Source organism: Vibrio sp. Vb0598 (assembly GCF_033338935.1).
In the GTDB taxonomy this organism is placed as follows: Bacteria; Pseudomonadota; Gammaproteobacteria; order Enterobacterales; family Vibrionaceae; genus Vibrio; species Vibrio alginolyticus.
Window position 1 is genome coordinate 86,812 of sequence record NZ_JAWOTP010000013.1, and the last position, 53,407, is coordinate 140,218.

Sequence of the window (53,407 nt, forward strand, 5' to 3'; positions counted from 1 at the left end):
CTCTGGCTCTGGCTCTGGCTCTGGCTCTGGCTCTGGCTCTGGCTCTGGCTCTGGCTCTGGCTCTGGCTCTGGCTCTGGCTCTGCAGATGATACCTCTTGAGCCAACAGGTCAAGGTCTTCCTCAAGAGTCGTTATTTCAGTTTCATCATCCAGTAATGCATTAAAGTAGTCATCAAGTGCTTGTTCACTGGACAGCACATCATTACTGCTCATCGAACGCCAACCTCTCCAGATAAATCAGTAGCTGTTTATAGGCAAACACACCACGACTACCAGATGCAAAATGCGACGCTGGCAAGTGCTTTAAACTGGCATCGCGGAACTTGGTATCAATAGGCACCGCTGAGGTCCACACTTGATTTGGGTAATCTTTTTTCAGTTGCATCAATGTCTGCAATGACGCTTTCGTGCGCTTATCGTACATGGTTGGGACGATAGTCACTTTGAAACCGCCCGGGCGAGATTTTTGCATAATGGTTAGCGTACGCATCATGCGCTCTAGACCTTTCATCGCCAAAAACTCTGTTTGAACAGGAATCAAAATTCTGTCACTGGCTGCCAACGCGTTCACCATCATCACGCCAAGGATTGGCGGACAGTCAATCAACACATAGTCATAGTCTTGTGAGACAGTTTGCAGCGCCCGTTTTAAGATTAATCCCATACCACTGCGATTACCCATTACGCGATCAAGCGTGGCAAGGGACATATGCGCGGGAATGATATCCATTCCTTCCAGCTCTGTTTCTAAAATCAACGGTTTAACCGTCTCACGAGAAAACGTCTTCAACTGGAATAAATCAAATAGGCTCGAAGTTACTGCATCAGGATCATAACCGAGATAAGTAGTCAGTGAGGCGTGAGGATCAGTATCAACCATCAATACTCGATGGCCTTTCTGGCTCAATAAGCCCGCCAATGTCACTGTTGAGGTGGTTTTACCCACGCCTCCTTTCTGGTTAGCTACACTCCAAACAATCATGATGAATCCTAAGCTAGGCCAACTTCCACCAACATGCGTTCAGCAATGCGGTCAAGCGGTAAATCTTCTGAAGAAATGCCTGCTTTAGCAACCGCTTGGGGCATGCCATAAACAACACAACTTTCTTCATCTTGTGCCCAAATTGTTGAGCCTGAAGACTTCAACATGCGAGCGCCCTCACGACCGTCTGCACCCATGCCTGTCAACACTAAAGAGAGCACTTTGTCGCCATATACTTTTGCGGCAGAACCAAAAGTCACATCCACACATGGTTTGTAGTTCATGCGGTCGCCGCCATCAATAATGCGAAGACGAGCAGCGCCCGCTCGTCCATCCACCATCATTTGTTTCCCACCTGGTGCAAGGTATGCCACACCGGGCTGTAACACATCGCCATCTTGTGCTTCTTTCACTTGAATCTTACACAAGGTGTTCAAACGACTGGCAAACGCAGCAGTAAACGTTGCTGGCATGTGTTGAATCAATACAATCGGATGCGGATAGTTCATCGGCAAACGCGTCAGAATTTTTTGTAGAGCAACGGGGCCACCTGTTGATGTGCCAATTGCCGTCAGTTGATACTTCTTACCAGAAGCACGGTACTTTGTCGCAGCAGGTCGAGTTGGTGTTGGAGTCACAGGTGAAGCCGTTCTTGAACCTAATGGTCGAGTAGTCGTGCTGGTACTCGCTGTTGGGCGAGCGATAGGTCGACGCATGAAAGCGCGCTTCGAGGCAATCTGAATCACACGCTGTTGAAGTAATGACACCGCTTCTTCACGGTTACGCGCAATGTCCTCAAACTTTTTCGGTAAGAAGTCCAATGCGCCCGCATCTAGCGCATCAAGCGTAGCTTTCGCCCCGTCGTGGGTCAGGGACGAAAACATTAGAATTGGCGTTGGAGCAGCGGCCATTATTTCACGTACAGCTGTAATGCCATCCATCACTGGCATTTCAATATCCATCGTGATGACGTCAGGTTTGAGAGATTTGGCTTTCTCAACCGCCTCTCTACCATTTACCGCAACGTCAATCACTTCTAGGCGCGATTCTGAGTTGATGATTTCGCTCACGCGACGTCGGAAAAAACTCGAATCATCAACGACTAGTACTTTAATCGCCATCTTATTCCTTTTAATAACGTCAGCTTTGCTTAAAGGCGTGAAGCCGCAGCATATCGCTTAAGTAAATCAGGCACATCTAGAATTAATGCAATATGGCCATCGCTAGTAATTGTCGCACCAGCCATACCTGGAGTGCCTTGTAATAGATTATCGAGTGGCTTAATAACCACTTCTTCTTGACCAATAAGCGTATCCACAACAAAACCAACGCGCTGGTTACCAATCTGTACAATCACCACGTGACCGTGACCAGTACGCTCTTGAACGTTTTGCGATTTGGATGCCAACCAGTTTTGTAAGTAAAATAGTGGGATAGATTTCTCACGCACAATGATCGTCAGCTGACCATCTACCACGTTTGTACGACTAAGATCCAAGTGGAAAATTTCACTCACCGAAGCCAGTGGTAGAGCAAAAGGATGACCGCCAACACCAACCATCAGAGTCGGTAAAATCGCTAACGTTAGTGGTACTTTGATCGTAATCTTAGTGCCCTTGCCTAGCTCAGAATCGATATCGATTGAACCGTTTAAGGTATTGATCGCCGTCTTAACCACGTCCATACCCACACCACGACCAGAAATGTCAGAAATTTTATCTTTACTTGAGAAGCCAGGTGCGAAGATAAGGTTGAAGCACTCTTTATCTGTTAAACGTGCCGCCGCATCTTCATCCATCATGCCACGCTTCACCGCGATGCCACGCAGTTTGTTCGGGTCCATACCGCCACCATCATCTACGATGGATAGTTCAATATGGTCCCCTTCTTGCGATGCTGACAAAATCACTTTACCTGTGCGTGATTTGCCTGCCTTCGCGCGTGCGTCTGGCATTTCAATACCGTGATCAACCGAGTTACGCACCAAGTGAATCAACGGATCGGCCAATGCTTCTACAAGGTTTTTATCGAGATCGGTTTCTTCACCGCGCATTTCTAGCACGATGTCTTTATTTAGGTTACGAGCCAAGTCACGGACAACGCGTGGGAAACGGCCAAACACTTTCTTAATTGGCTGCATACGCGTTTTCATTACCGCGCCTTGTAGATCCGCAGTTACCACATCAAGGTTAGCGACCGCTTTGGACATCTCTTCGTTGTCGCTATTCAAACCAAGGCTTAGTAGACGGTTACGCACCAATACGAGCTCACCCACCATGTTCATGATGGTATCAAGCGTCGAGGTATCAACACGAACGGTTGCTTCAGCCTGAGGTTTTTTAACCGCTGGTGCTTTGGCTTCTTCTTTTACCGCGACTGGTTTAGATTCTGGCTTTGGTGCTGGCGCTGCTTGAACAGGTGCTGGCTTAGCAACAGGCTCAGGTTTCGCAGGGCTTTGCTCTACGTTTACTGAAGCAGGCTTCGTTGCCATGTCCAATTCTTCTAGCGTTGGGCCTTTACCTGAACCATGTAGCTCATCGAGTAACTTTTCGAACTCTTCGTCCGTCATTAAGTCACTGTCTTGATTTGATGAAGATGCCACTGGAGCGGAAGGCTCTGCCGCTTTGGGTGGCTCTACTGGTACGGATGCAGATGCAGCAGCCTCTGCCGTAGAAGGGCTTTTTCCTACACCGTGCAGTTCATCGAGTAAACGTTCAAACTCATCATCAGTGATATCACCACTTTCAACTGATGGCGCACTCGATTGAGGCGGTTCAGATGGCGTTGTAGGTGTCGCAGACATTGAGGTGCCTGGCGCTGAACCTTTACCATGAAGCTCATCAAGTAGCTTTTCGAATTCGTCTTGGGTAATTTCATCAACAGAGCCGACACTTGATGGTGCTGACGGCGCAGCAGGTTCTTCGATGATAGGCTCGGGAATAATAGGCTCTGGAGTAGCCACTGGTTCTTCAACTACGGTTGCCGCTACTTCATCTTCTGACTCAGGTTTGCATAGACGATGAAGTTCTTCAAGAAGCTCAGGGTCCGCAGCTTCTAACGGCTCACGATCTTGAACAGCCTGGAACTGAGTATTAACCGTATCCAAGGCTTTTAGCATCGTATCCATTAAGTTTTGCGTTACCGTGCGTTGACCGTTTCGTAAAACGTCGAACACGTTCTCCGCACCATGACAAGTATCGACTAGCTCTGCCAATGAAAGGAAGCCGGCACCGCCTTTTACGGTATGAAACCCGCGGAAAATAGCATTAAGTAAGTCTTTGTCTTCTGGGTTATTTTCCAATTCAACCAACTGCTCAGAAAGCAGCTCGAGAATTTCCCCAGCCTCAATGAGAAAGTCCTGAAGAATATCTTCGTCTAAATCGTAGCTCATACGTTACCTTTAAAATCCAAGACTGGACAACAAGTCATCGACTTCGTCCTGCGATGAAACCGCATCTTCTCTCAGTTCTGGATGAAGAATCGGGCCTTCGGCTTCGCTTGTTTGTGTATTCTTTTTATCTGCCGGTTCTGACAAAACTTGAATGTGTTCTTCAAGTTTATTTCCAGAGAATACGGTTAGGATTTCCACTAAGCGGCCTTCAACTTCATTAACCAATGTAATTACGCGGCGAATGATTTGGCCAGTTAGGTCTTGGAAGTCTTGCGCCATGAGAATTTCGGTCAATTGGCCGCGCAATTCAGTGCTGTCACCTTCGACTTGCACTAATAGCCCGTCGATTCGGTGGCACAGTGCTTTAAATTCGCTTAATTCTATGCGCCCGTGCATGAGTTCATTCCATTGAGGACGAACTTTTAGAAGGCAATCATGCAGGTTGTCAGCGATAGGAAGGCAGCAGTCGACCGCATCCATTGTTTTGTTGGCTGCAAGCTCTGTCTTCTCGATCACATAATTGAGACGATCCCTAGCGTTAGGGATTTCGTCTTTCGCAATTTCGGTCATGCGCTGATCGAGACTGAACTGCTTGAGTGATTCGTGAAGGTCTCGAGTTAACGCTCCAATTTCTTGCAGCATTGGGTTATCGGCACCTTCGTAGATCGAGGCAACAAGCATATTGGCTTGGTCTTGTTCCCCGTTTTCTAGCATTTGAACGAGTGACTTCGCCTGCTCTAGTGAGATCATTCTGAATAGACCCTTTTACGTTTAGTTCTTCTTATCACTTTGAAAACGCTAAACGAGTCATTTAATAGGTATTTAATAATTGGTATGAATGACTCGAATAACAAAGAGAAAGAGAGAGTTATAAACGCTCGAAAATTTTATCTAATTTTTCTTTTAATGTTGCAGCAGTAAATGGCTTAACAATGTAGCCGTTTACACCTGCTTGAGCAGCTTCAATGATCTGCTCACGCTTCGCTTCAGCCGTGATCATTAGAACTGGCAGATGCTTAAGTTCTGCATCCGCGCGGATGTGTTTAAGCAAATCGATGCCTTGCATACCTGGCATGTTCCAGTCAGTTACAACAAAATCGAAGTCACCTTTTTTCAGCATTGGTAATGCGGTTAAACCATCGTCCGCTTCTTGAGTGTTATTGAAACCCAAGTCACGAAGCAGGTTTTTAACAATACGGCGCATTGTTGAGAAATCATCAACAATAAGGATCTTCATGTTTTTATTCAAAATTGCCTCCACTGAATCGTAAAATCAGTGTTTTTAGTCATTTTGTGTCCACGCACTGAGCTTGGTACGTAAACGTTGCATCGCTTGACTCAGTATTTGACTTACGCGAGATTCGCTTACGCCTAACACATCGCCAATTTCTTTCAAATTGAGTTCTTCATCATAATAAAGCGAAAGAACCAAAGCTTCACGCTCTGGAAGCTGTTTTATTGATTCAACCAGTGCTTTTCGAAATGATTCATCAACTACCCCTTTGAATGGGTTGCTGTCATCGGTTTCATCCGCCGGTGAAATCACATCATCAGAAACGCCTAAATCTTCAATACCGACTAATTTTGAGCAGTTGATATCGGTAAGAGCACTATGATATTGATCCAGTGTCATACCGAGATGCGTGGCTACTTCAGAATCAGTAGGATCTCGATTTAATTCGCCTTCCAGCTCCGCAATCGCTTGGTTAATCTCTCGATTATTTTTATGAACAGAACGCGGTACCCAATCGCCTTTACGCATGTCATCTAACATTGCGCCACGAATACGGATACCTGCATAAGTTTCAAAGCTCGCACCTTTAGAACCATCATAATTCTGCTGAGCTTCGATAAGACCGATCATGCCGGCCTGAATTAAATCCTCTACCTGAACACTCGGCGGTAAACGGCCTAGTAGGTGGTGAGCAATGCGCTTAACCAACACTGAATAACGTTCAATGAACGCCTGCTGGCTATTAAATTTGCCATGTTGGTCATAGGTTATCGCTTTATTCACCAAAAGGGTCCTCTGCGAATTCGGTACGATTTAGCAACCTTTCCACAAAAAATTCCAAGTGTCCACTTGGTGTTTTCGGTAGTGGCCACGTCAACGCTTTGTTTGCTAGTGAGCTGATAGCTAAAGCGGCAGGCGAGCGTGGGAACGCATCAACGACAATTTTTTGTCTTTTTACAGCCTGTCGTACTTTATCATCTAATGGAATACATGCTACGAGTTCAAGGCTAACATTCAAGAATCGCTCTGTGACTAGTGTCAACTTTGCAAACAATTCTCGCCCTTCACGGTAGCTTCTGACCATATTTGCTACAACTTTAAAGCGTTGAACTTGGTGTTCTTTACTCAACAGCTTGATTAATGCATAGGCATCTGTGATTGACGTCGGTTCATCACACACAACTACAACCACATCTTGAGCTGCTCGCGAAAAACTGATTACCATGTCAGAGATACCAGCAGCGGTATCAATCAGCAGGACATCCATTTCGTCTTCAAGACTACCAAATGCTCGAATGAGTCCAGCATGCTGAGCGTGAGAAAGCTCTGTCATGCTCTGTGTGCCAGAAGTTGCAGGAATTATCTTTATACCATAAGGCCCTTCGACAATCGCATCTTTTAGCTCACATTCACCCGCTAAGACATGTCCTAGATTACGTTTTGCACGAATTCCGAGCATCACGTCCACATTGGCCAGACCTAAATCAGCGTCGAGAACCATCACCTTCTTGCCTTGGCGAGCCATACAAATCGCCAGACCCAGTGTTACGTTTGATTTCCCCACACCACCTTTGCCGCCAGTAACAGCAATCACTTTGGTCAACGATGGTTGTGTTAAGCGACGGAGGCCGCTTGCTTGATCGTGTATCATATTCTCAGTCATAGTAGTCCGCCGCCTTAGAGTCCTTCACTGTCACTGTTCCAAAAGTGAGGTTCGTTCTCTGTCGACTTCTCTAACAGTTCATTTGCTTTCGCAAGCATATATTTTGGTTGCGCTATCACAATGTCTTCTGGTACGCGTTGACCATTAGCGATGTAAGCTACTGGCATTGCGTTTTGAATCACTACACTGATGAATTCGCCTAGGCTTAATGACTCATCAAGCTTCGTCATAATACAACCCGAAAGTGGTATACGTCGGAAGTGATCCAGCGTTTCTTGTAGAACACGACGTTGTGCGGTAGCCGGCAAAACAAGGTAGCTGTGAATCACTTCCCCACTCTCTTGCATTAGAGTGTCGAGCTGCTCGGAAAGCCTCACATCTCGTTGCCCCATCCCTGCCGTATCGACCAAAATCAGTCTTCTGTTTCTTAGCTGATATATAACATCGGCTAACTCGTTAGAATCTTTAGCAACTCTTACGGGACAACCCATGATTCTTCCGTAAATTGAGAGTTGCTCATGTGCACCTATGCGATATGTATCTGTTGTCACAAGGGCCACATTGTCGGCACCGTATTCCATGGCTGCGCGTGCTGCGAGTTTCGCTACGGTTGTTGTTTTCCCAACCCCCGTCGGACCCAACAATGCGACTACGCCACCACGTTTTAAAATGTCCTGTTTAGGAATATTGATTTGATCCGCCACCAGCGACAATAACGCTTTCCACGCTCGCGCTGGCTTTGTATCTTCCGGGATGTAACAGGCCATCTGGTCTGCTAACTCCGGAGAAACGCCCATTCGCTCTAAGCGCTTAATCAGCATCGCTCTTAGCGGCTCACGGCGTTCTACTTCTTGCCACATCAGGCCAGAAACTTGGTGCTCCAACAGACGACGAATTGACGTCATCTCTTCGCGCATGCTTTCTAGCTCATCGGCCGATTCGTCACGCTCATCACTTGGGCGACGTCGGTCATAGCGCGTCGGGTCCAGCTTGGGCGTCGGACGTTCAAATCGATTGTCCTGTGCGATTAGCTTCGCCAAAGGTGAATCTGGTTGATATGGCGCTGGCTTTTCTTGGTTGTAGCCGTCGCGATGCTTATTTTGGCGTTGCAGCAAAGCAGAGAGCGAATCTTCATTTTCCGCTACGTGGTCGTCAGTATCTGCTGCACCACCGCTATATTGCTTAAGCATATTAGCGAATCGCTGCGTCATTGAGCCTGTTTTTTCATTGTTACTGTTATTACTGTTCAGGCTAATTTTATCTTCATCTAAATGACGATCTTGGTAACGATCAGCAGAAGACGATGACATTTGACGATGTTCGTTATAGCGATTCGATTGAGAAGCACCGCGATTTTGCTGTGACGCTGCGCTTGCTTGAGACGGATTAGATTCACTATCTATCGCCGCAACAATCGCTACTCCACCAGCCACTTTCTTGTTTGACATGATCACCGCTTCCGCGCCTAACTCCTCTTTCACTTGGAGCAGCGCCGTTCTCATGTCTTTGGCAAAAAATCGCTTTATTTTCAAACTATGAATCCATTAATGATGCGTGAGATCAGTTACCCACGGCTTGCACAATTCTGATCTGTTTTTCATCCGGTATTTCTTGGTAAGACAGTACCCGGAGATTAGGTATTGTGTTCTTCACAAATTTCGCCAACGTCGAGCGTAATACACCGGAAGTAAGCAGAACGGCAGGTTCGCCTTTCAGTTCTTGTTCCTGTGTCGCTTGGCTTAGTGAAGACTGCAATCGCTCAGCGAGTCCCGGTTCAATCCCCGCGGATTCGCCTCCTGATGCTTGCATAGTTTGATGCAATATTTGTTCCAGTTCGGGTATCAAAGTGATCACTGGTAACTCAGGCTCTATACCATTGATTTCTTGAACAATTAGGCGTTTAAGACTAATTCGAACTGCTGCCGTCAATATGTCAGCTTCTTGACTCTTACTTGAGTACTCAGCCAAAGTTTGAACAATCGTGCGAATATCGCGGATTGGAATGGCCTCGTTTAACAAGTTTTGTAGGACTTTCACCACCACACCTAATGGTAATTGGTCAGGAACAAAGTTCTCGACCAACTTAGGCGCGCTGCGTCCCAACATTTCTAATAAATTCTCTACTTCTTCATGGCCAATTAGCTGTGATGCGTTGTTGGTCAATAGCTGGCTTAGGTGCGTCGCTAATACCGTTGATGAATCAACCACCGTATAACCTAAGGCTTGCGCGTGCTCACGCTGATCTTCTCGGATCCATACGGCTTCCAGTCCAAAAGCAGGGTCAATGGTTGGCTCACCATCAATCATGCCATACACCTGACCTGGGTTAATCGCTAACTCTTGATCCGGACGAATCTCTGCTTCGCCCACCGCAACCCCCATCAATGTAATTCGGTAACTGTTTGGGGTCAGCTCAAGATTGTCACGAATATGAACCGCTGGAATTAGGAACCCAAAATCTTGCGATAACTTTTTACGCACGCCTTTTACACGCTCTAACAGTTCCCCACCTTGGTCTCTGTCCACCAAAGGGATTAAGCGATAACCTACTTCCAAGCCAATAATATCGACTGGCTGGACGTCATCCCAAGACAGTTCGCGCTGTGAGGAAGGTTCTGTACCTTCGTCTGCTGTTGCTGGTAAAGCGGGCTCTTTCGCTTTCTGCTTCTGCCGTTTGTCGATGAAATATGCCGCTGCACCGGCCGCGACTGCCAGGCTCAAAAACGCAAAGTGTGGCATGCCCGGTACGATGCCCATCACACCAAGAATAGCCGCAGTAATCATCAGCGCTTTTGGGTTGTCGAACATCTGGAAAACCAGTTGTTCACCCATGTCTTCATCGGTGTTTTGGCGTGTCACCATCATTGCCGCTGCAATTGACAGCAATAGCGATGGGATTTGTGCGACCAAACCATCACCGATTGTCAGTAAGGTATAGATTTCAATCGCTTCACCGAAACCCAATCCATATTGCGCCATACCGATCGACAGACCGCCGACGATGTTGATAAACAGAATCAAAATACCGGCAATCGCGTCACCTTTTACGAACTTCGAGGCACCATCCATCGAGCCATAGAAATCCGCTTCTTTGGTCACTTCAAAACGACGAACTCTTGCCTGCTCTTGGTCTATCAATCCGGCATTCAAGTCCGCATCAATCGCCATTTGCTTACCCGGCAACGCATCAAGCGTAAAGCGAGCACTTACCTCAGAGATACGACCCGCACCTTTGGTCACCACCATAAAGTTGATGATCATTAAGATGAGGAAAACCACTAGGCCGACCGCGTAGTTACCACCAATAACGACGTTACCGAACGCCTCAATTACGTTACCTGCCGCATTACCGCCTTCATGACCATGCAGTAAGACGACACGAGTCGAGGCAACGTTCAAAGCCAAGCGGAGCAACGTGGCGATCAGCAATACCGTTGGAAAAGCAGCGAAGTCCAAAGGGCGACGTGTGTAAACGGTCACTAACAACACCACCATCGACAGCGCGATGTTAAAGGTGAAGAACATATCCAGCAAAAATGCTGGAATCGGCAGTACCACCATCGCTAGGGTGGCCAAAACCATCACCGGAGCACCAATAGCTGGCATTTCACGTTGAGGGATTCGTGGCAATTTATCTGCAAACGGCAGGCTTAACTTCATACTGCGAGAGATCTCAATCGATTGAAGCGTCACGTAAGCTCTTACTATTAATACGCGACCGCTTTAGCCTAAAAGTTTAGGTAGGGTTGATAATTAAAGCGTTTTAAGCAATCTATGTACCATAATTAGCGCCAAAATAATGACTAAACACTCAAATAGAGCTTAGCTTTTGATCAAACGAGCTTTTTTAAGGCTTTACCGCTTTTCGTATCAATGGCGGTGCTCGGGCGGGATTGGCAAATCATAATCTTGAATTTTCGGGCGCTGTCCACCTCGTTTTCGGTATTGCTTCAATTGGAATACAAATGCCAAAACCTGAGCGACGGCAGTAAATAACCCATCGGGGATCTCTTGCTCGAGCTCTGTCGTGTGGTACAACGCACGAGCCAAAGGTGGTGCGGGCACAATCGTAATGTCATGTTCGCGGGCGACTTCTCGAATCTTCATCGCCATGTGGTCAGTACCTTTAGCGATCACGACTGGCGCACGGTCTGTCTTCTGCTTATAACGAAGCGCTACCGAGAAGTGCTCAGGGTTAGTAACAATAACATCAGCTTGAGGAACATCCGCCATCATTCGACGTTGAGCCGCTTCCCTTTGCAACATACGAATACGGCCTTTCACTTCCGGCTTACCTTCAGTCTCTTTGTATTCGTCTTTGACTTCTTGCTTGGTCATTTTTAACTGATCGGCGTGCTGCCAAATTTGAAATGGAATATCGATGGCAACCACAATCAATAGCGAGCAACTGATCAGCAAAATAAAGTTCAGCAAAATATCTAAAGCATGGAAGATGTTTTGCGGATACACATCCATGCTCAATTGAATCAGATCGGCCTGCGATGCTTGGATCAAATAGATGGCGACACCAGTGACCAGAACCACTTTAAGGATTGATTTGATCAACTCTACCCAGCTTTGCATGCCAACCATTCGCTTTAAGCCGCTAAGCGGATTCATTTTCGACAGCTTGGGCATGGCCGCTTGGGCAGAAAAACTGATTCCTCCCACACCTGCTGCTCCAATCATGGCGGCGGTAAACAATGTCGCTAACACCAAAAATAGTGGGAACAACAAATCACTCATCGCGCCCAAAGCGATATCAAACAGTTTTGCAGTATCGAAAATCTCTTCTCGTTGAAGATCAAATAAACGGCTCATGATGGAAAACAATGAACGTGCTAACGCCTCGCCAAACCACATCAATGAAATGGCGCCAACGATCAGCACAGATGCTGATGCAAGCTCTTTAGATCGAGCGACCTGCCCCTTTTCTCTGGCTTGTTGTAACCGTCGGGGCGTGGCTTCTTCGGTGCGTTCCTGACCGTCTGATTCTGCCAAATCTTAGCACTCCAAGCGAATAAGCCGACAAATCTGCGCCTCACCCACTGTCCAGAACATTTCATAATGACTGTATAGACCAGCCAGTATGTACCAACAAAGTAATAGACCCACCATCAAAGCAAAAGCAAAACCAAGCGAGAAGATATTCAGCTGTGGTGCGGCACGGGTCATTACACCAAACGACAAGTTAATGGTCAGTAGTGCAATAATGCCGGATAGAGACATACTCAATGCCGTTTGGAACATAATACCAAGCCAGCCTGCCATTTCACGGAAATCAACCGCGTTGAGCGAGCCGGAGCCAATCGGCAAAGTTTTAAAACTGAACACCACCAATTGCAGCATTTTTAAGTGTCCATCGGTGGCAAGGAAAAACATTGTCGTTAAGAACATGAATAACTGGCCAAGCAATGGCGTGTTCTGACCATTTGCAGGATCAACCATAGAAGCAAAGCCCAAACTTGATTGCATACCCAATATTTGACCAAGTAGGACAAAGGTTTGAATCATAAATTGAGTAACCATACCCATCGCTATGCCGATGATCATTTGCTCGGCAATGGTCATGAAGCCACGAAACGAGAGTAGCTCAATGTCTTGAGGTACGGCGGGGATGGCTGGCATGACAGCGAAAGTGATGGCTAAACCGAGGTAAAGGCGGATTCTTGGCGAAACAAATCGGGCCCCGGTTACTGTCATCACCATCAACATGGATGAGATACGAACATAGGGCCAGAAGTAGTTTGCGATCCAATCTAAGACAACGCTAGTGGGGTACTCCATAGGCGCCTCTAATAAAGCACCTGAGGTAAGCGTTCAATCAAGCCATAGAAATATTCCATCAACATTTGCGTCATCCAATGCCCAAACAGCATCAGGGCCAAAAGCGTGACAATCAAACGCGGTAAGAAGCTCAATGTTTGTTCGTTGATGGATGTCGCAGCTTGAAAAATCGCGACTACAAGGCCGATAAGCAAGCTCGGGATGATAATAGCGCAGACCATGATAAGCACCATCCAAAGTGCTTCACGGAAAAGCTCGACAAACATTTCTGGTGTCATGTCTTATCCTCTATCTGCGCTTATCTAAAGGGCAAAGCTGCCCGCAAGTGTCGAGAGTATCAAGTTCCAACCATCGACCAATACGAACAACATCAACTTGAACGGCAACGAAACAATCATTGGTGACAACATCATCATACCCATTGCCATCAGTACCGAAGCGACTACAAGGTCAATAATCAAAAACGGCAAGAAGAGCATAAAGCCAATTTGGAATGCAGTTTTTAGCTCTGAGGTGATAAAAGCCGGAATCAACACCGCCATCGACACATCTTCTGGATTCTCGACTTGCTCTCCTGACATGGTTACGAACGTCTCCAAGTCTTTGATTCGGGTCTGCTTAAGCATAAATGCTTTCATTGGCGCTTGTGCAGCATCAAACGCTTCTCGCGCCGTGACTTGCTCGTTCAAATAAGGCTGAACAGCTTTGTCGTTGATTTCGTTCAGGACAGGGGACATAACAAAAAAGGTCAAAAACAGCGCAATACCAATAATAACCTGATTAGAAGGCGTTTGTTGCAAACCCATTGCCTGACGCAATATCGACATCACCACCACAATTCGAGTGAACGAGGTCATCAGAATCACCATGGCAGGCAAGAAGCCAAGCATGGTCATTAACGCTAAAATTTGTAGTGTAACCGAGTAGTCTTCACTGCCATCAGGGTTCGTGGTCATGGTGAATGCTGGAATACCACCGCCACTAGAAACGGACATAGCACGGCTAGCACCAGTATCACTTTGCATAGCCTGAACTGTAACACCACTTCCATCGGCTAAGTTATCTGGCAGCGCTGACTCCTCTGCTTCAGCAAAGGTAAATGAAGAAAACAGCACGCCGACAAAAAGTAACAACGTACTCAGGAGCAAACGAATTGGATTACCCTTTGTCATGTTTTTTGATCAGCTGGCTAAATTGAGTCGCAAAAGCATTGGTCGCCAACTCTTCCTCTTTCAGTGGCTTATCTAACTTGGCTAAAGTTTGGATCGATTGGCTAGTAATCCCAACCAAAAACTGTTCTTCACCCACTTGAACTACTGCGATTCTTTCTTTTGTACCCACTGGCAACTGACTCACTATACGCAAGCCCTTTTGTTGTCCCATCGCTGGCACTTGCATACGTTTCAGCAACCAAGCCAGCAAAAGAATCACGCCGATTACAAGCACAAGCGAGCCAAGTGTCGTCGCAAGATCCAGATTATTTGGTGCGGCAGCAAATGCATAAGGAGCACTTAGTATTAAGCTCAGTGCTCCAGTGATTTGCTTCAATCGCATTTTGATTGAACGACTCATCTTAACGCAGCTTCTTAATTCGTTCAGTTTGGCTGATCACATCCGTCAAACGGATACCAAACTTATCGTTGACGACCACGACTTCGCCGTGAGCAATCAAAGTACCGTTAACCAATACGTCGAGCGACTCACCGGCTAGACGATCCAATTCAACAACCGAACCTTGGTTAAGCTGCAACAGGTTCCGAATGCTAATTTGAGAACGACCGACTTCCATCGAAATCGTCACCGGGATATCCATAATAGTGTCGAGTTTACGACGCTCATCTTCGCTAATTGGGCTTGAAGTGTCTTTTAGCTCTTCCAGTGGCGCAGCCAATACTTCATCTACGTCTACAGAAGGGGCAGACGGGTCTTCGCCAAGAGCGGCTGCCCATTCGTCTGCTAGCTTTTGATCGTCACTTGGTTCCATTTTTCTATCCTGTGTTACGCCTTACTCATGCCATAGCATGTCTGTTTAATAAGGTATCTTAATGGTCTATATCGTCTTCACTCTCAAGCTCGGACATGATGTCTTTACCTAAGAAAGCTAAATCTGTTTTGACGACATGTGGGCGCTCAATTTCCTCAGAAATTTGCACCGCTAATTTATCTTCCGAACGACCCATTTTTACGCGATAGGTCGGTAGGTCTTCTACAAACATCGTCGCATGTTCTGGCATTTCAATCGGGATGATATCGCCCGGTTGCAGCTCCATGAGATCACGCAAAGAAATGTCTTTTTCGAGCAAGTTCACACGGAAGTTAACCGGACAATCCATGATCTCTTCACGTAGTGCTGAGCTCCAGCGAACGTCCGTTTCCATCTTGTCGGACTGAACACCTGCATCCAATAGTTCACGGATAGGCTCAACCATGGAGTAAGGCATAACGACATGAAAATCGCCGCCACCGCCGTCAACTTCTATATGGAATGAACTCACGACAATCACTTCTGTCGGGCTGACAATGTTTGCCATGCTTGGGTTTACTTCAGAGTCGAGATATTCGAACTCTACCCCCATCACTGGCGACCACGCTTCTTTATAATCTTCAAATACAATTTTCAGTAACAACTGAATGATGCGGCGTTCCGTTGGGGTAAATTCACGGCCTTCTATTTTGGCGTGGAATCGACCATCACCGCCAAAGAAGTTTTCTACCAGAATAAAGACTAAACGAGCCTCCATGGTGATCAACGCAGTGCCTTTTAACGGACGAAAACGCACCATGTTCAAACTGGTTGGCACGTACAATGTGTTCTGGTATTCACCAAACTTCATCATCTGCACGCCATTGATCGACACCTCTGCCGTTTTACGCAGCATATTAAACAGACTAATACGCATGTGCCGTGCGAAGCGCTCGTTGATAAGTTCGAGCGTCGGCATTCGACCACGTACGATTCTGTCTTGCGACGAGAAATCAAAATTGACGGCGCCCTCAGTGTCGTTTTCTATCGGTTCATCGACGTCATCAACATCGTCAACCCCATGCAATAGCGCATCAATTTCGTCTTGGCTTAATAGATCGGTCACGTTTTACCTATTGAATAACAAAATCTGTAAACAGTACTTTTTCAATCACTGGCTTACCGACCGCAGCATTCAGCGCTGCTTTGATATCTTCGGAAGCACGATCGCGCAATTCCACTCGTCCTGTAGGAGAGCGCAATTGATCAACCGTCGCGGAAGCAAACGTTGATAGCATAGAGCTTTCAATCAGTGGCGAATGATACCGCGCCAACTCTTCATTTTCTGCACCGCGAACCATTAACTGCGCTTTAATTTGAACCAACCTATCGCGGCTATCCCCAGTAACGTTAAATACAAATGCCTGAGGAAGATTCACATACGCGATGGGCGCAGCATCCGATGCCTTCACTTGAGCCTGTTGAGACGATTCAGCCTGAGCAGGTTCATCAGAGCCCATTAGAAAAAATGCCGCTGCCCCGCCACCAAGTAGTAATACTACAACAGCGATGATGATGATAAGTAACTTGCTTTTTCCTTTCGGCGCATCGGCCCCTTGTAACTGTTCTTCTGCCATTCTTGTCTCTTATTGTTCTTTTGAGTTACCAAGACGTTTTAGTGAGTTGCTTGGTAACCATATTCCATTGCCGTTAAACGGCCTTTTATGCGTAAAAACTAATTCCATCACGCTTTGAAGCGACATTCAAATCCAGATTGACATCAGATTCAAAACCCTCTTCGGACTGTCCAGAAAAACCGCCACTTTGCGCGCTTTGACCATGTTGTTCAGCAGTATACCTACCTTGCTGTTGCCCGCTGTTTTGTTGCTGGACGGAAGAATCAGCCAGCTGTATACCTTGTTGTGCTAGCATTTCTCTCAAACGAGGGAGCGTCTGTTCAATAATGTCACGAGCTTGCGGGTTGTTCACTGTAAAATGTACATTGGCAACGTCGTTATTCATGGTCATACGAATTTGCATACGACCTAACTCTGGTGGATCAAGACGAATATCGAGATTTTTCAGATTCTTCGACATCATCATTTGCACTTTTTCCGCAACTTGCTCGTTGGCTAGCTCTTTAGTTAGTTGCAACGGAAGCTGAGCTTGTTGTGCAGCATCAATACGCGCTTGTTGCTGCACATTAATTCCTTGCTGACCTGCCATAGCCTGAAGCTGTCCAGCGAAGCCGTGTTGGAGGTCCGGCTTATCTTGTCTATCCGCAGTCGCCTTTAGCGCACCAGTCGCCAATGCTGCGTTCATCACTTTCTGGCTAATCTCTCCGTCTTTCACACCTTGAAGCGACGTCGGCACTTGGGCGGCTATCAACATATCGGGCGTTGGAGATAATGCGACTTTTTCTCCACTATGAGCAGTTTGTGGCTGGGGTACTTGAGCCGCTGTATGCTGGATTTGCTGAGACACTGCCATAGGTCCAGCCTGGCGAGTTAAATTACGTTGTACTTGTTGCTCTGCGAGAATCTGTTTAATGTCATTAGGGAGCGCAACAAATTGGGCAAGGTCTTGCTCAGGAATATCCGCCGTGATCGTTCCTTGTTTCAACCTTTCAATGATCTGAGCTTCTTGCTGAGTCAGTGCTTTTCCTTGCGCCAACTTAGTATCTATAACTTCAAGTTCATCCAAGGAGACTCGTGGAAGCGCGTCGATGTTGGAACCATCAACGTCTGTTAACAACGGCGACAGATCATTAGCTACTTCACCACTGACTGCGCTCTTAGCCGTCGGATGGCTGGCTTGTTTCGCTAGCTCTTGCCAAGCAGCAAACTCAGGCGAAAGTTTGTCGACATCGATAGGTTGACCATTCTTATCTAAAATTGGCTCTAAGTCTTGTCCTGGGATCATCTGTGCTTGTTCAAGCGAATGAACTGATGGCGTTTCATTCAAAGCAAGCTCATCAAGGTGTGTCGAAACGGTTGCTTGCTCGTGGAACGAATGCACTAAATTCGCGCTCTGAGGCAAAACTTTGCCACTATCGATGGATGCATTACTCGCATTCAGGGTTTGATTCGCTTGTTCAATTCGACCAAGAAGCTGTTGTCCTTCGCCCATCGTGCTTTTTACGTCCACTGTATTTGATGGGTTGCTCGTATCGATTGATGTTGATTTCACTTTTTCAATAGCTTCAACATCATGCTCCAAAGGTGTGCTGTTACTCGCCTTTTGTAAACTTGCTTCTTCACTTAAGGTTGCATTCGGTTTGTTTGCTGATATTTCATCAAAACCATGGGTCTCGTCACTGACGGATTCTTGGCTTTCTTGCGCCAACAATTCGTCCGAGACGTTAGCAGAAGAAGTACTGCCTACATCCGCTCTTTCTTTTTCTTCAACCACTGTCGATTCTGTTGCTACTTTTTCGGGCTTTTGTTTACCAGCAAACGCATCGGTTAACGTTTCTAAAAATCCCTTGCTCTCAGTGCTCTCTGCGGACGCTTTAGCGGACACATCAGAAACTGGCGTCTTGGTAGTCGCAGATACATGGGACAAATTCACACTCATTTAGAAACTCTCGTTCTCGTGGCTCTGAGTATATCGCTGGCAGGCAGCAATACTGGCGGCAAACTAAGGTCAAAAAGACCCGACACTGACAGCTAAAATGCAAAAATCACACCACAATATTGAGCCAATTCTCGGCAAGCTAATAGATGGCATGTTTATGGAACAAACATCAACAATACTATCCGATAACCTGGTTCCTAACATGATGTACAGCTACTTGATTGACTTTGAAAAACGATAAGCGTAAACAGACACTTGGCTTAACAATTAAGGAATCACTTTGAAGATCACAGAATTACGCCAATATAGAATCAGAGCAGGCAAAACAGAACAGTGGCTAAGTTGGATGAAGGAAGAACTGTTGCCCTATCAACGCTCACAAGGCATGCGTGTACTGAATACTTACGTCCACACTGGTGATGATGGACATGACTATTTTGTTTGGCTTCGAGAGTTCGACAATGAACAAGCACGCCAGGCTCTCTACGAAAAAACATACAACGAGTGGTGGGTTCGCGAGATTCGACCGAAGGTATTTGAGCTAATTGAACAAGACTCAATCAAAGTTACCTTACTTGAATCGGTAGAGATGTAGTCAACTGCAACACCGTAATGCAATATCGAACCGATAACGTTTAGAAACGATGTGGTTTTCGACTATAAAGTAAGGTGGAAAACTCGTCCATTTGCTTTTGTTCGCGCTTAGCTTCAGCAAGTTGTTTCTCTTTTTCGCGTTTATCTATCATCCACTCATAGGATTTGCGTTCTTTACGCACGGTTAACCAATATTCTTTACAGTTTTCAACCTGCTCTTTGAAATGACTTTCTGCTTGCTTTTGCTTAGATAAAGTTTCATCTAGCTGGGTAAGGAATCGATTTAAGTGTCCATATTGACTTGCCGTTAGGCCCGCCTGACCACGGTCGACGAGTTGCTGGCAATAATCAAGCCGATACTTTTCAATTTGTTCAACCTGACGGTAATAATCTTCGAGTTCAGAACGCGCTTTGTTCAGTGCAAGCACAGCTTGGTCTTCACGATCCTTAGTTTGCTCAAGTAGAAACTCCATCGCATTATTCATGCGCTATCACCCACCCAAAATGTTTCTAAGCATATTGACGCACATATCATATGACACTGATTCTTTCATGCTCTGCTGCAAGTATTCGTCTAACTTCGGTTTCAAAGTAAATGCGCCATCAATAGCAGGATCGGTACCCGGTTTGTACGCTCCAATCGAGACCAAATCTTGATTCTTGCGACAAATAGACAAGACCTGTCGCACCGCTTTTGACATCAGAACGTGCTCTTCGGTCGTGATTTGCGGCATAACACGGCTCACCGACTTCTCGACATCAATCGCCGGATAATGGCCTGCATCCGCCATTTCACGAGAAAGTACAATATGGCCATCAAGAATAGCTCGCGATGCGTCCGCTATCGGATCTTGCAAATCATCCCCTTCGGTCAACACGGTAAAGAACGCCGTAATCGAGCCTTGCTCGGCACTTCCATTACCCGCTCGCTCAACCAGCGCTGGCAGCTTGGCAAATACAGAAGGCGGGTAACCTTTCGTCGCTGGCGGCTCACCAACAGAAAGTGCGATTTCACGCTGTGCTTGTGCAAAACGAGTCAACGAGTCCATCAATAGCAGAACATCTAACCCTTGGTCTCGGAAGTATTCAGCAATCGTTAATGCCGTTTGGCACCCCTTTAAGCGCATTAGAGGTGAAGCATCGGCAGGCGCCGCGACCACCACTGAGCGGCGACGACCGTCCTCACCCAAGATCTCTTCGATGAACTCTTTAACTTCACGTCCACGCTCACCTATCAGGCCGACGACCACAACCTGTGCGGTGGTGCCTCGCGTCATCATGCCAAGCGTGACCGATTTACCCACACCAGAACCTGCAAACAGACCGATACGCTGACCTTTACCAACCGTCAACAAACCATTGATGGCTTTTAGGCCAACATCGAGCGGTTCAGAAATTGGTTTTCGAGCCAACGGGTTGATCGGCTCGGCATTAAAAGAGGCACGGTGATCGGTATACAAAGGGCCAAGTCCATCAAGTGGATTCCCAACCCCGTCTATCACGCGCCCAAGTAACTCCATGCCGACAGGCAAACCAGCGTCACTGGTTAAAGGGGTGACCCTCGCGCCAGGTAAAATGCCCGTAATTTGTTCGCTTGGCATTAAAAATAGGTTGTCACCTGAAAAGCCGACAACCTCGGCTTCCATCTGACCTGACATGGTTTCCACTAAGCATAAACTGCCAATTGGTGCGCGACAGCCGGTCGCTTCCAACGTTAACCCAACCACACGCACCAGTTTGCCAGAGGCGACAGGGCGCGTCGTAAGGCCTTCAACTTTGTAGCTTTTTAAGCGGTCAGCGAGTGCTTGCATGGATTACTCACCCTCTTGATGACGGTTTGCGCCACAAAAGCTGTGCAATACGCTTTTGACGCGTTCTTCCATGCGATAATTAATGCTTGATTCACCGGCTTCAATCTGGACGTCACCTCGATTGAGCGATGGTTCAGCAACTAACGTCCAGTTGCGACAATCAAGGTCTTCTTCACCATAAGCTGAACGAATAATCGCGACATCTTCTGGATTCAGGTGCAAGGTAATAGGGTGGCCTGATATTGGTAGCGCTTCAACCGACTGCTTCACTGTATCTAAAATAATTTGAGGGTTGGTTTGTACTTCAACGTGCACCACTTCTTTAACTAAACAGAGCACCATATCCACCAGCTGCTTTTCAACCTGAGCATTCATCAACTCCAAAGGTTGAGCAAACTGATTGGCCAAGTTCATAAAAGTTTCAACTTGCTGCTGAATGTATTCTTGCCCTGCAGTTACCCCTTCAGCTTTTCCGAGCTCGAGACCTTCAGCATGGCCGGCTTGCAACCCTTCTTCTTTACCTTTGTCGTAACCTTGCTTAAAGCCAGCTTCCTGACCTTGATGTAAGCCTTCTTGATAAGCACCTTGCTTAATCAGTTCAATTTGCTCTTCGGTTAGCGCAAGTGGCTGCTCTTCTTCAGGCTCATCAAAATTCGGCACCCATCCCGGGTCATAGTTGAACGCGGTTTGTTTTGCTTGTTTGGCTTTAGGCTCGCCATAATCAGGCAGCCCCCAACGTTGAGGTTCGATCATCGAATCATCTTCATCAGGACGGATAAATCCACGTTTTCTATCGCCAGCCATGGGTTACCTATTGTGTGTTCGATTAAGAAGTGAGGGTGCTCCGCAATAGGATAATTGCGAAGCAATAGAAATTATAAGAATTCGTCAGCACCGCCAGATAGCATAAGCTCACCAGCATCCGCCATTCGACGGGCAATTGCTAAGATTTCTTTCTGAGCGGCTTCTACATCTGCCACTCGTACTGGCGGCATCGCTTCTATGTCATCACGCATCATATCAGCAGCACGTTTAGACATATTCTTGAAGACTTTCTCACGTAACGAGTCATCTGCACCTTTGAGTGCTTTTTGCAACACGTCTTGTGGTACGTCACGCAGCAACTTCTGAATACCTTGGTCGTCCACCTCGACTAAGTTTTCGAAGACAAACATTAGGTCTTGGATTTGCGTCGCCATGTCTTCGTCCTGATCGCGAATTTGCTCCATCAACAAACCTTCGACGTTGTTGTCTAGGTAGTTCATGATCTCCGCTGCTGCTTTCAGGCCGCCAATTTTGGCTGCTTGTGCACCCGCTTGACCCGCGAACTGTTTCTCCATGATTTCGTTCAGCTCTGCCAATGCTGATGGCTGAACTTCTTCAAGGTTGGCAATACGCATCATCAGATCCAAACGCACGCGCTCAGGGAACTGAGACAAAATCTCTGCAGATTGGTCTGCTTCTAAATAAGACAATACGATAGTTTGAATCTGTGGGTGTTCATTGACAATAATGCTCGCCACTTGGCGTGGGTCCATCCATTTCAAAGAATCCAAACCCTTTGAGCCCGTACCAAGTAGGATCTGGTCAACTAAGTTGTTGGCTTTGTCTTCACCAAGAGCGGCAACCAGTGCATTACGCATAAAGTCTTCGCTGCCCATACCAATGTTGGTGTATTTCTGGATATCCTCCAAAAACGCACGATGAACAGCAGATACCTTGTCTTGGCTGAGATCCTTCGCGCGAGCCATCGCACTACCAACACGCTGAACCTGTTTTGGTTCTAGGTGACGGATAATGCCAGCTGCATCTTGTTCATTAAGACTCAATAGCAAAATTGCCGCTTTTTCTTCGCCAGTAATGGTTGAAACATCCAGCTCTACTGGCATTCCCGCAGCGTTATCATCTTGAGGTACGATATCGTTAGCCATTGTCATTCATCCAGTTTTTCACTACTTGAGCAGCCAATTCAGGTTCATTCGCAACCAGAGCGCGAACCGCTTTCAATACATCTTCATCTTTATGAAGGTTTGGCAAATCAATACTTGAGCCAAACTCGAACAGTTCGCTGCTTTCGATGTCACTGCCAATCAAGCTAGTTTCACCATCCGCACCAATCGGCAAGCCGTCTGGTCCGTACATTTCGTCTTCATCATCGCTGGTAGGGTTAAGCAATTTCTTCATTGCTGGGCGAACCAGAACCAACACAACCACAATAATCACTAATGCACTTGCGAACCAACGAACCCAATCACTGAAGTTAGGGTGCTCCCAAATTGGTGGTTCTTCTAGCTGCTCAGCCTCTGGCTCAGCAAACTTTACACTCAATACATTCAGCAAATCGCCACGGCCTTGGTCAAAGCCAACGGTACCAATTAATACTTGGCGAATGGCATTGATTTCAGATTCGGACATTGGGGTATAAGTCACTTCACCCGTATCAGGGTTAACTTGACGACGGTCTTTAATCGCAACAGAAACGGTCTGACGAGCCACCGTCCCGGTCTGCTTTCGCTCGTGGCTGATGGTGGTATCTAGCTCAAAGTTACGCGTGGACTCTTTACGAACTGACCCCTGCCCCATGACAGAACCATCTTTCATTTGAGCCACATCTTGCGGAATAGAGGCATCCGCTGGAGGCTGATTACTCAACGCACCCGGAATACCCGCTACCATGTTACCGTTATTGTAATCTTCGAGTGCGTACTCACTGCGGGTCGCAGGGGTGTTTGGATCAAAACGTTTGCGAGTTTGTTCAACCGCACTGAAATCCATTTGGATATCAACCTGCGCCGTATAGTTGCCATAACCTAAAATGGGTAATAGTACGGAATCAATTTTTTCGCGCAGCGCTTGCTCTTGGCTGCGTTCTAATTCTTGTTCTTTGCGTCGCGCCGCAGAAGCAGGATCTTGGGAGCCTGAGCTGAGTAAGCGGCCATGCTGATCTGTGACGGTAATTCGAGAAGTTTTCATTCCCGGCACGGCACTCGCTACCATGTCGACAATAGAATCCACTTCTTGCTGCTTAAGGTTAGTGCCTGTCGACAATGTCAAAAATACCGACGCAGACGCTTCTTGGTTATGACGCACAAACACGCTGTGCTTTGGCAGTGCCAATAACACTCGTGCTTTGCGAACTTGCTTCATCTCTTCAATTGCTTGAGCTAATTGGCGCTCTCGACTGAGTTTCAGACGCTCTTGCTCAAGACGTTGTGAAACACCAAAGCCCATGTCTTGCAGCAAAATATCATCGCCTGCTTCTGTAGCTTGGTTAACGCCGGAACGAACCATGCCAAGTTTGATCGAGTTGTACTCACTCGATTCAACAGAAACAGTATTGCCATCAAGCTTATAATTGATTTTCTGCTGGTCCAGATAATCCAGAACGGGGATCAATTCTTCGGTCTCATACGCACCAAGTGGGCGCATTTCCGGTTCTTTGACCCAAAAGAACAGCATCACGATCAATGCAACACAGATGGATATCGACAGCACAAGCACAACCTGACGAAGTAAATCGAGGTCGCCCACTGCCATATCGAATTTTGACGCACTGCGCTCCTCTAGATCTGGATTTTGACTCTCCACATCCACATCGGAACTTGCTACCAGTGCACCATCTGAGCCGCCTTCAGTGACGGTTAAATCTGTAGACTTGTCTGCCACACTTATTACCTAAATTACACTGGCATGTTCATGAGGTCTTTATATGCCTCAACGAGTTTATTGCGAATTTGAACCGTCGCATCAAAAGCGACACTAGACTTGTTACGAGCGATCATAACGTCAGAAAGGGATACATCGGCATCACCACGATCAAAACGGGTTTGTAAATCACCAGATGCTTTTTGAAGTGTGTTTACGTTATTGATGGCTTTAGTTAGGAGATCGTTAAAATCTGCTCCAACTTTCGCCCCACTTGCAGTAGGAGCCGTATTGGTTGCTTCTACCATCATGGCGCGCATTTCTGCCTGAATACCATCAATTTTCATTAGCACCTCTAAGCCAAAAGATTGACTATTAACAAAACTGATTATTGACACAGCAATTAACGTGCCATAAGACATTGGCAATCAATTTACTTACACTTTTTGTCTTATGGCCGTTGTCTGTGTTAATTCGGGATATCTATACCAGCATCACGCATTTTGGCAAGCTTATAGCGCAAGGTTCGAGGGCTTATACCCAGTTTCTCCGCCATTTCTTTGCGTCGACCATTACACTCAACCAAAGTCTCCAAAATAATGGCGTATTCTTGATCGCGCAGCTCGCTGCCTAAGCCTTCTCCACCAGTTACTGGGCGGCTGACACTCTCAGCTTGAGCAACTGGCTTAACATTGGGCACGACCATATCTGCGTTTTGCACCACGTGTTGCAAGCTATTGGCATCTTGCCAATCTACGCCCTCAAGCAAAATGTGCTCTGCATCGATGTCGCCATTTTCACTTAATATCAGCGCTCGTTGAACCACGTTATCCAATTCACGAACATTACCCGGCCAAGGGTATTGCAATAGTTTTTCTAACGCAACGGTCGAGAATTGAGGCACTGGCATGCCCATTTTGCTGCAATGACGCTCAGCAAGATGCTTGGCAAGCGGTGCAATATCGCCTTTACGTTCTTTAAGTGCAGGCCACGCAATTGGGAATACATTCAGGCGGTAATATAAGTCCTCTCTGAAGTTTCCTTCTGACACGTATTGCTTAAGATCACGGTTACTCGTCGCTAACACACGAACATCTAACTTGATGCTTTTGCGACTGCCTAGGCGCTCTACTTCTCGCTCTTGCAAAACACGCAACAACTTCGCTTGCAGGTTCAGGTCCATTTCGCTGATTTCATCAAGTAAGATTGTGCCACCTTGCGCTTGTTCAAACTTTCCTGGGCATGCCTGAACAGCACCAGTAAATGCGCCCTTTTCATAGCCAAACAGTGTTGCTTCGAGCATATTGTCAGGAATCGCAGCACAGTTAATTGCGACAAAAGGACCATTTTTACGATTTGACGCGTTGTGAATATAGCGCGACATCACTTCTTTACCTGAGCCACTAGGACCTAGCACCATAACATTCGCATCTGTACGTGCCACTTTATCGGCCAACGCAAGTAGACGCAGACTTTTTTCATCAGCAACGATAGCATCACCGTTGTCATCACTTTTTATCGGTGCATAACGACTGACCATATTTAGCAACACTTCTGGTGCAAATGGTTTCGCCATGTAGTCAATCGCGCCATCTTTCATTGCAGACACGGCATCTTCAATGTTGGCGTACGCCGTCATTAGCAATACTGGTAAGTTAGGCCAATTCTGCTTGATGCTTTTGAGCAGAGCTAAGCCACCCATACCCGCCATTTGCACATCAGAAACGACGATATCAACCGTATTCGATTTCAGCTTCAACAGTGCATCTTCAGCACAGTCCGCTTCCAACCATTCATACCCTGCCAGAGCCAGAGTATCGACTAGGGCTTCACGAAGACCTTCATCGTCTTCTACGATCAGCACTTTGCTTTGCGCCATTATGATTCTCCAGAAATTGTTATTACCAAAAGCCGCTTATTGCGCTTCTGTTTGCACTCGCTCTAGCGGAATGCACATGGTGAAGCAGGCTCCATCACCCTGCTCTGAAATAAGTTCCAATCGACCGTCATGGGCACGGCAAACCATTTGAACAACTGCCAACCCTAATCCAGTTCCTTGAGAACGTGTGGTAAAAAATGGCTCCATGATTTTGGCTTGCAGTTCTTCGGGCACTCCCGGTCCGCTGTCTTGCACAGAAATGCGTAACTCACCATTTACCGGGCGGAAAAAAATATCGACTTGCGATTCTTTACCAGACATTTGAATCGCATTCATGACCAGATTACTTAATGCGGATGCAATGGCGTTCGCATTGCCTAGTAGCTCAGTTTGTTCTTCTTCCACTTCTAGGCAGTAATCAATACTGTTGTTTTTTAGCGCGGTTTCGACCATCGGCTGATATTCCGCTACCAACTGGGCAATCGTGAATGGCTTAATGACTTTATTATCACCACCTTTAGCAAAAAGCAGCATATCATTAACCTGCTTTTCCAAATCGTGCAGTCGATCCATTAATTTGGTTTGGAAGCGATCTTTTGTCGCTGGAGGAAGATTTGGCGCTCCCAAATTGGATGCATATAACATAGCGCTCGACAGCGGCGTTCTTACTTGGTGAGCAAGCGACGCAACCATACGTCCTAACGACGATAAGCGCTGTAAATCACTGACACGAGCTTGAAGTAAACGGGTTTCGGTTAAATCGGTAATCAGGATCAATTGACCTGTTGTGGACGCCGAGATGGCGAGTCGAACTTTACGGCCATTCCGCAGGGAAACTTCATGGCCATCATCTTCACGTGGGTCAAACACCGCCTGGATAACGTTGAACCATTTTTCGTTAACCAGTGGAATCTCAAGAATTCGGTGCGCTTCTGGATTTGCTTCACGCACTACTCCGTACGTATCGAGCAAAATCACTCCAGCAGGCATCACATCGAGCACCTGTTTGTAGCGCTCAACCTGATTCTCTACGGAATCTAAATGGGATTGATTGGTGTTGTTATCCATTACTGCCTGTCGAAATATCGCCGCTAAAACTAAAATAGCTTGGTAAGCAATTAGCGTACCAAGCTATTTTTTATATTTATCAGGACGTTAAGCCATCGACAATAAGTTGACACTCAGAGATAACGGTTTTGGATGCCAGAAAAGCGATGTTAACCAGCCCAAGTGATTATTCAGATATCGTCTTAAAACTTCACTTTACCTAGCGCTGTAAGTTGTACTTACGCATTTTTTCCACCAGCGTAGTACGTCGCATACCCAGCATGTCGGCCGCTCTTGCTACAACGCCACCCTGCGCTTCTAATGCTTGGCTGATCATATTAACTTCTAAATCAGCCAGCAGCTCTTTCAAATTAACCCCTTCCGGTGGCAGCGCTTGCGGGGCGTTCATGCTGTGATCAAGGTCGTCTTGATCTTCAAAGCTAAAATCTTCAGAGAAGATATCTTGGAATACGTCACGCTCTTGCTCTTCCACCGAAACAAATGGATTGCTCTCTGGTTGGAACTCTGGGATGTCACTGTAGCGATATTTGGTTGGTAGATGGTTTACATCCACCAAGCTATTTGGATACAGAATAATCATTCGCTCAACAAGATTAGCCAACTCGCGTACGTTGCCCGGCCAGTGATGCTCCATAAGTGAGTTGATTGCACGAGGTGTAAAGCAGATAGGTTGTCCGCCTTCCGCCTCTAAACGTGTCATCAGTTCTTGCAGCAGCAATGGTATATCTTGTTTGCGCTCTTTCAGCGCTGGCATCTCAATTGGAAACACGTTCAGGCGATAGAACAAGTCTTCTCGGAACGTGCCTTCTTCAATCATATTTTCTAGATTACGGTGTGTCGCCGCCACCACTCGAACATTTACCTTGATGGTACTATTGCCACCTACACGTTCAAAGCAGCGTTCTTGCAATACACGAAGCAACTTTACTTGCATCGACATTGGCATATCGCCAATCTCATCAAGAAAGATCGTGCCACCGTCTGCGAGCTCAAATCGACCTTTACGGGCAGTTAACGCACCAGTAAACGCGCCTTTTTCGTGACCAAATAATTCGCTTTCTAGGAGCTCAGGCGGTATTGCACCACAGTTAATAGGTACAAATGCGCCATCGCGGTATGAAGAATGATAGTGGATGTTACGCGCAACAACTTCTTTACCCGTACCGGACTCACCTAAGATCAACACGTTTGCTTCTGTGTTTGATACTTGCTCAATCAGGTGTCGAACTTCTTGAATACCTCTACTTTGACCAACTAAGCTGCGAAAAAGCGTGTTTTTGCGTGCACTAGCAACAACATTCACTCCTTTTCGCCCCAGAAAATCTTTGCAGTGGCGTAACGCTTCACTAAGCTGTGGGTAATTAAGCGGCAGCTCTAGTTCACCAACAAAATTTGGAAGATCATCAACAGGCAAAGGAAAACGGCCCATGACTAGAAGAGGGATGTGGTAAGCGCTGTTTAAATGAGAGATAACCGTACTCGCCGCTTGACCTGCTGGAATATTACCAACAATACAGCACGACCATACGCTAGACCAATCAACATCGCTGAGCTGATCAGAACTGACCGCTTCGCAATTTTCTCCAACAAATTCCAATATATTGCTTAAATTTAAACGACTTGATGCGTCATCATCAATTACAAGCAGCTTTGCCAAACCATGCATAAGTAAGAATGATTGCCTTTATTTTAGGTGCGTTGCGGCCAAACCTTGATTTGCGCAATTGGGTGCTAAAGAAGGCAGAACCACCACACTCAATTTACGATAGACAAAATAGGAAAATCAGCAACAAAAAAGCCATTAGGGCTACTAATGGCTTCTATTTTATTTGAATATAAAAATAAGGCAACCAAGCAATGGAGAGGTGTGAGCTTGATAGAAACTTTGCTACACAACTCGTTGCGCAATTGACAAATATATTCGTCTAGTATCTTAACGCATTGTTTTGACTATTAAATACCAACTTCAGCAGCGGTAAGATTATGAAACTCTGTTGGGATTTGGTCCCAAGCGGACTTGATCTCACGGATAATATCGATAACGTCGTCGATCAGCTGAGGCTCATTTTGATGGTTAGCAGCAGAAATTTGCGTGATCATAAACTCATACAGTGAATCTAAGTTTGAAGCAATATCACCACCGTCATCCATAGATAGACAGCTGCGTAGCGCGATAATGATGTCTAACGCTTTACCCAAGCGCTCACCTTTTGCTGGAATATTGCCTGCTTGCATGGCTGCTTTACCTTGAATAAGGCGCTCAATCGCACCAGCCATAAGCATTTGAATGACTTTGTGCGGAGAAGCCGCGCTAAGCTGGCTGTCGACTGATACCTTTTTGTATGCTTGCAAAGAACCGCGCATAGTAATCCTCTTTTAAATAAATTTTTTGTACTGCTGAAGTGAACGCTGGCCATAACGAAACTTATGGAGCTCTTTTCCGACCTTTGACGTTTCCGATTGCATCAGCTCGACAATTCTTTTGGTACGAGTTAGCAATGCTTGCCACTCTGCATCCTGCTTAACCAAAGGATTTTGATGAATAATTGGTAACAGGTTTTGCAATAACCGTTCCCTGATATCGACCAAGCGAAGAATTTCTTCAGCATTAAAATCAATTTTTTCTAATTCTTGCGTAATTAGTTGATCTATATCACTAATTTCCATGAGTTCTTTTTGCATTTATTAACCCAACGCACTCATCAAAGCGCCTAACTGGCCTTGCATTTTACCGGTCGCATCTTGCATCGCGGTAAACTTCGCATGAGTACGCTTCTCTAGGCTTTCCATGCGGCGATCTAATGCCGCTTGATCGTCACTCAAACGGTAATTTTGTTCTGTGAGACTTTTTTCTCGAGTACGAATACTGCCTGTAATACCTGTGATACCGTGAATCGCATCTTCTACTCGTTTAGCAAAACCTGTGTTGCCACCGAAGAACTTTTCTAACTCGTTGAAGTTATTGTTCAACTGGCGGTCTAGCATGTCATAGTTGATTTCTAGTGTGCCTTGACGTGTGGTCGTAATGCCAAATTCTGTTAAGGACTTTAGGTTTTCAGGTGCTTTATCGATTCGAGTAGAAAAAACCGATTTTAATCGTGAATCTGCACTGCGTACGGTGCTGTCACCTGACAACGGCCCTTTTTGACCAGTTACCGGATCCACACTCGCCAACGCTTGGGAGGTTTGATAAAACGAGTTATACGCTGCCACAAAGTTTTCGATATCGTTGCGTACACTTTGACGGTCGTACTCGACACCAATTTCAGCAGGCGGTTTATTCGGTTCTGATTTGCCTTTTAGTGTTAAATCAACACCTTCGATCGCATCTTCAATCACATTGTTGTGGCTAGATAGCTTTGCCACGCCATCAAGCAGAACTTCTGAATCTTGCCCTGCTTGTACTTCTGTCATTCCAAGGTATTCTTCAAAAGCAGATTGTGCCTTTGCGATTTTCGCTTCTGCTTCATCAATTTTTTCCAGACGCTCACGTTCTTGAGGATCAAGTTTAGCGCGATGAATTTGCTTAGCTTGCGCTTCGGAAAGTTCACCACGTGCCACTTTTTCGTCTAACGCTTGCTTTTCACTCGCAATTTTTTGCTCGATTTCCGCTTTTTCTTGCTCAAGAAGCTGCTTAGCCTCTTTCGTCGTAACGTAAGAATCGGTTAGGGTGCCCGATGCGGCATTATTCCAGCCTGGTACATCTGGTGCCTTCTCGATTGCCTTTTCGTCGAGTTCGAGCTCTGGTTCTTCATAAGAGTCCAACAAAGTACCTGACGCAGTTTCTGTCCACCCTGGAATTCTGTCTTCAGGGCGTAAACTCGCGCGTCGGTTGGCTTCATCAATGGCTTCTTGACCAGCTTTGGCTGCTTCTGCACCCGCCGCAGAGATTGGCGCTTGCGATGCATCATCTTGTACATCGTCTGCCGCTTTTTGCTCTTCTGGAGGTAGAGGATTGCCGTTTGCATCCAGCTCTTCTGCTGGTTGTTCCGGAAATTTAAGAGGACCTAAGACATCTTCCGCCGCTGAACGAGCTTCTTCAAGCGCGTTGACGCGGTCTTCAAGTGTTTGGTATTCGAAATATTTAAGAGGGTTGCCTTTTTCTGCCTCCACACTGACTCTGATTTGATGATCCTTACCAGAGAGGTTAGAAGCAAGGATAAGGCGTGGACCTTCGACGTCGTTAATAAGAGATGCACGAACGCCAGGGTTATCTTTAGCGCCATTGATGCCACGTACGACATCGATGAGCTTAGATCGGGAACGAACATCGATATTAAAACGCTCATCACCAAGCGAAATCTGCAGCTTACCAGGGCCAAATTTTGCGTCTTCTGGCAATACGTCAGAAGCGACTTTATGGCTCTGAGCAAGCTGCAACACATCGATAGCATATTTGCCAGCGATAGCATCTGTGGTTGCCGTGGCAGATACGATATTGTCATCGGTCGTTTCGACAGTGCGAACGGCAAATGCTTTCTCCTGACGAAAGTTCGCCATGAGATTTTTCATCGTATCCAATGATTCTCTGAGTCGTCCGTAAGCACTGATACTGGCATTAATTGTCGTGCGTTCGTTGTCGATGCGTTGCTGCTTTGGTACGCGTTCGGCATCCACAATTTTGCTGACCATGGAATTAATATCCATGCCGCCAGACATCCCCAAAGGGCCTAAACTCATCAAATCACCTCTAAAAACGACTTACACTTTTTCAGTCAACAACCCGCTGTTGGCTGTGTGCTCAGCTAGGCGACGCAATACCACTAGCATTTCTTCATCAGGAATTTGACGAATCACGTCACCGGTATTGGCTTCATAAATCGTCACCACATCTCGTCCGGATTCTTCATCCACTCGAAATGCGACTCCTTTGTTTATGGACGTTACAAATTCATTCATTTGTGCGACCAATTTTTCACGTTCTTCTTTGTTCAGTTCTTGACGGCTTTCAGCCATCTCGATCGCAGCTTGAACAGAGAAGTCGTATTCGGTGTTTTTCGCTTTTTGCGGCGAAATCTCACCATTTGAATTTGCTGGGCTAGACGTGCCTATATCATTGCCATTTTTATTTGCAAACTTTGTGCCATTTGGCGTGCCGTAAGGCTGGATGTTCGATGCGTAGGAGGATATATCCATTACAATCTCCCTTCCACCTTATGGGCTAACGATAGAATCTATCGCTTTGGTGCCCCAGCACTAAGGTGTTGACCTCAGGCTGGGTTTACCACTTAGCCCAACAAGCTTAGCGCTGCAGATGGAGACTGCTTCGCTTGAGCCAGGATTGAAGTACTTGCTTGCTGAAGAATTTGCGACTTAGTCATCGCAGTGGTTTCCTTCGCGTAATCAGTATCTTTAATACGGCTTTTAGACGCGTTAACGTTCTCGTTAATGTTGTCTAGGTTGCTGATTGCGTGGTTGAAGCGGTTTTGGAAAGCACCGAGTGAAGCTCGTTGGCTGTCTACGGACTTAAGAGCGCCGTCGATAACCGCTACTGCTTCTTGAGAGCCAGCTACTGTGGTTACGTCGATGTCTTTCACTGTTACGTCTTTCGGACCACCAAAGCCGATCTCGTCTGCTAGGTTGCCAGAAAACTCAACATCACCTTCAACTTTTTGAGAAGAAGCAAATACTTGTAGTTTGCCATCTTCGCCAACAGAGGCTTTTACATCATCGTTTTGACCGTTGATGTATGTCGCTAGCTGTTCAATATCATCGCCTTGCTTAGCGCTGATTGATAGCTCTTTCTCTTCACCCTGCTTGTTGGTGTAGCTCATTTTGAACTCTGTTTTCTCACCAACAGTCCAAGATGCGTCTTTACCCTCTTCTGCTGCGTAGCTCTTACCACCCATTGCTGAAGTGTCTGAGCGTAGGTTACCCATAGAAAGCATCACTGCTTCACCTGAGTCCGCACCGATTTGGAAAGATTGAGTACCGTAAGTACCGTTTAGAAGCTTGTTACCACCGAAAGAGGTAGTTTCAGCAATACGGTTTAGCTCGTCGTTTAGCGCTGTTACTTCTTCTTGGATCGCTACACGCTCTGCTTTTGAGTTAGAACCGTTCGCAGATTGAAGCGAAAGATCACGCATACGTTGTAGGATGTTGGTAGATTCATTCATTGCACCTTCAGCAACCTGTGCAATAGAAATACCGTCGTTTGCGTTTTTCACTGCCATGTCTAGGCCACGGCTTTGTGCATTCAAGCGGTTTGAAATCTGTAGACCTGCAGCATCGTCTTTCGCGCTATTGATTTTATAACCCGAAGACAAACGCTCCATTGATTTTTGTTGACCGTCAGCTGCCTGGTTTAGGTAACGCTGTGCAGTCATCGCAGAAACGTTAGTATTAACGTTAATCGCCATAATTGATCTCCTTAAGGCTTTAGTGAATGTACCGTCGTGTCTCTCACCTCACTTAGGTACATCTCATTTCTCTCAGTCCCTTTAACGGCGACCGATGAATATCCTTTAGAAGAAATTTTCAATTTTTTGCGATTATTTTCTTTGGCTTACTGAAATGTGATGAAGCTCTAATGTCGTGATTCGCAGAAATCCTGGGGCCCCAAAAGACAGAAAAAAACCCAGCCGAAGCTGGGTTTACTCGCTCATCTCTCACCACGAGCCAATGAGGTTCTCGTCTTAGGTTTGAAATTAACCTAGCAGACTTAGCGCTGAGTTTGGCGCTTGTTTCGCTTGCGCAAGGATTGAGCTTGACGCTTGCGATAGAATTTGTGACTTGGTCATTGCCGTCGTTTCTTTCGCGAAATCTGTATCTTTGATACGGCTCTTCGACGCATTCACGTTCTCGTTAATGTTGTCCAAGTTGCTGATTGCGTGGTTGAAACGGTTCTGGAATGCACCTAGCTCTGCGCGGTGGCTGTCTACGTATTTCAGTGCTGCATCGATGATAGCAACAGATTCTTGTGCGCCACCAACTGAGGTTACGTCGATAGTATCTACCGTTACTTTTTTACCTTCGCCCAAACCTAGCTCACCAGATAGGCCGCCTGAAAACTCGACTTCGCCTTCGACTTTGTTGTTGCCAGCAAAGATTTGCAGTTTACCGTCTTGGTCTACTGAGGCTTTCACTAGGTCAGTTTGACCGTTAATGTAAGTCGCAAGCTCTTCGATATCGTCACCCGCTTTTGCGCTGATGTTGATTTCTTGCTCTTGGCCGTAGCTGTCCGTTAGGTTGATTTTTAGGTCGTTCTTACCTTCAGCAACGTTCCAGTCTTTACCTTTACCACTTTCAGCTTGGTAGCTCACACCGCCCATCATTTTGTTGTCTGAGCGCATGTCTTTTAGCTCAAGCATCACTGCTTCACCGTTATCCGCACCGATTTGGAACGATTTCGCACCGTGTGTGCCGTTTAGTAGCTTGTTACCACCGAAAGAAGTGGTTTCTGCGATACGGTTTAGTTCGTCGTTTAGCGCGGTCACTTCTTCTTGAATCGCCACACGTTCTGCTTTCGAGTTTGAACCGTTTGCTGATTGCAGAGACAAGTCACGCATACGTTGAAGAATATTAGTGGTCTCATTCATTGCACCTTCAGCAGTTTGTGCAATCGAGATACCGTCGTTCGCGTTGCGAACCGCTACATCCAAACCACGGCTTTGTACGTTCAAACGGTTCGAGATTTGTAGACCCGCAGCGTCATCTTTTGCGCTGTTGATTTTAAAACCTGAAGACAAACGCTCCATAGAAGTTTGTTGAGCTGAGTTTGCGTTGTTTAGGTAACGCTGAGCGGTCATCGCTGATACGTTAGTGTTTACATTCACTGCCATGGTGATTTCTCCAATTGATTTTCCGGTGTAGCGGTTTCCGACGTCTCGGAAAACCAAGTAGTTCTCTCAAAGTTACTTTTATTAACGGCGCATGCCCTGTTTTCTTTAGAGAAAATTTAGATTTTTTTGAAAATAATTCGTTTGGAGGGGTAATCGTGACAAAGCGGATAAAAAAGCAAAAAAACTTTCATTTTTCGCTAAAGCTTCTTTTCGAATTGTCGATACAGGCAGGTTTTGCGTTAAATTCGGGCAAGGCCGTTCATCAGCCAAGCAAGGTCAATGCTAGGTTTGGCGCTTGTTTTGCTTGCGCCAGAATAGAAGTACTGACCTGTTGTAAAATCTGCTGCTTCACCATTTGCGTAGTTTCTTTGGCATAGTCAGTGTCTTGGATACGACTGTTGGAAGCGGCTAAGTTTTCGTGGATGTTATCGAGATTATTGATCGCGTGATTAAAGCGGTTTTGATACGCGCCTAACTCCGCACGACTGCCATCTACCGTTTTCAAAGCATCATCTAAAATGCCGACCGCCATCTGAGCGCCACCGACCGTGCTAATATCAATACTATCTACCGTTCTATTTACGGTGACATACTTGCCAAGTTCTAACTCATCAGCCAGGCCACCACTGAAGGTTGGTCCAGGGTATTTTATGGCGTCCTTGTGGGACATGAGTAACTGCAGTTGCCCCTCCTCATTAACAGACGCTTTCACTTTATCGGTTTGCCCATTAATGTAAGTCGCGAGTTCTTCTATATCGTCGCCAGCTTTAGCTTCAATACGGATCTCCTGCTCTTCAAAATTGTTATCACGGTAGCTAATAACAATTTCATTATTTCCGTTTTGAACCGTCCAATCTGAACTGACTCTTTGATATGAGCTCATTGAAAAGCTACCTAAAGATTCCGGCTGCATGGTCCGCAGGCCAATTTGTACCGCTTCACCAGCCGTTGCTCCGATTTGAAAAGACGATGTACCGAATGTGCCATTCAGCAATTTACGTCCGCCAAAGGAGGTCGTTTCTGCAATACGACTTAACTCATCATTTAAAGCAGAAACTTCTTCTTGCAGTGCAGTGCGCTCCGCTTTGCTGTTTGAACCATTGGCTGACTGTAGCGACAAATCACGCATACGTTGCATGATATTGGTCACCTCATTCATCGCGCCTTCCGCAGTTTGCATGATGGAAATGCCGTCATTCGCGTTACGTACCGCGACATCCAAACCACGCATTTGTGATTGCAAGCGGTTGGATATTTGCAGACCCGCAGCGTCATCCTTTGCGCTATTAATACGCTTCCCTGAAGACAAACGCTCCATGGATTGATTCAGCATATCCGTTGCACTGGTCAAATGACGCTGTGCGACGAGTGCTGCCACATTGGTATTAACGGTGATAGCCACGAGACACAGACTCCAAATAAATTAAGGCTTTGAGTACTTATCGACCAAGTAACAGAAAAGTTTAGTGTTTTTTTGAAAAGAGATTGGAATAAAAATAGAAAACAAAAGCCCTCCATTGGAGGGCTTAAGAAATAAAGTCTGAGAACTTACTTGATGGCTAGCTCTGCGAGCATTTCTTGTGAAGGAGCGAAGAAGTACGCACCAGTTACCGCTTTTGTGAAACGAAGCATTTGGTCTGCTTTACCATCGGTCACGCCGTACATACTTTCTAGCATCACTTTAATGTTATGAAGTGTATTGCAGTAAGAAATAAACAGCAGGCCATGAGGCCCTGTTACCGTCCCGTATGGCAAGCTATGACGGACAATCTTGAGACCTTTTCCTTCTTCTTTAATATCAACGCGACCAACGTGTGATGCAGCAGGAACGTCTTCTAGCTCGATAGAGTCTGGCTTGGTACGACCAATCACTTTTTCTTGCGCTTTGACATTCAATCGATTCCAAGCGGCAAGGTTATGTTCAAAGCGCTGAGCCATAACATAACTGCCTCCAGCAAATGGGCCCTCTTTTACTAGAGCCACATCAGCGCGAGCCTCCCCTTTCGGGTTTTCTGTGCCATCAATGAAGTCTGTCATATCACGAGCATCAAGGTAACGGTACCCATATGTTTCGTCCACAATGGTGACATCTTGTGCCGTCTCTTCTAGGAACTTACGCAGAACATAAAAGTGCAAGTCGTGACGAGTAGAGTGACAGTGAATCAGCACATCGACATCCGATGCAGGCGCTACGATGTCTCCTTCGCCAAGTTGAGTAAAATCAATAAGCTCTTCTGGCGCGTCTACATTAAGGTGTTCCCAAAACGATTTTGTGAATGCGATAGAAAGCGTCAGCGCTGCACCCGGCTGGGTAATGTTTAACTCTTCCACCAACTTTGGCAGTGCTTTCAGTTTTTCTAATACGTTTTCACGGTTTTGGTTCACTTTGAGTTGAGTGTACAGTGCAAATGGCCCGGCTTCTGGCACGATCGCCGTTTGAGCTTGTGACATTGAGGTTTCCTCTATTACTTTGCCCCAGAGTGGGAAGTTATTGTTTTTAATTCTTTGAATGCTGCTGTTCATCGTGCGCCAATTGTGGCACATGAAAACAGTCTTTTACCCATCTTCCATTTAGAAGATAGATCATAAACCAAGCTAATAAGGTAATGGTAAGGGCGTTTGCCCAATTAAACACTCCATGTTCTAGGTACACATGATACATGGTCTGAGCAAGTTGAATACCGCACAAGATCAAAGTGATCTCGCGACCATAGCGAGTAATTCTGTTTACCCATCCTCTGTCGGGATGACGAAGCCCCATTAACCACATAAGAAGCAAACTTGGAATGCCCATCGCCAAACCTAAATACAACGTACTTGAATCTGGGTAAACAATAGCGAGTAGCTTGCTGCCACTATCACGACTTACACCAGCCATGGCAAACACCACCCATGAACGCACAAGAAACATCCATCCCACCCATAAAATGATCGGCGCCTTTAAAAATCCATGAGCGTCATATTGGTCAAACGAATAGCGCACAACATCTTCTTCTTTATGTGATAAAAACGTCACTTTAACCTATCGTTTCAGAGTTGCAAGCCAACAAAGATGAGAACTGAAGTTCATTTCAGCACCTTACACAGGTAAACTAAACAAAGATTTACAGCGACGTTGATGAGAAACATGAAAAAAAGAACTCCAGCTACCCCAGCGCCTTCTCAAGAAACTCAAGCCGAAGCGATGAGAATTGCCAAATCCACGCAGAAACCGGGGCAAACCAAAGAGCAAACCAAGCTTATCGCTCAAGGTATCGAAAAAGGCATCGCGCAATATAAGAAACAACAAAAAGAGCGCAACCGCCAAGCCGATAAAGCGAAGAAAAAACAGCAACGTGAAAAACAACGTCAGCATGAAGAGATTATCGAACAAGACAATATCACCGACGATGCGCCAAACCATTCATCAAGCAAACTGCCTTGGACACTACTTGTTCTGAGCTGGATTGGCTTTGCTGCTTACATAGTATTGGGGAAATAGCTAATGAAACGCCTGTTACTTGGACTTTTTGTCGTGCTTCTAACGGGTTGCACGATGCCTTCTCACCTTACTCATGCTCAAAGTCAAGATGTTCATATTCGCATTGACGCGCAATTCAACCCTGAGCGATGCGAATACAAAGGCGAAGTCACCGGAAGTGAAGGCCATTGGTATAACTACATTTTCATGACTAATGACGCGATGATGCAAGGCGCGATGAACGATTTAAAAAACAATGCAGCGGCTATCGATGCGGACACCGTTTTTATGGTTTCCCCACAAGATTTTATCACTTCATTTAGCGTGCTGGGTTCCGCCTACCGCTGCAATGGATGAGGCCTGAATATGAAAAAAGCCAGCAATTGCTGGCTTATGCACGAAATCCAAGACTGCTAGCGATATCTCTCTCCCGCTCTAGAACCCATTGGCTATCAAAAGGCCCCCAATCTGAAAGTTGATAATAGCCGTCATTATGACGTCGGCCATCTTGAACGAATATGAGTTCAATGCCGATCCCAGGTAACGCCTTGAGTACATCTTGAATAGTACGACGAGGCCACCCCGTTTTTTCGATCAACTTTGGCACATTCGGCCTTTCTAGGTTTTCCACCAACAAGGCCAAATATAGCCGCCTTGCAAAAACAGGACTCAATTCCATTGACACCTCCTAAAATTGTGCTGATTCATTATTTCGTTTTTGCTCAGCGAGGTGTTGCGTTTGATCAATAACTCGACTTTTCCATTTGATTTAGACGAATTTTTATTCGATTTATAGCGCATTCATCGTAAATAAGTTATGTGACATTAGTTATCTCAATCTATCTGAAAATATTTTCCACCGCATTTTGTCAGTTTGATTGCTTCTTGATAGGATGCTTTAACAGCCCAAATCACTTAAGTGCGTCTTAACCGCGCCAGTGAAAAATAGAACAAAGAAAAAGGAAACACTATGTCGATTACCATGTTTGGTATTCCCAACTGCGATACGATCAAAAAAGCCAAGAAATGGTTAGAAGCCGAGGATATTGCTTACGACTTCCATGACTACCGTAAGCAAGGCATTGATGCAGAAATGGTAAGTGAATTTTGTCGCGCTTTAGGTTGGGAACAGGTGCTCAATAAACGTGGCACAACCTACCGCCAATTAGCGCAAGAGCAGAAAGACACACTTAACGAGGAAAACGCCATCGCTCTTTTGGTAGAAAACCCTGCGATGATTAAACGCCCAATTTTAAAAGTGAATGATCAACTTCATATCGGTTTTAAAGCTGATCAATACGCTAGCATTTTCAACTCTTAAATAAAGGAATACTCAAGGATGACAGACAGTCCAGTATTGGCACTTGCTAAAGATCTGATCAGTAGACAGTCCGTAACGCCGGAAGACGCAGGTTGTCAGGATTTGATGATCGAGCGCTTAAAAGCACTCGGGTTTGAAATTGAAGTGATGGTATTTGAAGACACCACGAACTTCTGGGCTCGACGTGGTTCAGAAGCGCCGCTATTTGCGTTTGCTGGCCACACCGATGTGGTACCAGCTGGCAAATTGGAACACTGGAATACACATCCGTTTGAACCGACCATTATTGATGGTTACTTGCATGGCCGCGGCGCAGCTGACATGAAAGGGTCGCTAGCTGCTATGGTCGTTGCTGTCGAACGCTTCATTGAAGAAAACCCAGACCACAAAGGCTCAATTGGCTTTTTGATTACGTCAGATGAAGAAGGGCCATTTATCAATGGTACCGTTCGCGTTGTAGAAACGTTGATGGAACGTGGTGAGAACATCGATATGTGTATTGTTGGTGAACCATCCAGCACCGACGTGGTTGGCGATGTAGTGAAAAATGGACGCCGTGGATCCATCACTGGTGATTTAACGGTAAAAGGAACACAAGGTCACGTGGCCTACCCTCACCTAGCCAGCAATCCAGTGCACGAGTCTCTACTCGCGATTCATGAACTCGCGACGACAGAATGGGACAAAGGGAATGATTACTTCCCACCGACCAGTTTCCAGATCCCGAATGTATCGGCTGGCACTGGTGCGTCTAACGTTATTCCTGGCGAGTTCCATGTTCAGTTCAACCTACGTTTTAGTACTGAGCTTAACAATGACGCAATTGTTCAGCGTGTTACCGAAACATTGGACAAGCATGAGCTGGACTACGACCTAAAATGGACATTCAACGGTGACCCATTCCTGACCGATACGGGCGCACTGCTAGACGCGGTTGTAGCTGCTGTGGCCGAAGTCAATGATACGAAGCCAGCGCTACTTACAACTGGCGGTACTTCTGATGGTCGTTTTATTGCTCGAATGGGAGGTCAAGTCGTAGAGTTAGGTCCTGTTAACGCTACGATTCATAAAGTGAACGAGTGTGTGAAAGTCGACGATCTTGAAAAGTTGACGGACATGTACGAAAACACGTTGAAACACCTATTGGCGAAGTAATCAGCGAGAACACAATGACACCAGAGCAACTCACCGGAATCACTGATTCTCATCTTCAATCCACACTAGTGGGGCAAAAAGCGTTTCTACTCCACCCTGAAGTGGCTGACGATCTGCTAAAGATGATTGAAGCGGCAACAGAAGCAGGTTTCAAAATGGAAATCGCCAGTGGTTTTCGTGACTTTAATCGCCAAAAAGCCATCTGGAACGGGAAGTTTTCTGGTGAGTTGCCAATTCTCGACATCAACTCCCGCCCTTTGAATAAAGCAGAGTTAAATGACAAAGAGAAATTGATGGCCATTTTGCGCTGGTCGGCATTGCCCGGAGGAAGTCGTCATCATTGGGGTTGTGATTTTGATGTCTATGCGCGCAATTTATTGCCTGCTGACACAAAACTCAAGTTGGAACCTTGGGAGTATCTCGAAGGCCACCAGCAGGCGTTCTACCAATGGTTAAAAGCCAACCTTGGTCGGTTCGGTTTCTTCTTTCCTTATCAGCACGATTTAGGTGGCGTTTCGATTGAGCCTTGGCACATTAGTCACCGCGCTGTCGGGCAGCAATGCCTCGAGCAGTTGACGCTTGATGTACTCAGAAGCCAGTTGATTAAACAAAATCAGACCGACAACATTGCAGGGATTGACGTCATACTGAATAATTTGGATAACGTCGTTGCCAAATTTATTCACAATATCACGCCGCCGGAGGCTCTATGATAGAAATACTAACCAATCCTTGGGTCATTATTATTGTAGTGTTGAGCGTGGTCATTGGTAATATTGCCGCACTCAAATATACCGCAAAAATGAAGTTTGGTCAGATGGATAAAAGCCGTAAGAACGATTTAGATAAGCTGAACACATTGGATAAACAGCGCTACGCTGAAGAAGATAAAAACAAAAACGAGCCTCGTTAGTTACTCACCAGCTTCATCTCGACACATTTAATCTAAACATCAAAAAAGGGACCACTAGGTCCCTTTTCTATCATTAAGTAAACACGCCGCGTTAAGCTCGCTTTGTTTACTGCTTCACTGTTGCAGCCAATACAGGCGCTAGTGATTTCAAAAACTCTTCTTCTACTGGCTTGCCAGAGGAGTCGGTGATATTGATAGACGTACGGTTGCCTAAATCACCAAGTAAGAATGTGTACTTCCCAGCGGCTAACTCCACTGGTTTAACGCCGATATCGTTCCAGAATTCATCATCCGGAGACGCATATTTCGCAGTGATTGTGCCCTGAGACTGGCTACGCTCTTCAATCTTAAAGCCCATCTTAGGTAGAATATTAGGCAGACGTTGCCAAAGCATGTTGTATTGCGCACGCGCGATAATCACAGGAAGTCCGCTGCGGTCTTTACCCATTGTGATTGGGATCTGTTTAACCAACTCTTGCGCTTTACGCTGTGCTTCTTCACGCACTTCTTGGTCGTAGCGAGCGGTGACCAAGTTCGTCATGAATACATTGTAGCGCTCACGGTTGGTCGCCGTTACTTCTTTCACTTGATTGCCTTCACGCCAGTCAATAAGGCTCACCTTAAAGCCGTGTCGACCATTTGCTTCAGCGCGTACGATTTCATATCGGCTGCCAATTTCTAGCTCTTCATCTGGCGAATCCCAAGTCACCCATCCTGTCTCGATGCGAGAGTCTGTTTGGCTTTCAACTGGAATCTCGTTAGCCGCGACCATGTTTTGCACCGTTTGCCAAACTTTATCTAGTTCATCTTTACGAAGTAGCCAAAGTGTCACTTCACCATCACTACTGCGGTCTAGACGTGCACCGGGAATAAGCTCTAGGACTTGTTGAGGTGGACGAATGTCGACATCTTTACCGACACCACCAGCGTAGTTACCCTGAGGGATCTCGTAGTTAGGGTAAAACTGAGGCTGTGCACCCTGTGGGACATTCCACTCACCCAAATTTGGGGAGTTCAAATACTCGAAGTCATCTTTTGCTTGACGACGTTGATTGGCACCACCTGAACAGGCAGTCAATACGAATACAGCTAATGAACTTAACACTAACTGGCTTGAAAGCTTCATCTATACTCCTAAAACACCGAGGGCGCTTTGGCCCCCAGTATGAACTTCAATCCTAGTAACTCAATCTTAATAGCTCAATCTTAATAAATATGGGCGTCTGTTAGCGCCTGCTCGACGATCGGCTGCGATTTTTCAGAAAGCGTAGTTAAAGGAAGACGCAAACCACCTTCTTCAATCAAACCAAGCTTTTGCGCTGCCCATTTTACTGGGATAGGGCTTGCTTCGATGAAAAGGTTTTTGTGTAGAGTCATCAAGCGTTGGTTAATCGCTTCTGCTTCTTCGTACTTACCTTCACTTGCCAAATGGAACATGTCTGCCATGTCTTTAGCTGCAATATTGTTCGTTACCGAGATAACACCATTGCCGCCAAGTTTCACAAAATCCAGCCCTGTCGCATCATCGCCACTTAGTAAGATAAAATCTTCGCCACAAAGTTCACGATGAATTGCAATTCGTTCCAAATCGCCCGTTGCATCTTTTAGAGCCACGATATTATCAAGCTTTGACAAGCGTGCCACTGTTTCTGGCTGCATATCAACAGCAGTACGGCCTGGTACGTTGTACAAAATTAGAGGCACATCACTCGCTTCGGCAATTGCCTTGTAATGTAGAAACAAACCCTCTTGAGTTGGTTTGTTGTAATACGGTGTCACACTCAGGAAGCCAGCAATACCAGAATCAGCCAGTAATTTGCTAAATGTTACTGCCTCATGGGTTGCATTTGCACCCGTGCCAGCAATCACAGGGATGCGACCGTCGGCAAACTCAACAGTTTTATTAACGACCTTTACATGCTCTTCAATGGTCAGTGTCGCTGACTCACCTGTTGTGCCTACTGCCACAATACCGTCTGTACCCGCTTCAACGTGGTACTCTACTAGCTTTTGCAGACCGTCAAAGTCTACTTCGCCATCTGCTTTGAATGGCGTAATCAGCGCTACGATACTTCCTGAAAACATGTTTATCTCCCTCATTTAACTCTTTCTGCATGGTACTTTAATGCGATTGAAAAACACAAGAGCGTAAACTCGCTTACAAAGTACAAATGAATGAATAATTACCAGTTGTTAGAGGTCTAGCAACTTAATTGCTCTATTTGGTTTGATTAACGGCAATATTGATAATCGTGTTGGGCTTTCGAGTGACTTTAGAATCTATCAGTGATTTGGAAAATACTGAAGAGCACAAGCAAGGAAAATATACTCTTTGGTCTTGTTAGCCAAGTCAGCTCTAAGTGAATAAAACGGCCAGACAATAGGCGAGCGCATCATGCAAACGTTTTGTTTATCCTACAGCCTGCATTTACTGTTTATTTCCCACCACTCCCCTCAACATCCTCCTGCTTTTTATAGACTAAAAAAGAACTGGCTCGATATTTCTTCGCAATATCTGTGCTAACATCTCTCTATTGAAGAAAGGACAAGAAGCTCATTTATGAAGCAACATCTGGTACTTACAGCAGTTGGAACGGACCGTCCAGGCATTTGTAACCAAGTCGTACAGCTCGTTACTCAAGCTGGTTGTAACATAGTCGATAGCCGTATCGCTATCTTTGGCAGCGAATTTACGCTGATCATGCTCCTGACTGGGAACGCCAGCAGCGTGACTCGAGTTGAAACGCAATTGCCCCTGCTTGGCCAAGAACATGACCTTATTACGATCATGAAACGCACAGCGGCGCACGAACTGCTCGATAACAGCTACACCATGGAAGTGTTTATTGAGTCTGAAGACCGCCCTGGGCTAACTGAAAAATTTACTAAGTTCTTCGCTGATCAGCAGATTGGTTTAGACTCTCTTAGCGCGCAAACCATCAGCAAGTCGAAAATTCAACTCGATTCTGACCAGTTTCATATTGCGATTACTGCATCTGTAAGCGCGGATTTTAATTTGATGCAGTTACAAGAAGACTTCGATGAACTTTGTAAGTCGCTCAACGTACAAGGTTCTCTGAATTTCATTAAAAACACACTATAAAGTAAAGGAAATCAAAATGAATACGCTGACAGCAGGCTCGCCAGCGCCAGCCTTCTCTTTGCTCGACCAAGACGGAAATACCGTTTCTCTTGAAGACTTTAAAGGCAAGAAAGTACTTTTCTACTTTTACCCTAAGGCGATGACGCCGGGTTGTACTACACAAGCAAAAGGCCTTCGTGACATCAAAGCTGAACTCGATGCACATAACGTGGTGGTACTCGGCGTAAGCATCGACCCTGTAAAGCGCCTAGGCAAGTTCATCGAGCGCGATAATTTAAACTTCACTCTGCTTTCAGATGAAGATCATGCCGTTGCAGACCAGTTCGGCGTTTGGGGCGAAAAGAAATTCATGGGCAAAGTATACGACGGTCTTCACCGCATTAGCTTTCTGATCAATGAAGAAGGCGTGATCGAACACGTGTTTAACAAGTTCAAAACCAAAGATCACCACGAAGTCGTATTAAACTACTTAAACGAAAACGCTTAAACGCTATTGTTTTTCTACAAACAAAAAGCCCAGCAAACTGCTGGGCTTTCTTTTAACCATCGTACCTTTGGTAACAACTACTCTTGTTCGACAGGTTCGTTTTCTTCCGTGCTTGGTAATGCATGCCATACGGCTTTGACTAATGTCGCTAAAGGAATGGCAAAGAACACCCCCCAAAAACCCCACAGCCCACCAAAGACTAATACAGCCACAATGATAGCAACTGGGTGTAAGTTTACTGCCTCGGAAAACAGAACAGGAACCAAGACATTACCATCCAGCGCCTGGATAATACCGTAAGCAAGCAACAACCAATAAAACGGAGGCGTTAAACCCCATTGAAACAAACCAACGATGGCAACAGGCACAGTAACAGCCGCCGCACCGATATAAGGAATCAAAACCGATAGACCAACGGCTACGGCAAGCAACGCCGAGTAACGAAGATCTAAAAGGGCAAAAGTTACGTAGCTCACACCGCCCACGATTAAAATCTCTAACACTTTACCGCGAATGTAATTTGATATCTGCTCGTTCATTTCATGCCAAACTTTATTCGCCAATTTACGGTTTTTCGGCAGAATACCGCTTGCGATTCGCAGCATTTCTTCTTTGTCTTTAAGCAAAAAGAAGATCAGAAGTGGCACTAAGATCAAATATACCGCTAGCGTTGCAATGCTAACTAATGAAGCAAGCGACCCTTTGACGACACTTTCACCCAGCCCCAATGCTTGGTTTTTGGCGTTCGTCACCACGGTTTCTACTATTTCTAAATTGGCTAGTTCAGGGTGGCGCTCTGGCAATGTGACAATAAATTTTTGTAGCCCGTTGTACATGTTCGGAATATCGTTAATTAGATTACCGACCTGAGTCCAAATCGTCGGAACCAAGCCAAACAACGCAATTAACATTAACCCGACAAAGACCAAGATCACGATAATAACCGACAAAGTGCGCGGCACGCCCATACGACACATTTTGACAACTGGCCATTCAAGTAGATAAGCCAAAACGATCGCGACAAGTAATGGCGCAATCAAGTGTCCAAAGAAGTAAATGGTGATAAAGCCAAACAGCAAGATCGCGACGAGACTTACTGCGTGAGGGTCAGAGAAACGTCGTTTATACCAACGACTAACCATTTCAAACATCTTATGCGGATTCCTTATTGAAGACAGTCAATGTGTAGTGCTCTGATGTAGATTGGCAATCAACCGAGTACCCTTGGGCACTAAGATAGTTCACAATGTCTCGTTTAGAGCTGTTGTCCACCACTTGAATGACAAGTTGATGATACTGCTTTGCTTCTCCTTGAAAGACCTCAGCAGCATGACGCTTTGCAAGTAACAGTGCCATAGGACAACGTTGCTCACGCAAATCAAGTAACATGGATTCCATTGTATTGCTCTGCACTTATGATAGGGTTGTATTGTAACGGCTTTTTGAGCTGGTGCTAGCACTTCTGACATGATTTAACCACATGCTGAAATAGCTCGGATGTAAAATAATTTACGAAACCAATTCATTTATTTCCGGTCTTACTGTTAGCTTATATCCTCACGGATAACCAAAACGTATGTGGCGCTGTTAATAGGCTCTCGACCTGTAACCACATGCTTATGTATTTTGGAGAACCTTTTAAACGTATGTTAAAACGCACTCGCTCGCTAGTTTGCTTATGTCTTGCTGCTGCCATCAGTTCGCCGACAACTTATGCCAATAGCATTGACTTGCCAGACATTGGCACAGCTGCTGGTGGCACGCTTTCAATAGACCAAGAGTTGATTTATGGCGACGCCTATATGCGTATGCTCAGAGCCAGTAAACCTATCGTTAATGACCCTGTCATCAATGAATATATTGACTCTCTTGGGCACAAATTAGTGGCCAATGCGAATGATGTAAAAACGCCGTTCCACTTCTTTATGATTCGCGACCGTAATATCAACGCGTTCGCGTTTTTTGGTGGCTATGTAGCGCTGCATTCTGGGTTGTTTCTTCATGCTCGTTCAGAAAGTGAGCTGGCCTCTGTTGTCGCTCACGAGATAGCGCACGTCACACAACGTCATCTTGCTCGGAGTATGGAAGAACAAGCACGCCGCTCTCCGGCCACATTAGCCGCACTTGCGGGGGCACTACTGCTTTCAATTGCCTCACCCGAAGCGGGGATGGCTGCAATTACAGCAGCAACCGCGGGCAACATGCAAAGTCAAATCAACTACACTCGTGCAAACGAAAAAGAAGCGGATCGCTTTGGTATTTCGACACTAGCAAAAGCCGGTTTTGATGTTCAAGCAATGCCAAGGTTTTTTGGCCGTCTTGCTGATGAGTATCGTTATGCGAGTAAACCGCCACCAATGCTCCTGACTCACCCTCTGCCTGAAGACCGAATTACCGATAGCCGTGCGCGAGCAAGAACCTATCCTCCAATGCGTGTTGTGCCTTCAATAGACTATCATCTAGCTCGCGCGCGCATTGTGGCTCGTTACGCTGGCATTGATGGACAAGCCGCCCTGAGCTGGTTTGAGAGAACCCAAAAGAAAGCCTCTGCGGACATTACACCTGCTTTTGATTATGGTCGAGCACTCGTGCATTTAGACAATAAACGCTTATCTCAAGCGGAACCAATTTTGAAAAAGTTACTGGAACAAGACCCAAGTAACCCGTTTTACTTGGACGCTATGACGGATTTATACATCGAGAAGAAGCAGCCAGAAAAAGCAACCGAGATGCTCCGCAAAGCGTTATCTCGTAACCCTCAAAATAAAGTATTGACCATTAACTACGCCAATGCGCTACTTGAGGACAATAAAAACGATCAAGCCACGCGAGTTCTTCAAAGATACACTCATGACTATCCTGAAGATACAAATGGCTGGCACCTAATATCGAAGAGCTACCACGCGCTGGGGCGTAGCGATGAAGAGTTGGCTGCTCGAGCAGAAATTTTGGCATTGCGAGCAAATTGGAATAAAGCGATTCAATATTATAGTGAAGCAAGTAAAATGGCCAAGTTGGGCAGCTTAGAGCAAGCGCGATACGATGCCCGTATCGACCAACTCATGATCCAAAGAGATCGATTCATGGCATTACAATAACGAAATGGAGAAAACCATGTCAGTCGTGATTTATCACAACCCTCGTTGCTCAAAGAGCCGTCAAACACTTGAACTGCTTGAGCAAAATGGTGTTACACCGGAAGTCGTCAAATACCTAGACACACCACTTAACGTGGATGAACTAAAAGCGCTGTACGCCCAGCTTGGCTTTTCATCTGTACGTGAAATGATGCGCACTAAAGAAAGTGAATATAAAGAGCTTGGCTTAGGCGAAGACTCCGTCAGCGATGAGCAATTATTCGAAGCAATGGCGAAAAATCCAAAGTTGTTTGAGCGTCCGGTTGTCGTTGCTAACGGCAAAGCAAAAATTGGTCGCCCACCAGAGCAAGTGTTGGATATTTTATAAATGGATTGCCAGATCCTTATTTTGTATTTCAGCCGTCATGGCTCGACAAAACAACTGGCAAGACAAATAGCAAGAGGAGTCGAATCGACTCCTCAATGCCAAGCAATTTTGCGTACAGTTGAAGAATTGTCACCTCACTCACACTCCCCTTCTGATCCAATTGTTACTCTAGAGGAACTAAAAACGTGCGACGGTCTAGCGTTTGGCAGTCCCGTCTGGTTTGGCAACATGGCTGCGCCTTTAAAGCACTTCTGGGATCAGACTACATCTTTATGGGTCAGTGGTGACTTAATCGATAAGCCTGCTTGTGTCTTTACCTCTTCGTCCTCAATGCATGGTGGTCAAGAAACAACGTTACAAAGCATGATGACCCCTTTATTGCATCACGGGATGATGGTTTTGGGCATTCCTTATTCCGAGCCAGAGTTACACACTACGCAGTCTGGAGGCACTCCGTATGGCGCCAGCAGTGTAGGCCATGAGGCAACCCTAAGCAGTGAAGAGATTCGCCTGGCACAACAATTAGGCAAAAGGCTGGCAACTGCAGCGTTAAAACTAAAAGTCTGTTAGTAAAATCAAGGATAGTTAATCGATGTCTGACTCTTTAGACCAAACACCACTCGGTACACAGGCTAAAACCTATCGTTACCTGGCTTTATTTGGCAACTTAGCCTTATTAGCCTGGGTCGCTATTTGGCAGCTTGCGTTATCCCCTCACCCTCACCTCAGCAGCACAACACTTGCTATTGCTTGGTGTATTCCGCTACTACTTCCGTTGCCTGGTATTTTAGCTGGTAAGCCTTACACTCATGCTTGGGCTAACTTTGTTCTTATGCTGTATTTCTTGCATGCGCTGACCATCCTTTATGTGGATGGCGGTGAACGCTGGCTTGCGGCAGTGGAACTGATACTGACTTCACTCGGTTTCGCTGGCAATATTTTGTTTGCTAGAGCGAGAGGCAAAGAGCTAGGTCTTAAGTTGAAACGCCTCTCTCAAGTAGAAAAAGAAGAAAAAGCGAAATTCAATAAATAACGCCAATCGCAGTCAATCACTGATCATTGGTTCGAATACGAATTTAGAAAACAAAAAGAGTCGCTATTGCGACTCTTTTTTATGCTTACCACATTGGTCTTTGATCCTTGCGTTTCACGCCTGGAACGCTACCAAGGCGATTACGATGCCGAGCGCCACTCGTAGATCAAGTCATACTGTTCTCGGACAGGCTCCACAATCATCGGCTGAGTTGGCTGTGTTTCGTCACTTGCTTCTGCCACAACATTTACTGGTACTTCAGGCTGCGCTTCTTTTGGCGTCGCGGCGTCTTTTGCTTCATTACTCTGAACCAATGGGTCTTCTTCTTGAGTTGAAGCTGGGGCATCAACTTCACCTAAAGGATCTTCAAAAACCATTAATTGAGAAATAGAAGAAGCTTCTTTCTCAAAAGCTTGTTGTGATGCCAAAAGGTGGATGTTGAGCGTTAACTCGTCCCCTTGAACACGCTTAATCTCTGTACCCGCAACCGAATTAAGTTGTTTTAACGCATTCTCTAAACGGAAGAAGTCCGTGGCAGAGGTTACATTGAGGACTTTCACTGCTAGCGCTTTTGAAGACTTTCCTGAAACCACAACTGCACTCTTACTTGCATAGTAGTCTGCGATGCCATCCACCATTTCTGCAATAGCATTAGCACCTGATGCAGACCCGCTACGCGGAGAACGTTGCGCTTCTACAATTCTCGTTGGCGACTGGTCGTAGAGTGTCCAACGAATTTGTTCACCTTGAGCTCGTACAACCAAAACGGCGTCAGCTGGATAGCGCTGGCTGGCTTGACCAATTGGCTCAATAAAGCCGCCCCAAAGATCAGAGACATTAACACCGGTTACATCATCAAAATCCCCAACCGGGATAGTGATTGGTAGGCCTCTTAGTTTCGCTGCGCTACGAAGTGCTGCAACATTTGAAGATTCAGAATGCTCCCACGCAATGTTACGATCGTAACCCTGTTCTTCAACCATCCAAACTAAAATATTGGCACGATTTGGCGACCAAGATGGCAATTGTGCTTGTGTTAAAAGAGAGCTGATTTGGTCGTTGTTAAACAACATTTTTAGGCTCGCTTTTCCATCAACCTGCCCATAGCTCAGTTGAGAAATGTAACGCGCACTTGAGCTGAGTGCCTTTTTAATCACTGGATTGCTTAAAGAGGATTGAGAACCGGTCGCTCGAACAATCACATCCTGCATACCTTGTTGACGAGCCAAAGACTCACCGTCGTTCTGCTCACTGTCGATAACCACTTCGGCACGATAGATATCCACCTGAGTTAATGCATATACTGGTAGGGACAACCAACCTATCAGTAAGAGAGCTAAATAGCGCATAGTTTTTATAATCCTCTGAACAAGAACCCGAATAATAAGCAACTATCAAATCTTGAGCAAGGCAAGTACTGAGTAAATTGTCTGTATTATGACCAGCTTTGTTAACTCGGGCCTCAACCAGCGCTTCAGTGCTATTTTTTATAATAAACTCATTGCTTATTAAGCTATCTCAACAAGTTAGGCTGTCCATTTTTAATCTTCACGCAAGACACGTAAAAGAGGACAATTTGCAAGCAAGCAACTCTCAAAAGTGCTATTTATGAGAAAAATTCAATCGAAAGTTTGATCTATGCAATATTGCAAACGATTGCAGGATGATAGTATTCGCCGGATTTGTCTGCGTATCTTGAAAATAGGGAATTATTATGAAAAACGCGTTACAAGGCGCTCAAATGCTCTTTGTCGCTTTTGGTGCTTTGGTGCTTGTGCCGCTCCTAACTGGCCTTGATCCAAACGTAGCCCTCTTTGGTGCCGGTGTCGGTACTCTCCTCTTCCAATTAATGACTAAACGTTCTGTTCCCATCTTCCTTGCCTCTTCTTTTGCGTTTATTGCTCCTATTATGTTCGGTATCCAAACTTGGGGTATCGGTGCAACGATGGGCGGCTTGATGGCAGCGGGCTTAGTTTATGTGGCTCTAGGGGCGATGATCAAAGTGCGCGGTGTTGGATTTATCCATAAAATTCTCCCGCCTGTTGTCGTTGGCCCTGTGATCATGGTTATCGGCCTTGGCCTTGCCCCAACAGCAGTGAACATGGCGGTAGGTAAAACTGGTGATGGAGCTGCACAGCTAGTTAATGGTGATGCTGCGATCATTATCTCGGCGGTCTCACTGCTCACAACCATTGTACTCAGCGTTTTTGCAAAAGGCTTTTTGAAGCTCGTTCCTATTGTTGGTGGTATTCTTGCTGGTTACTCTGTTTCTCTATTCTACGGTGTGGTTGATTTCACTCCCGTAGAGCAAGCGGCTTGGCTAGCCATGCCAAACTTCACCGCGCCAGAGTTCAATATCAACGCAATTTTGTTCATGATTCCTGTCGCTATCGCACCTGCGGTTGAACACGTAGGTGACATGCTTGCTATCTCAAACGTTACAGGTAAAAACTACCTGAAAAAACCAGGCCTTCACCGCACAATCGCAGGTGACGGGGTGGCAACTATCGCAGCTTCGATGGTGGGTGCTCCACCAAACACCACTTACAGTGAAGTAACAGGAGCGGTAATGCTAACCAAAGCATTTAACCCTGTGATCATGACTTGGGCAGCAATCACCGCAATCGTACTTGCATTGGTAGGTAAGCTAGGTGCGGTTCTTCAAACGATTCCAGTTCCTGTCATGGGCGGCATCATGATTCTGCTGTTCGGCTCCATCGCAACGGTAGGCCTCAACACACTGATCAAGAATAACGTTGATTTGCATAAGTCTCGTAACCTAGTGATTGTTGCCGTAACACTTGTGTTTGGTATTGGTGGTATGGCTTTCGGTATTGGTGAGTTCAGTCTACAAGGTGTGAGCCTATGCGGTATCGTGGCAATTATTCTTAACCTTGTGCTACCAAACGATTTAGGTGAAAACCACGTTGTGGATAACGCACAAATGGAAGAAGAAAGCGCGAAATAGTACGTCTTCGCCGCTTTATTAGGTGGCGTGTCTTACTTTTCTCCTCTTGTAGATGTAAATTACCACCTTCTAAAGAAGGTGGCTTTGTGTGAGCCCCCTAAAAGGGGGCCTTTGTTTAGTCCAGCGCC

The 53,407-nt window shown here is 45.9% G+C and carries 56 protein-coding genes and 1 pseudogene; 14 read left to right on the plus strand and 43 right to left on the minus strand.

Going from position 1 to position 53,407, the window contains the following annotated elements:
* From R7Q38_RS14420 to R7Q38_RS14510, 19 genes and pseudogenes are all read right to left on the minus strand, one after another.
* A pseudogene (locus R7Q38_RS14420) lies at positions 1-213 on the minus strand (chemotaxis protein CheW); the annotation flags it as partial.
* Positions 203-982 (minus strand): ParA family protein, encoded by a 780-nt coding sequence (locus tag R7Q38_RS14425; RefSeq protein WP_005380505.1) that lies wholly within the window; start codon positions 980-982, stop codon positions 203-205. The gene R7Q38_RS14425 and the pseudogene R7Q38_RS14420, both read right to left, overlap by 11 nt.
* A gap of 8 nt (positions 983-990) precedes the next feature.
* Positions 991-2,103 carry a chemotaxis response regulator protein-glutamate methylesterase gene (locus tag R7Q38_RS14430; protein ID WP_005384458.1) on the minus strand — a complete coding sequence of 371 codons (1,113 nt, stop codon included), beginning with the start codon at positions 2,101-2,103 and terminating at the stop codon, positions 991-993.
* 29 nt (positions 2,104-2,132) lie between these two features.
* Positions 2,133-4,373 carry a chemotaxis protein CheA gene (locus tag R7Q38_RS14435; protein WP_239938783.1) on the minus strand — a complete coding sequence of 747 codons (2,241 nt, stop codon included), beginning with the start codon at positions 4,371-4,373 and terminating at the stop codon, positions 2,133-2,135.
* A 9-nt stretch (positions 4,374-4,382) separates the two neighbouring features.
* Positions 4,383-5,123, minus strand: coding sequence for a protein phosphatase CheZ (locus R7Q38_RS14440; RefSeq protein WP_005380502.1), 741 nt, complete (start codon positions 5,121-5,123; stop codon positions 4,383-4,385).
* Between the two features lie 118 nt (positions 5,124-5,241).
* Positions 5,242-5,610, minus strand: coding sequence for a chemotaxis response regulator CheY (gene cheY, locus R7Q38_RS14445; protein WP_017635949.1), 369 nt, complete (start codon positions 5,608-5,610; stop codon positions 5,242-5,244).
* Positions 5,611-5,655: 45 nt separating this feature from the next.
* Positions 5,656-6,390 carry an RNA polymerase sigma factor FliA gene (locus R7Q38_RS14450; protein WP_005380499.1) on the minus strand — a complete coding sequence of 245 codons (735 nt, stop codon included), beginning with the start codon at positions 6,388-6,390 and terminating at the stop codon, positions 5,656-5,658.
* Entirely contained in the window at positions 6,383-7,270 is an 888-nt protein-coding gene (locus R7Q38_RS14455; RefSeq protein ID WP_005380498.1) for a MinD/ParA family protein, read from the minus strand. The genes R7Q38_RS14450 and R7Q38_RS14455 overlap by 8 nt, the downstream gene beginning before the upstream one ends.
* A gap of 14 nt (positions 7,271-7,284) precedes the next feature.
* Positions 7,285-8,802, minus strand: coding sequence for a flagellar biosynthesis protein FlhF (flhF, locus tag R7Q38_RS14460; RefSeq protein ID WP_239938781.1), 1,518 nt, complete (start codon positions 8,800-8,802; stop codon positions 7,285-7,287).
* Between the two features lie 28 nt (positions 8,803-8,830).
* Positions 8,831-10,930: a flagellar biosynthesis protein FlhA gene (gene flhA / locus R7Q38_RS14465; RefSeq protein ID WP_025998722.1), complete on the minus strand. Its 2,100-nt coding sequence runs from the start codon at positions 10,928-10,930 to the stop codon at positions 8,831-8,833.
* Between the two features lie 210 nt (positions 10,931-11,140).
* Complete coding sequence (gene flhB / locus R7Q38_RS14470; protein ID WP_005380490.1) at positions 11,141-12,271, minus strand: flagellar biosynthesis protein FlhB; 1,131 nt, start codon at positions 12,269-12,271, stop codon at positions 11,141-11,143.
* A 3-nt stretch (positions 12,272-12,274) separates the two neighbouring features.
* Positions 12,275-13,057, minus strand: coding sequence for a flagellar biosynthetic protein FliR (gene fliR, locus R7Q38_RS14475; protein WP_005384463.1), 783 nt, complete (start codon positions 13,055-13,057; stop codon positions 12,275-12,277).
* Between the two features lie 8 nt (positions 13,058-13,065).
* Entirely contained in the window at positions 13,066-13,335 is a 270-nt protein-coding gene (gene fliQ, locus R7Q38_RS14480; RefSeq protein ID WP_005380488.1) for a flagellar biosynthesis protein FliQ, read from the minus strand.
* Positions 13,336-13,359: 24 nt separating this feature from the next.
* Complete coding sequence (gene fliP / locus R7Q38_RS14485) at positions 13,360-14,229, minus strand: flagellar type III secretion system pore protein FliP (RefSeq protein WP_005394311.1); 870 nt, start codon at positions 14,227-14,229, stop codon at positions 13,360-13,362.
* Positions 14,216-14,629 (minus strand): flagellar biosynthetic protein FliO, encoded by a 414-nt coding sequence (gene fliO, locus R7Q38_RS14490; protein WP_017820812.1) that lies wholly within the window; start codon positions 14,627-14,629, stop codon positions 14,216-14,218. The genes fliP and fliO overlap by 14 nt, the downstream gene beginning before the upstream one ends.
* A 1-nt stretch (position 14,630) precedes the next feature.
* Positions 14,631-15,041, minus strand: coding sequence for a flagellar motor switch protein FliN (gene fliN, locus R7Q38_RS14495; RefSeq protein ID WP_005380479.1), 411 nt, complete (start codon positions 15,039-15,041; stop codon positions 14,631-14,633).
* 58 nt (positions 15,042-15,099) lie between these two features.
* The gene (gene fliM / locus R7Q38_RS14500; RefSeq protein WP_005380478.1) at positions 15,100-16,146 is read right to left on the minus strand and encodes a flagellar motor switch protein FliM; all 1,047 of its coding nucleotides are present in this window, start codon (positions 16,144-16,146) and stop codon (positions 15,100-15,102) included.
* Between the two features lie 7 nt (positions 16,147-16,153).
* Positions 16,154-16,657 (minus strand): flagellar basal body-associated protein FliL, encoded by a 504-nt coding sequence (gene fliL, locus R7Q38_RS14505; protein WP_005380477.1) that lies wholly within the window; start codon positions 16,655-16,657, stop codon positions 16,154-16,156.
* 85 nt (positions 16,658-16,742) lie between these two features.
* The gene (locus R7Q38_RS14510) at positions 16,743-18,596 is read right to left on the minus strand and encodes a flagellar hook-length control protein FliK (RefSeq protein WP_239938777.1); all 1,854 of its coding nucleotides are present in this window, start codon (positions 18,594-18,596) and stop codon (positions 16,743-16,745) included.
* Positions 18,597-18,876: 280 nt separating this feature from the next.
* On the opposite strand from R7Q38_RS14510, the gene R7Q38_RS14515 reads away from it, so the two are divergent.
* On the plus strand, positions 18,877-19,191 hold the full coding sequence (locus R7Q38_RS14515; protein ID WP_005380475.1) for an NIPSNAP family protein: 315 nt from the start codon (positions 18,877-18,879) through the stop codon (positions 19,189-19,191).
* A gap of 40 nt (positions 19,192-19,231) precedes the next feature.
* On the opposite strand, the gene fliJ is transcribed toward R7Q38_RS14515, so the two are convergent.
* From fliJ to R7Q38_RS14605, 18 genes are all read right to left on the minus strand, one after another.
* Positions 19,232-19,675 carry a flagellar export protein FliJ gene (gene fliJ / locus R7Q38_RS14520; protein ID WP_005380474.1) on the minus strand — a complete coding sequence of 148 codons (444 nt, stop codon included), beginning with the start codon at positions 19,673-19,675 and terminating at the stop codon, positions 19,232-19,234.
* A 6-nt stretch (positions 19,676-19,681) separates the two neighbouring features.
* Positions 19,682-21,001: a flagellar protein export ATPase FliI gene (gene fliI / locus R7Q38_RS14525; RefSeq protein ID WP_132936877.1), complete on the minus strand. Its 1,320-nt coding sequence runs from the start codon at positions 20,999-21,001 to the stop codon at positions 19,682-19,684.
* Between the two features lie 3 nt (positions 21,002-21,004).
* Positions 21,005-21,805, minus strand: a complete 801-nt coding sequence (gene fliH, locus R7Q38_RS14530) for a flagellar assembly protein FliH (RefSeq protein ID WP_005380472.1) — start codon at positions 21,803-21,805, stop codon at positions 21,005-21,007.
* A gap of 71 nt (positions 21,806-21,876) precedes the next feature.
* Entirely contained in the window at positions 21,877-22,932 is a 1,056-nt protein-coding gene (gene fliG, locus R7Q38_RS14535) for a flagellar motor switch protein FliG (RefSeq protein ID WP_005380470.1), read from the minus strand.
* On the minus strand, positions 22,925-24,667 hold the full coding sequence (gene fliF / locus R7Q38_RS14540; protein WP_005380462.1) for a flagellar basal-body MS-ring/collar protein FliF: 1,743 nt from the start codon (positions 24,665-24,667) through the stop codon (positions 22,925-22,927). The genes fliG and fliF overlap by 8 nt, the downstream gene beginning before the upstream one ends.
* A 14-nt stretch (positions 24,668-24,681) precedes the next feature.
* Entirely contained in the window at positions 24,682-24,993 is a 312-nt protein-coding gene (gene fliE, locus R7Q38_RS14545) for a flagellar hook-basal body complex protein FliE (protein ID WP_005384482.1), read from the minus strand.
* 122 nt (positions 24,994-25,115) lie between these two features.
* A complete protein-coding gene (locus tag R7Q38_RS14550; protein ID WP_005394318.1) occupies positions 25,116-26,525 on the minus strand; it encodes a sigma-54-dependent transcriptional regulator in 1,410 nt (469 codons plus the stop codon).
* Between the two features lie 36 nt (positions 26,526-26,561).
* Positions 26,562-27,593 carry a sensor histidine kinase gene (locus tag R7Q38_RS14555; RefSeq protein WP_005380459.1) on the minus strand — a complete coding sequence of 344 codons (1,032 nt, stop codon included), beginning with the start codon at positions 27,591-27,593 and terminating at the stop codon, positions 26,562-26,564.
* A gap of 199 nt (positions 27,594-27,792) precedes the next feature.
* The gene (locus R7Q38_RS14560) at positions 27,793-29,259 is read right to left on the minus strand and encodes a sigma-54 dependent transcriptional regulator (RefSeq protein WP_054575511.1); all 1,467 of its coding nucleotides are present in this window, start codon (positions 29,257-29,259) and stop codon (positions 27,793-27,795) included.
* 287 nt (positions 29,260-29,546) lie between these two features.
* A complete protein-coding gene (gene fliS / locus R7Q38_RS14565) occupies positions 29,547-29,957 on the minus strand; it encodes a flagellar export chaperone FliS (protein WP_005380457.1) in 411 nt (136 codons plus the stop codon).
* Between the two features lie 12 nt (positions 29,958-29,969).
* Positions 29,970-30,275: a flagellar protein FliT gene (locus tag R7Q38_RS14570; RefSeq protein ID WP_005380456.1), complete on the minus strand. Its 306-nt coding sequence runs from the start codon at positions 30,273-30,275 to the stop codon at positions 29,970-29,972.
* Between the two features lie 3 nt (positions 30,276-30,278).
* Positions 30,279-32,273, minus strand: coding sequence for a flagellar filament capping protein FliD (gene fliD, locus R7Q38_RS14575; protein ID WP_154205107.1), 1,995 nt, complete (start codon positions 32,271-32,273; stop codon positions 30,279-30,281).
* A gap of 21 nt (positions 32,274-32,294) precedes the next feature.
* Positions 32,295-32,729 (minus strand): flagellar protein FlaG, encoded by a 435-nt coding sequence (gene flaG / locus R7Q38_RS14580; protein WP_005384493.1) that lies wholly within the window; start codon positions 32,727-32,729, stop codon positions 32,295-32,297.
* 92 nt (positions 32,730-32,821) lie between these two features.
* The gene (locus R7Q38_RS14585; protein ID WP_005380449.1) at positions 32,822-33,952 is read right to left on the minus strand and encodes a flagellin; all 1,131 of its coding nucleotides are present in this window, start codon (positions 33,950-33,952) and stop codon (positions 32,822-32,824) included.
* A 288-nt stretch (positions 33,953-34,240) separates the two neighbouring features.
* Positions 34,241-35,374, minus strand: coding sequence for a flagellin (locus R7Q38_RS14590; protein WP_005380447.1), 1,134 nt, complete (start codon positions 35,372-35,374; stop codon positions 34,241-34,243).
* 262 nt (positions 35,375-35,636) lie between these two features.
* Entirely contained in the window at positions 35,637-36,776 is a 1,140-nt protein-coding gene (locus R7Q38_RS14595) for a flagellin (protein ID WP_005380443.1), read from the minus strand.
* Between the two features lie 146 nt (positions 36,777-36,922).
* On the minus strand, positions 36,923-37,825 hold the full coding sequence (locus R7Q38_RS14600; RefSeq protein ID WP_239939074.1) for a Dyp-type peroxidase: 903 nt from the start codon (positions 37,823-37,825) through the stop codon (positions 36,923-36,925).
* A 46-nt stretch (positions 37,826-37,871) separates the two neighbouring features.
* Positions 37,872-38,357, minus strand: a complete 486-nt coding sequence (locus R7Q38_RS14605; protein ID WP_025768263.1) for a DUF2919 domain-containing protein — start codon at positions 38,355-38,357, stop codon at positions 37,872-37,874.
* Between the two features lie 144 nt (positions 38,358-38,501).
* On the opposite strand from R7Q38_RS14605, the gene R7Q38_RS14610 reads away from it, so the two are divergent.
* Together R7Q38_RS14610 and R7Q38_RS14615 are read left to right on the plus strand one after the other, a co-directional pair.
* Positions 38,502-38,855 carry a DUF2956 domain-containing protein gene (locus R7Q38_RS14610; protein WP_169630860.1) on the plus strand — a complete coding sequence of 118 codons (354 nt, stop codon included), beginning with the start codon at positions 38,502-38,504 and terminating at the stop codon, positions 38,853-38,855.
* A 3-nt stretch (positions 38,856-38,858) separates the two neighbouring features.
* Complete coding sequence (locus R7Q38_RS14615; RefSeq protein WP_025768262.1) at positions 38,859-39,191, plus strand: DUF4156 domain-containing protein; 333 nt, start codon at positions 38,859-38,861, stop codon at positions 39,189-39,191.
* 34 nt (positions 39,192-39,225) lie between these two features.
* Here R7Q38_RS14615 and R7Q38_RS14620 read toward each other — a convergent pair whose 3' ends face one another.
* Complete coding sequence (locus R7Q38_RS14620; RefSeq protein ID WP_005380433.1) at positions 39,226-39,513, minus strand: helix-turn-helix domain-containing protein; 288 nt, start codon at positions 39,511-39,513, stop codon at positions 39,226-39,228.
* A 291-nt stretch (positions 39,514-39,804) separates the two neighbouring features.
* On the opposite strand from R7Q38_RS14620, the gene R7Q38_RS14625 reads away from it, so the two are divergent.
* Genes R7Q38_RS14625 through R7Q38_RS14640 form a run of 4 tightly spaced genes read left to right on the plus strand, consistent with a single transcriptional unit; the run spans position 39,805 to position 42,223 of the window.
* Complete coding sequence (locus R7Q38_RS14625; RefSeq protein ID WP_005380431.1) at positions 39,805-40,155, plus strand: ArsC family reductase; 351 nt, start codon at positions 39,805-39,807, stop codon at positions 40,153-40,155.
* An 18-nt stretch (positions 40,156-40,173) separates the two neighbouring features.
* Positions 40,174-41,310, plus strand: coding sequence for a succinyl-diaminopimelate desuccinylase (gene dapE / locus R7Q38_RS14630; protein ID WP_005380429.1), 1,137 nt, complete (start codon positions 40,174-40,176; stop codon positions 41,308-41,310).
* Positions 41,311-41,324: 14 nt separating this feature from the next.
* Positions 41,325-42,023: a M15 family metallopeptidase gene (locus tag R7Q38_RS14635; RefSeq protein WP_239939073.1), complete on the plus strand. Its 699-nt coding sequence runs from the start codon at positions 41,325-41,327 to the stop codon at positions 42,021-42,023.
* The gene (locus R7Q38_RS14640; RefSeq protein WP_005380425.1) at positions 42,020-42,223 is read left to right on the plus strand and encodes a DUF2897 family protein; all 204 of its coding nucleotides are present in this window, start codon (positions 42,020-42,022) and stop codon (positions 42,221-42,223) included. The genes R7Q38_RS14635 and R7Q38_RS14640 overlap by 4 nt, the downstream gene beginning before the upstream one ends.
* Positions 42,224-42,329: 106 nt before the next feature.
* Here R7Q38_RS14640 and bamC read toward each other — a convergent pair whose 3' ends face one another.
* Complete coding sequence (gene bamC, locus R7Q38_RS14645; RefSeq protein ID WP_005380424.1) at positions 42,330-43,349, minus strand: outer membrane protein assembly factor BamC; 1,020 nt, start codon at positions 43,347-43,349, stop codon at positions 42,330-42,332.
* Between the two features lie 80 nt (positions 43,350-43,429).
* Complete coding sequence (gene dapA / locus R7Q38_RS14650) at positions 43,430-44,308, minus strand: 4-hydroxy-tetrahydrodipicolinate synthase (RefSeq protein WP_005380422.1); 879 nt, start codon at positions 44,306-44,308, stop codon at positions 43,430-43,432.
* A gap of 475 nt (positions 44,309-44,783) precedes the next feature.
* On the opposite strand from dapA, the gene R7Q38_RS14655 reads away from it, so the two are divergent.
* Both R7Q38_RS14655 and bcp read left to right on the plus strand, forming a co-directional pair.
* Positions 44,784-45,326 (plus strand): glycine cleavage system protein R, encoded by a 543-nt coding sequence (locus tag R7Q38_RS14655; protein ID WP_005380420.1) that lies wholly within the window; start codon positions 44,784-44,786, stop codon positions 45,324-45,326.
* Positions 45,327-45,342: 16 nt separating this feature from the next.
* The gene (gene bcp / locus R7Q38_RS14660) at positions 45,343-45,813 is read left to right on the plus strand and encodes a thioredoxin-dependent thiol peroxidase (RefSeq protein WP_151515043.1); all 471 of its coding nucleotides are present in this window, start codon (positions 45,343-45,345) and stop codon (positions 45,811-45,813) included.
* Positions 45,814-45,890: 77 nt separating this feature from the next.
* Here bcp and R7Q38_RS14665 read toward each other — a convergent pair whose 3' ends face one another.
* Positions 45,891-46,964: an AI-2E family transporter gene (locus tag R7Q38_RS14665; RefSeq protein ID WP_005389843.1), complete on the minus strand. Its 1,074-nt coding sequence runs from the start codon at positions 46,962-46,964 to the stop codon at positions 45,891-45,893.
* Between the two features lies 1 nt (position 46,965).
* On the minus strand, positions 46,966-47,202 hold the full coding sequence (locus tag R7Q38_RS14670) for a sulfurtransferase TusA family protein (protein WP_005380414.1): 237 nt from the start codon (positions 47,200-47,202) through the stop codon (positions 46,966-46,968).
* 257 nt (positions 47,203-47,459) lie between these two features.
* Between R7Q38_RS14670 and R7Q38_RS14675 the strand changes: the two genes are divergently transcribed.
* Genes R7Q38_RS14675 through R7Q38_RS14690 form a run of 4 tightly spaced genes read left to right on the plus strand, consistent with a single transcriptional unit; the run spans position 47,460 to position 50,311 of the window.
* Entirely contained in the window at positions 47,460-48,911 is a 1,452-nt protein-coding gene (locus R7Q38_RS14675) for a tetratricopeptide repeat protein (protein WP_005394337.1), read from the plus strand.
* Positions 48,912-48,927: 16 nt separating this feature from the next.
* Positions 48,928-49,278 (plus strand): arsenate reductase (glutaredoxin), encoded by a 351-nt coding sequence (gene arsC / locus R7Q38_RS14680; protein WP_005380410.1) that lies wholly within the window; start codon positions 48,928-48,930, stop codon positions 49,276-49,278.
* Positions 49,279-49,848 carry an NAD(P)H:quinone oxidoreductase gene (wrbA, locus tag R7Q38_RS14685; RefSeq protein WP_005380409.1) on the plus strand — a complete coding sequence of 190 codons (570 nt, stop codon included), beginning with the start codon at positions 49,279-49,281 and terminating at the stop codon, positions 49,846-49,848. It begins immediately after the preceding gene.
* Between the two features lie 22 nt (positions 49,849-49,870).
* Complete coding sequence (locus tag R7Q38_RS14690; protein WP_005380407.1) at positions 49,871-50,311, plus strand: DUF2069 domain-containing protein; 441 nt, start codon at positions 49,871-49,873, stop codon at positions 50,309-50,311.
* A 140-nt stretch (positions 50,312-50,451) separates the two neighbouring features.
* Here the strand turns inward: R7Q38_RS14690 and R7Q38_RS14695 are convergent, their stop codons facing one another.
* Positions 50,452-51,660 carry a DUF2066 domain-containing protein gene (locus tag R7Q38_RS14695; RefSeq protein WP_154205103.1) on the minus strand — a complete coding sequence of 403 codons (1,209 nt, stop codon included), beginning with the start codon at positions 51,658-51,660 and terminating at the stop codon, positions 50,452-50,454.
* Between the two features lie 365 nt (positions 51,661-52,025).
* Between R7Q38_RS14695 and R7Q38_RS14700 the strand changes: the two genes are divergently transcribed.
* A complete protein-coding gene (locus R7Q38_RS14700; protein ID WP_005389855.1) occupies positions 52,026-53,279 on the plus strand; it encodes a uracil-xanthine permease family protein in 1,254 nt (417 codons plus the stop codon).
* The last annotated feature ends 128 nt before the right edge of the window (positions 53,280-53,407 follow it).

What these genes read in the sequence shown, in the direction of transcription:
- bcp (WP_151515043.1), top strand. Translation starts at nt 45,343, where the DNA reads ATGAATACGCTGACAGCAGGCTCGCCAGCGCCAGCCTTCTCTTTGCTC.
- R7Q38_RS14570 (WP_005380456.1), bottom strand. Translation starts at nt 30,275, where the DNA reads ATGCAAAAAGAACTCATGGAAATTAGTGATATAGATCAACTAATTACG.
- R7Q38_RS14435 (WP_239938783.1), bottom strand. Translation starts at nt 4,373, where the DNA reads ATGAGCTACGATTTAGACGAAGATATTCTTCAGGACTTTCTCATTGAG.
- fliD (WP_154205107.1), bottom strand. Translation starts at nt 32,273, where the DNA reads ATGAGTTTAGGCCCTTTGGGGATGTCTGGCGGCATGGATATTAATTCC.
- R7Q38_RS14550 (WP_005394318.1), bottom strand. Translation starts at nt 26,525, where the DNA reads ATGGCGCAAAGCAAAGTGCTGATCGTAGAAGACGATGAAGGTCTTCGT.
- dapE (WP_005380429.1), top strand. Translation starts at nt 40,174, where the DNA reads ATGACAGACAGTCCAGTATTGGCACTTGCTAAAGATCTGATCAGTAGA.
- dapA (WP_005380422.1), bottom strand. Translation starts at nt 44,308, where the DNA reads ATGTTTTCAGGAAGTATCGTAGCGCTGATTACGCCATTCAAAGCAGAT.
- R7Q38_RS14600 (WP_239939074.1), bottom strand. Translation starts at nt 37,825, where the DNA reads ATGTCACAAGCTCAAACGGCGATCGTGCCAGAAGCCGGGCCATTTGCA.
- fliI (WP_132936877.1), bottom strand. Translation starts at nt 21,001, where the DNA reads ATGCAAGCACTCGCTGACCGCTTAAAAAGCTACAAAGTTGAAGGCCTT.
- R7Q38_RS14510 (WP_239938777.1), bottom strand. Translation starts at nt 18,596, where the DNA reads ATGAGTGTGAATTTGTCCCATGTATCTGCGACTACCAAGACGCCAGTT.
- R7Q38_RS14615 (WP_025768262.1), top strand. Translation starts at nt 38,859, where the DNA reads ATGAAACGCCTGTTACTTGGACTTTTTGTCGTGCTTCTAACGGGTTGC.
- cheY (WP_017635949.1), bottom strand. Translation starts at nt 5,610, where the DNA reads ATGAAGATCCTTATTGTTGATGATTTCTCAACAATGCGCCGTATTGTT.
- R7Q38_RS14675 (WP_005394337.1), top strand. Translation starts at nt 47,460, where the DNA reads ATGTTAAAACGCACTCGCTCGCTAGTTTGCTTATGTCTTGCTGCTGCC.
- fliQ (WP_005380488.1), bottom strand. Translation starts at nt 13,335, where the DNA reads ATGACACCAGAAATGTTTGTCGAGCTTTTCCGTGAAGCACTTTGGATG.
- R7Q38_RS14590 (WP_005380447.1), bottom strand. Translation starts at nt 35,374, where the DNA reads ATGGCAGTGAATGTAAACACTAACGTATCAGCGATGACCGCTCAGCGT.
- R7Q38_RS14640 (WP_005380425.1), top strand. Translation starts at nt 42,020, where the DNA reads ATGATAGAAATACTAACCAATCCTTGGGTCATTATTATTGTAGTGTTG.
- flhA (WP_025998722.1), bottom strand. Translation starts at nt 10,930, where the DNA reads ATGAAGTTAAGCCTGCCGTTTGCAGATAAATTGCCACGAATCCCTCAA.
- R7Q38_RS14635 (WP_239939073.1), top strand. Translation starts at nt 41,325, where the DNA reads ATGACACCAGAGCAACTCACCGGAATCACTGATTCTCATCTTCAATCC.
- R7Q38_RS14440 (WP_005380502.1), bottom strand. Translation starts at nt 5,123, where the DNA reads ATGATCTCACTAGAGCAGGCGAAGTCACTCGTTCAAATGCTAGAAAAC.
- R7Q38_RS14555 (WP_005380459.1), bottom strand. Translation starts at nt 27,593, where the DNA reads ATGGATAACAACACCAATCAATCCCATTTAGATTCCGTAGAGAATCAG.
- fliE (WP_005384482.1), bottom strand. Translation starts at nt 24,993, where the DNA reads ATGAAAATTGATGGTATTCAGGCAGAAATGCGCGCCATGATGGTAGAA.
- arsC (WP_005380410.1), top strand. Translation starts at nt 48,928, where the DNA reads ATGTCAGTCGTGATTTATCACAACCCTCGTTGCTCAAAGAGCCGTCAA.
- R7Q38_RS14585 (WP_005380449.1), bottom strand. Translation starts at nt 33,952, where the DNA reads ATGGCGATTAACGTTAATACTAACGTTTCTGCGATGACTGCACAGCGT.
- fliH (WP_005380472.1), bottom strand. Translation starts at nt 21,805, where the DNA reads ATGGCTGGCGATAGAAAACGTGGATTTATCCGTCCTGATGAAGATGAT.
- R7Q38_RS14455 (WP_005380498.1), bottom strand. Translation starts at nt 7,270, where the DNA reads ATGACTGAGAATATGATACACGATCAAGCAAGCGGCCTCCGTCGCTTA.
- R7Q38_RS14690 (WP_005380407.1), top strand. Translation starts at nt 49,871, where the DNA reads ATGTCTGACTCTTTAGACCAAACACCACTCGGTACACAGGCTAAAACC.
- fliL (WP_005380477.1), bottom strand. Translation starts at nt 16,657, where the DNA reads ATGGCAGAAGAACAGTTACAAGGGGCCGATGCGCCGAAAGGAAAAAGC.
- fliO (WP_017820812.1), bottom strand. Translation starts at nt 14,629, where the DNA reads ATGAGTCGTTCAATCAAAATGCGATTGAAGCAAATCACTGGAGCACTG.
- R7Q38_RS14665 (WP_005389843.1), bottom strand. Translation starts at nt 46,964, where the DNA reads ATGTTTGAAATGGTTAGTCGTTGGTATAAACGACGTTTCTCTGACCCT.
- fliR (WP_005384463.1), bottom strand. Translation starts at nt 13,057, where the DNA reads ATGGAGTACCCCACTAGCGTTGTCTTAGATTGGATCGCAAACTACTTC.
- R7Q38_RS14610 (WP_169630860.1), top strand. Translation starts at nt 38,502, where the DNA reads ATGAAAAAAAGAACTCCAGCTACCCCAGCGCCTTCTCAAGAAACTCAA.
- fliS (WP_005380457.1), bottom strand. Translation starts at nt 29,957, where the DNA reads ATGCGCGGTTCTTTGCAAGCATACAAAAAGGTATCAGTCGACAGCCAG.
- R7Q38_RS14655 (WP_005380420.1), top strand. Translation starts at nt 44,784, where the DNA reads ATGAAGCAACATCTGGTACTTACAGCAGTTGGAACGGACCGTCCAGGC.
- R7Q38_RS14430 (WP_005384458.1), bottom strand. Translation starts at nt 2,103, where the DNA reads ATGGCGATTAAAGTACTAGTCGTTGATGATTCGAGTTTTTTCCGACGT.
- R7Q38_RS14700 (WP_005389855.1), top strand. Translation starts at nt 52,026, where the DNA reads ATGAAAAACGCGTTACAAGGCGCTCAAATGCTCTTTGTCGCTTTTGGT.
- R7Q38_RS14560 (WP_054575511.1), bottom strand. Translation starts at nt 29,259, where the DNA reads ATGCATGGTTTGGCAAAGCTGCTTGTAATTGATGATGACGCATCAAGT.
- R7Q38_RS14670 (WP_005380414.1), bottom strand. Translation starts at nt 47,202, where the DNA reads ATGTTACTTGATTTGCGTGAGCAACGTTGTCCTATGGCACTGTTACTT.
- fliN (WP_005380479.1), bottom strand. Translation starts at nt 15,041, where the DNA reads ATGGAACCAAGTGACGATCAAAAGCTAGCAGACGAATGGGCAGCCGCT.
- R7Q38_RS14425 (WP_005380505.1), bottom strand. Translation starts at nt 982, where the DNA reads ATGATTGTTTGGAGTGTAGCTAACCAGAAAGGAGGCGTGGGTAAAACC.
- R7Q38_RS14620 (WP_005380433.1), bottom strand. Translation starts at nt 39,513, where the DNA reads ATGGAATTGAGTCCTGTTTTTGCAAGGCGGCTATATTTGGCCTTGTTG.
- R7Q38_RS14695 (WP_154205103.1), bottom strand. Translation starts at nt 51,660, where the DNA reads ATGCGCTATTTAGCTCTCTTACTGATAGGTTGGTTGTCCCTACCAGTA.
- flaG (WP_005384493.1), bottom strand. Translation starts at nt 32,729, where the DNA reads ATGGATATATCCTCCTACGCATCGAACATCCAGCCTTACGGCACGCCA.
- R7Q38_RS14625 (WP_005380431.1), top strand. Translation starts at nt 39,805, where the DNA reads ATGTCGATTACCATGTTTGGTATTCCCAACTGCGATACGATCAAAAAA.
- fliJ (WP_005380474.1), bottom strand. Translation starts at nt 19,675, where the DNA reads ATGAATAATGCGATGGAGTTTCTACTTGAGCAAACTAAGGATCGTGAA.
- fliP (WP_005394311.1), bottom strand. Translation starts at nt 14,229, where the DNA reads ATGACAAAGGGTAATCCAATTCGTTTGCTCCTGAGTACGTTGTTACTT.
- wrbA (WP_005380409.1), top strand. Translation starts at nt 49,279, where the DNA reads ATGGATTGCCAGATCCTTATTTTGTATTTCAGCCGTCATGGCTCGACA.
- bamC (WP_005380424.1), bottom strand. Translation starts at nt 43,349, where the DNA reads ATGAAGCTTTCAAGCCAGTTAGTGTTAAGTTCATTAGCTGTATTCGTA.
- fliG (WP_005380470.1), bottom strand. Translation starts at nt 22,932, where the DNA reads ATGGCTAACGATATCGTACCTCAAGATGATAACGCTGCGGGAATGCCA.